The 57,671-nt window shown below is 49.3% G+C and carries 44 protein-coding genes (1 of these 44 running past the window's edge); 37 read left to right on the top strand and 7 right to left on the bottom strand.

Features of this window, described 5'->3' with window-relative positions:
- Together rng and DUW71_RS00215 are read left to right on the top strand one after the other, a co-directional pair.
- Nucleotides 1–537, top strand: partial view of a ribonuclease G gene (gene rng, locus DUW71_RS00220; RefSeq protein WP_119393220.1) — the end only. 927 nt of this gene lie to the left of the window's left edge; only the last 537 of its 1,464 coding nucleotides appear in the window; its start codon lies off the left edge, out of view; the stop codon is at nt 535–537.
- Between the two features lie 18 nt (nt 538–555).
- The gene (locus DUW71_RS00215; protein ID WP_119393219.1) at nt 556–4,287 is read left to right on the top strand and encodes a YhdP family phospholipid transporter; all 3,732 of its coding nucleotides are present in this window, start codon (nt 556–558) and stop codon (nt 4,285–4,287) included.
- Here DUW71_RS00215 and DUW71_RS00210 read toward each other — a convergent pair.
- The 5 genes from DUW71_RS00210 to nadC form a co-directional block, all read right to left on the bottom strand.
- Nucleotides 4,284–4,856, bottom strand: coding sequence for a TVP38/TMEM64 family protein (locus DUW71_RS00210; RefSeq protein ID WP_119393218.1), 573 nt, complete (start codon nt 4,854–4,856; stop codon nt 4,284–4,286). The genes DUW71_RS00215 and DUW71_RS00210 overlap by 4 nt on opposite strands.
- A complete protein-coding gene (locus DUW71_RS00205; RefSeq protein WP_119393217.1) occupies nt 4,853–5,251 on the bottom strand; it encodes a hypothetical protein in 399 nt (132 codons plus the stop codon). The genes DUW71_RS00210 and DUW71_RS00205 overlap by 4 nt, the downstream gene beginning before the upstream one ends.
- A gap of 103 nt (nt 5,252–5,354) precedes the next feature.
- Complete coding sequence (gene pntB, locus DUW71_RS00200; protein ID WP_119393216.1) at nt 5,355–6,758, bottom strand: Re/Si-specific NAD(P)(+) transhydrogenase subunit beta; 1,404 nt, start codon at nt 6,756–6,758, stop codon at nt 5,355–5,357.
- Between the two features lie 12 nt (nt 6,759–6,770).
- Nucleotides 6,771–8,327, bottom strand: a complete 1,557-nt coding sequence (locus DUW71_RS00195) for a Re/Si-specific NAD(P)(+) transhydrogenase subunit alpha (RefSeq protein ID WP_119393215.1) — start codon at nt 8,325–8,327, stop codon at nt 6,771–6,773.
- A gap of 551 nt (nt 8,328–8,878) precedes the next feature.
- Nucleotides 8,879–9,730, bottom strand: coding sequence for a carboxylating nicotinate-nucleotide diphosphorylase (gene nadC / locus DUW71_RS00190; RefSeq protein ID WP_325048575.1), 852 nt, complete (start codon nt 9,728–9,730; stop codon nt 8,879–8,881).
- Nucleotides 9,731–9,799: 69 nt separating this feature from the next.
- On the opposite strand from nadC, the gene DUW71_RS00185 reads away from it, so the two are divergent.
- The 7 genes from DUW71_RS00185 (at nt 9,800) to DUW71_RS00155 (ending at nt 16,376) form a co-directional block, all read left to right on the top strand.
- A complete protein-coding gene (locus DUW71_RS00185) occupies nt 9,800–10,441 on the top strand; it encodes a hypothetical protein (RefSeq protein WP_119393214.1) in 642 nt (213 codons plus the stop codon).
- Nucleotides 10,442–10,475: 34 nt separating this feature from the next.
- Nucleotides 10,476–11,630 carry a hypothetical protein gene (locus DUW71_RS00180; protein ID WP_119393213.1) on the top strand — a complete coding sequence of 385 codons (1,155 nt, stop codon included), beginning with the start codon at nt 10,476–10,478 and terminating at the stop codon, nt 11,628–11,630.
- Between the two features lie 82 nt (nt 11,631–11,712).
- Complete coding sequence (trxB, locus tag DUW71_RS00175) at nt 11,713–12,669, top strand: thioredoxin-disulfide reductase (RefSeq protein WP_119393212.1); 957 nt, start codon at nt 11,713–11,715, stop codon at nt 12,667–12,669.
- A gap of 113 nt (nt 12,670–12,782) precedes the next feature.
- Nucleotides 12,783–13,676 carry a glycine betaine ABC transporter substrate-binding protein OsmF gene (gene osmF / locus DUW71_RS00170; RefSeq protein WP_119393211.1) on the top strand — a complete coding sequence of 298 codons (894 nt, stop codon included), beginning with the start codon at nt 12,783–12,785 and terminating at the stop codon, nt 13,674–13,676.
- A 1-nt stretch (nt 13,677) separates the two neighbouring features.
- Complete coding sequence (locus tag DUW71_RS00165) at nt 13,678–14,742, top strand: ABC transporter permease (RefSeq protein ID WP_119393210.1); 1,065 nt, start codon at nt 13,678–13,680, stop codon at nt 14,740–14,742.
- Nucleotides 14,726–15,655, top strand: coding sequence for an ABC transporter ATP-binding protein (locus tag DUW71_RS00160; protein WP_119393209.1), 930 nt, complete (start codon nt 14,726–14,728; stop codon nt 15,653–15,655). Before DUW71_RS00165 ends, DUW71_RS00160 begins: the two co-directional genes overlap by 17 nt.
- On the top strand, nt 15,639–16,376 hold the full coding sequence (locus DUW71_RS00155) for an ABC transporter permease (protein ID WP_119393208.1): 738 nt from the start codon (nt 15,639–15,641) through the stop codon (nt 16,374–16,376). Before DUW71_RS00160 ends, DUW71_RS00155 begins: the two co-directional genes overlap by 17 nt.
- Before the next feature lie 24 nt (nt 16,377–16,400).
- Here the strand turns inward: DUW71_RS00155 and gltA are convergent, their stop codons facing one another.
- The gene (gene gltA, locus DUW71_RS00150; protein ID WP_119393207.1) at nt 16,401–17,675 is read right to left on the bottom strand and encodes a citrate synthase; all 1,275 of its coding nucleotides are present in this window, start codon (nt 17,673–17,675) and stop codon (nt 16,401–16,403) included.
- Nucleotides 17,676–18,014: 339 nt separating this feature from the next.
- Here gltA and sdhC point away from each other — a divergent pair, with 339 nt between their 5' ends.
- From sdhC to DUW71_RS00010, 28 genes are all read left to right on the top strand, one after another.
- Entirely contained in the window at nt 18,015–18,392 is a 378-nt protein-coding gene (sdhC, locus tag DUW71_RS00145; RefSeq protein WP_119393206.1) for a succinate dehydrogenase, cytochrome b556 subunit, read from the top strand.
- The gene (sdhD, locus tag DUW71_RS00140) at nt 18,386–18,733 is read left to right on the top strand and encodes a succinate dehydrogenase, hydrophobic membrane anchor protein (protein WP_119393205.1); all 348 of its coding nucleotides are present in this window, start codon (nt 18,386–18,388) and stop codon (nt 18,731–18,733) included. The genes sdhC and sdhD overlap by 7 nt, the downstream gene beginning before the upstream one ends.
- Nucleotide 18,734: 1 nt before the next feature.
- Complete coding sequence (sdhA, locus tag DUW71_RS00135; RefSeq protein ID WP_119393204.1) at nt 18,735–20,507, top strand: succinate dehydrogenase flavoprotein subunit; 1,773 nt, start codon at nt 18,735–18,737, stop codon at nt 20,505–20,507.
- A gap of 12 nt (nt 20,508–20,519) precedes the next feature.
- A complete protein-coding gene (locus tag DUW71_RS00130; RefSeq protein WP_119393203.1) occupies nt 20,520–21,233 on the top strand; it encodes a succinate dehydrogenase iron-sulfur subunit in 714 nt (237 codons plus the stop codon).
- 101 nt (nt 21,234–21,334) lie between these two features.
- The gene (locus DUW71_RS00125; protein WP_119393202.1) at nt 21,335–24,172 is read left to right on the top strand and encodes a 2-oxoglutarate dehydrogenase E1 component; all 2,838 of its coding nucleotides are present in this window, start codon (nt 21,335–21,337) and stop codon (nt 24,170–24,172) included.
- Between the two features lie 36 nt (nt 24,173–24,208).
- A complete protein-coding gene (gene odhB / locus DUW71_RS00120; protein WP_119393201.1) occupies nt 24,209–25,408 on the top strand; it encodes a 2-oxoglutarate dehydrogenase complex dihydrolipoyllysine-residue succinyltransferase in 1,200 nt (399 codons plus the stop codon).
- 60 nt (nt 25,409–25,468) lie between these two features.
- Entirely contained in the window at nt 25,469–26,905 is a 1,437-nt protein-coding gene (gene lpdA, locus DUW71_RS00115) for a dihydrolipoyl dehydrogenase (protein ID WP_119393200.1), read from the top strand.
- 99 nt (nt 26,906–27,004) lie between these two features.
- A complete protein-coding gene (gene sucC, locus DUW71_RS00110) occupies nt 27,005–28,171 on the top strand; it encodes an ADP-forming succinate--CoA ligase subunit beta (RefSeq protein ID WP_119393199.1) in 1,167 nt (388 codons plus the stop codon).
- Nucleotides 28,171–29,043 carry a succinate--CoA ligase subunit alpha gene (gene sucD, locus DUW71_RS00105; RefSeq protein WP_119393198.1) on the top strand — a complete coding sequence of 291 codons (873 nt, stop codon included), beginning with the start codon at nt 28,171–28,173 and terminating at the stop codon, nt 29,041–29,043. Before sucC ends, sucD begins: the two co-directional genes overlap by 1 nt.
- Nucleotides 29,044–29,383: 340 nt before the next feature.
- Complete coding sequence (locus DUW71_RS00100) at nt 29,384–29,977, top strand: hypothetical protein (protein ID WP_119393197.1); 594 nt, start codon at nt 29,384–29,386, stop codon at nt 29,975–29,977.
- Nucleotides 29,978–30,205: 228 nt separating this feature from the next.
- Nucleotides 30,206–30,790: a hypothetical protein gene (locus DUW71_RS00095; RefSeq protein WP_119393196.1), complete on the top strand. Its 585-nt coding sequence runs from the start codon at nt 30,206–30,208 to the stop codon at nt 30,788–30,790.
- A gap of 12 nt (nt 30,791–30,802) precedes the next feature.
- Nucleotides 30,803–32,512 carry a hypothetical protein gene (locus tag DUW71_RS00090; protein WP_119393195.1) on the top strand — a complete coding sequence of 570 codons (1,710 nt, stop codon included), beginning with the start codon at nt 30,803–30,805 and terminating at the stop codon, nt 32,510–32,512.
- 118 nt (nt 32,513–32,630) lie between these two features.
- The gene (locus tag DUW71_RS00085) at nt 32,631–35,978 is read left to right on the top strand and encodes a carboxypeptidase-like regulatory domain-containing protein (RefSeq protein WP_119393194.1); all 3,348 of its coding nucleotides are present in this window, start codon (nt 32,631–32,633) and stop codon (nt 35,976–35,978) included.
- Between the two features lie 398 nt (nt 35,979–36,376).
- Nucleotides 36,377–36,823, top strand: a complete 447-nt coding sequence (gene tssJ, locus DUW71_RS00080; protein WP_119393193.1) for a type VI secretion system lipoprotein TssJ — start codon at nt 36,377–36,379, stop codon at nt 36,821–36,823.
- 54 nt (nt 36,824–36,877) lie between these two features.
- Nucleotides 36,878–38,215 (top strand): type VI secretion system baseplate subunit TssK, encoded by a 1,338-nt coding sequence (gene tssK, locus DUW71_RS00075; protein WP_158583805.1) that lies wholly within the window; start codon nt 36,878–36,880, stop codon nt 38,213–38,215.
- A gap of 2 nt (nt 38,216–38,217) precedes the next feature.
- A complete protein-coding gene (locus DUW71_RS00070; RefSeq protein WP_119393191.1) occupies nt 38,218–38,943 on the top strand; it encodes a DotU family type IV/VI secretion system protein in 726 nt (241 codons plus the stop codon).
- A complete protein-coding gene (gene tssM, locus DUW71_RS00065; protein WP_119393190.1) occupies nt 38,940–42,509 on the top strand; it encodes a type VI secretion system membrane subunit TssM in 3,570 nt (1,189 codons plus the stop codon). Before DUW71_RS00070 ends, tssM begins: the two co-directional genes overlap by 4 nt.
- A gap of 2 nt (nt 42,510–42,511) precedes the next feature.
- Nucleotides 42,512–43,468 (top strand): TagF domain-containing protein, encoded by a 957-nt coding sequence (locus tag DUW71_RS00060; protein ID WP_119393189.1) that lies wholly within the window; start codon nt 42,512–42,514, stop codon nt 43,466–43,468.
- Entirely contained in the window at nt 43,465–44,985 is a 1,521-nt protein-coding gene (gene tssA, locus DUW71_RS00055; RefSeq protein WP_119393188.1) for a type VI secretion system protein TssA, read from the top strand. The genes DUW71_RS00060 and tssA overlap by 4 nt, the downstream gene beginning before the upstream one ends.
- Before the next feature lie 21 nt (nt 44,986–45,006).
- On the top strand, nt 45,007–45,552 hold the full coding sequence (gene tssB / locus DUW71_RS00050; RefSeq protein ID WP_119393187.1) for a type VI secretion system contractile sheath small subunit: 546 nt from the start codon (nt 45,007–45,009) through the stop codon (nt 45,550–45,552).
- A complete protein-coding gene (tssC, locus tag DUW71_RS00045; protein ID WP_199671110.1) occupies nt 45,552–47,072 on the top strand; it encodes a type VI secretion system contractile sheath large subunit in 1,521 nt (506 codons plus the stop codon). The genes tssB and tssC overlap by 1 nt, the downstream gene beginning before the upstream one ends.
- Nucleotides 47,073–47,201: 129 nt before the next feature.
- Nucleotides 47,202–47,687, top strand: coding sequence for an Hcp family type VI secretion system effector (locus DUW71_RS00040; protein WP_119393185.1), 486 nt, complete (start codon nt 47,202–47,204; stop codon nt 47,685–47,687).
- A 104-nt stretch (nt 47,688–47,791) separates the two neighbouring features.
- Entirely contained in the window at nt 47,792–48,205 is a 414-nt protein-coding gene (tssE, locus tag DUW71_RS00035; protein ID WP_119393184.1) for a type VI secretion system baseplate subunit TssE, read from the top strand.
- The gene (gene tssF, locus DUW71_RS00030; protein WP_119393183.1) at nt 48,205–49,902 is read left to right on the top strand and encodes a type VI secretion system baseplate subunit TssF; all 1,698 of its coding nucleotides are present in this window, start codon (nt 48,205–48,207) and stop codon (nt 49,900–49,902) included. The genes tssE and tssF overlap by 1 nt, the downstream gene beginning before the upstream one ends.
- Nucleotides 49,903–49,911: 9 nt before the next feature.
- Nucleotides 49,912–50,871 (top strand): type VI secretion system baseplate subunit TssG, encoded by a 960-nt coding sequence (locus DUW71_RS00025; protein WP_119393182.1) that lies wholly within the window; start codon nt 49,912–49,914, stop codon nt 50,869–50,871.
- Nucleotides 50,872–50,891: 20 nt separating this feature from the next.
- Nucleotides 50,892–53,660: a type VI secretion system ATPase TssH gene (tssH, locus tag DUW71_RS00020; protein ID WP_119393181.1), complete on the top strand. Its 2,769-nt coding sequence runs from the start codon at nt 50,892–50,894 to the stop codon at nt 53,658–53,660.
- Nucleotides 53,661–53,915: 255 nt separating this feature from the next.
- Nucleotides 53,916–55,946 (top strand): type VI secretion system Vgr family protein, encoded by a 2,031-nt coding sequence (locus tag DUW71_RS00015; RefSeq protein WP_158583804.1) that lies wholly within the window; start codon nt 53,916–53,918, stop codon nt 55,944–55,946.
- A 192-nt stretch (nt 55,947–56,138) separates the two neighbouring features.
- Nucleotides 56,139–56,564 carry a hypothetical protein gene (locus DUW71_RS00010; RefSeq protein ID WP_119393179.1) on the top strand — a complete coding sequence of 142 codons (426 nt, stop codon included), beginning with the start codon at nt 56,139–56,141 and terminating at the stop codon, nt 56,562–56,564.
- 88 nt (nt 56,565–56,652) lie between these two features.
- Here the strand turns inward: DUW71_RS00010 and DUW71_RS00005 are convergent.
- A partial coding sequence (locus DUW71_RS00005; RefSeq protein ID WP_158583803.1) for a hypothetical protein occupies nt 56,653–57,671 on the bottom strand: 1,019 nt, incomplete at its 5' end.

Below are 57,671 nucleotides of genomic sequence, written 5' to 3'. Positions count from 1 at the left end.
GGTCATCGAAACCTTGAAGAAACCATCTTCAAAACGAACTTAGAAGCCGTTACGGCGCTGGTACGTCAACTTCGCCTGCGCAATTTAGGCGGCATCATTATTATCGATTTTATCGATATGGAAGAAACTGAACATCAGCGGCAAGTGCTCAGAATGCTTGAAAAAACGCTTGAGCGTGATCATGCGAAAACCAAGGTGACCGGTGTGTCTGAGTTAGGTTTGGTTGAGATGACACGCAAGCGAACGCGGGAAAGCCTTGAGCATATTCTAACCGAGCCGTGTAAGGCTTGTGATGGGCGAGGCAGAACTAAAACAGCACAAACTGTCTGTTATGAGATCTTCCGCGAAATTTTACGCGAGGAGCGGGCATATAATAGTGATGGTTACCTAGTGCTCGCTTCGCAGCAGGTTGTTGATCGCCTGCTGGATGAAGAGTCGGCAAATGTTGCCGACCTTGAGCTTTTTATCCAGAAGCCGATACAGTTCAGAGTAGAACCGCTTTATTCACCGGGGCAGTTTGACGTGGTATTGGTTTAATCACCAGACGATCAATATATGTTAGCGGCAAGTTGGCAAGCAACCAAATGGCTTTATCGCATCTCTGTTGTGTTATTGGTGCTCGCTGCCCTGTACCTAACGATTGTGTTGTGGCTAGTGCCACAAGTAGACCGCCTAGCGCCTAGGCTAGAGCAATACTTGGCGGGGCGGCTCAATATGCCGGTCCAAATTGGCAATATTGAGGCTAGGGTTGAAGGGTTTACGCCGGTCATTGAAATTAATGACATGCAGGCAGGCTTGGGGCTGGCAGTAGAACGGGCTGTGCTAAAACCCGATATGCTGTCGTTGCTAACTAGCGGTCAGTTTAAGATGCAAAAAATGCAGTTATCTAAGGTTTGGCTGCAGTTTTCTGAGTTAGACAACCGTTTTCGTATTCCCGGCAGTTACCCTGTTGAGGCAAATACCGCAGGCATTGGGCTCAATAATCGCCGTATTCTTGATTTGTTATACAGTCTTGGCGACGTCGACTTTGACGAACTAACCCTGGTTGTATCGCCCACATTTGCCGGCGAGTTTGTCTTTTCTGTTCCCCGTGTCTCCATTGCTGCTGCTGGTGATGAGCGCTTTGTACAAGCCGACTTAAGTATTGGTGATTCTGAACATACCACTTCGGCAGAGTTTCGCTTGAACCTAGAACGTGGGGTATTGGCGTCATCTGCACAAGGATATCTGGCAATTGACCCAGTAGTGCTCAACGAGCTAGGCGACTTAATACCAAGCGATGAGATTATTCCAGGAAATGTAAGTGTAGCCGGGGAACTCTGGTTCTCACTACGTAATGACCGTTTAGTCAGTTGGCAATCCGCTATTCAACTCCCTGAACTAAGCTGGCGCCATGCCAGTGGCCAGTCATTCAACGCCAACGGCACCCAGGCGACTCTAGATTGGCAGCGCACAGCGACTGGGTGGAACCTTAAGGCTAATACAAAGTCTGATTCGGTTGAGCTGCCAAGTTGGTTGTCAGTAAGCCAAGTGAATCGAGGGCTAGAAATATCGGCCGACTCGATATCTTTCGATACGGCTTCAGACTTACTCAATAGTTTATTACCCGTTGCACTAGTAAGTGATATGGCCCCCACAGGCGCACTGGCTCATCCAGTACTAGAAATTGCTGAGTCGGGCGCATGGTCGCTGGCCGGTTCATTAAGCTCGGTTTCAATTAATTCCGTTAACGGCATTCCCGGTGGCTCTGGTATTAGTGGCGACATTTGGACCAATGGCGACATGGGCGTGCTAGCGCTGAATGCTAACCAAAGCGCCTTGGCAATCAATCGACTGTTTAGTGAGCCTTGGCCTGCTGAGTCGATGCAAGGGCTTATCGGCTTTACTCGTGACGAGCAGATGTTGCGGGTTCAATCGCCAAATGTGCAAATTAAGCAAGCAGATAAATCGATCGCTGGGGCATTTCGAGCCTCTGTCTCGCTCGATAGCGCGCGGGAGTCGCGCTTAGCTTTGGTGGTTAACAGCAGTAGCGCGACGCAACGAGATTTAGCCGCATTTATCCCAACGCTAGATAACCTAAAAGGCGCCCGTGATTGGCTAACCCAGAATGTAGAACAGCTTGAAGCTGGACCTGGCCAGTTTGTGATGGCCGTGCCTTTGAGTGGTGCTGAAACACCAAATCGTGCAAATTTTTGGCTCGATTTTGAGATTGCCCAAGCCCAAGTTAATTATTTAAGTGACTGGCCCCTTGCCAGTGAAGCCAGCGGGCGCGTGCAAGTGACGCCTGAGCAAACCGTCGTGACGATAAATGACACAAAATGGGGGCAGGTTGATGACCTGTACGGGCAGGTCACGGTTGATCATATTAATGGCCAAGTCAGTATTAACGCTAGTGCTGAAAAGCCACTGGTCACCCTGTATAGCGGCTTGTTGGCGTCGCCACTGCGGCAAAACATGGGTGAAGAGCTGGCGAGTTGGCGACTTGCTGGTAATGGTGCACTCAACGTAGATATTCAGGTACCGCTAGAAGCGCCGCAGAACCTGTCGGTGATGGCCAACTTACAGGTAAACAATGGCATGCTAAACATGCCAAACCCAGACTTGGCGATAAACAGTATTAACGGTGACCTGACGTTTGCACTCGATGCAGGGCTTTCCGGTAACCTAAGTGCCGAGCTGTTTGGTGGGCCGGTCAATGCACAGTTGGTGCCGGTGTTCGCCGATGATCAAGTTGTTAAAATAATTGCCGATGGCGAGGCGAGTTTGCCAGAACTGGCAAGCTGGTTGACTGTACCCTTGTTAGATGAAGTAGTGGGTACAACCGAATATAGTGGAGAGTTTGTCGCTAACCAAAGTGGCTTGTCGGTTGCGGTAAACTCGCAATTGCAAAATATTGCATTGGACTGGCCTGCACCGCTCAACAAACAGCCCGAAGATGACTGGCCGCTAACCTTGCAGTTTGTTACCGAGTACGACGGGTCTTCGCATCTAAATGCCAGTGTTAGTGATTACCTACATGCAGATATCAGCTTGCTAAACGACACGCTGCAAGGTGCCGTTGCTTATGGTCAGCCACTCCCTAATCAGCTGCCAGAGTCTGGTATGGCCATATTGGTAACAACTGATGCAGTCGACGCGGAGCAGTGGTGGCAATGGACAACTGAACGCTTCTTGACGCCTGATACGGCCGATTCGCCACCGACCAACCCGATTAGTGAAATTGTGATCAATGCGCAATCGGCCTCATACGAGAGCTTAAGCATCACGTCACCACGCTTGATTTTACGCCATGCCGAATCGCGTTGGACTGCAGACCTAAGATCGCAGGAGATCGTTGGTTTAATTGGCATCAGCGATAACAAAAATGAGCCATTACAAGTAGCACTGAGCTTGCTGAATTTAGATCTTGCCGCATCGGAAGATGAAACGGCGGTTGACCCGCTCGCCGGTTTGGATCCAAGAGAATTGCCAAACATGGCGGTTGAAATTCAGCGCCTAGCGATCGATGGTGAAGATATGGGGTCGTGGCGAGGCGAGCTTAGTACCAATGAAAAAGGGGCGCTGCTGCGTAAGATTTCTGGTGTAATGCGAGGCGTGGAAGTAGGGGGCAGTGCTGACTGGCTGGTGAGCGGCGAAGCGATGCAAACGAATGCGCGCATACGTCTGCGAACGACTAGTCTTGCCGATGTACTGAGTAATTTTGAACAGCCACGTGTGTTAGACAGTGCTAGTGCTCAGATGAACGTTGATTTTACTTGGCAAGGCTCGCCAGTCGCATTGAAGTTTAGCGAAGTAGTAGGGTCGATGGACTTCGACCTGTTAGCCGGCACCATCTATGAGGTCGACAACTTGGAAGGGCTTAAACTGTTTGGCCTACTAAATATGACACGCGTACTAAATCGTTTGGCCCTGGACTTCAGTGACATCGTAGGGCCTGGCCTCGCTTACGATCAAATCGCTGGCGACATAGTATTTGCCAATGGCTATGCCTCGGTGGGCGAGAGTCTTACTTTCGACAGCTCTTCGGTTTATATCGCATTTGATGGTGGGTTAAACCTGCTAACCGAACAGCTCGACGCCGATGCTGAGGTGTCGATTCCAATTACTTCTGCCATTCCCGTTGCCGTATTTCTTGCTGGGGTGTCGCCACAAGTGGCGGGTATTTTGTTTGTTACCGAGCGCATTATTAACGAGCAGCTCATTCGACGGGCATGGATTCGTTACTTGCTTACTGGCAGCCTCAACGACATTCAGTTCCAAGTGTACCCAGCACGAGTGCGCAATTAAAAACCTTGCTGAATAAACTGTATGCCACGTTGGCCAGCAAATATAAGCAGCATAATCAAAAAGCATTCACCAACACAGGTTGCAACAATGACGCGCTTGCGTGGCATACCGGAATAGGCTGCCACGTATACAATGGCTTCGGTGAAGACAAATGGGAAGAATGCCCAGCCAGCAACGGCCGACACACCATAGCGATGCAACCAAGCTTTAGCTCGCCGCCAGCGTTTGTGCGTCAGCTTTGCCTCTGGATGCGATTGCAGGATTTTTGCAACGACCGTGGTGACCAAAAATGCTGACGTTAGGGTGCCAATAAAAGTAGCGGTAAATGCCAGCCAGGCCGGTGCTAAGGCAGCACAAAGAAGTATAAGTGGCATAGTTGGCATAAATAACAAGCCGCGTAGCGACAAAATAACGATATAGGCGATGAGCGCCCAAAGGGCATAGGTCTCCACCCAGTTTCGCAAGGCATCAAACGTTAGCTGTTGAGACAAGCGAGTGCTCAAATAAAACGTACAAGCGGCGATGACTAACCAAGCGCCAAGTAGCCGGTACAGTTTGGTTTTGGTCATTGGCAACCCTCGCGCTCAATAGTAAACCAAAAGCCGTGCCATCTATGCTTGGCAATCAGCAAACTGCGGCATGTCTGCTGTTGCAACAAAACACTCTCAACAAACAAAGAATGATAATACTGCTGCACAGGCGCGCTATTCGCTAGGTCTTGTGGCGAGCTTGGAATCCTGGTGGTCAACTGTTCGGCGATTGCCTGCGGGCTAGTGATCTGAAAAGTAGAAGGCAGGTAGTGCTCACCAAGCGGCTCGGGTGCAAGTGCCATAAAGCGAATTAAGGCGCCCTCGAATGCAGGCTGATAAGCAATCAATACAACCGCTGTTGCGCTGGTGGCAATGATTAAGCCAATAAGCGTTTGTTTGCAAAAACGCCAGATTGTGCGCCCAAGCTTCTTCATCACCACTCATACCCAAAAAAGACAATTCAGTTTGCGATATCTATATGGGTGGCGCAAGCACAAAAAAAGGGAGCCGCAGCTCCCTTTCGTTACATATTGTTGATTAGTCTAAACCAGCCACTAGTTTGCTAACGCTGTCTTTGGCGTCACCAAATAGCATGCGGTTGTTGTCTTTGTAGAACAACGGGTTCTCAACGCCTGAGTAACCTGAGCCCATTGAGCGTTTCATCACAATGGTCTGCTTAGCTTTCCAAATTTCCAATACTGGCATGCCAGCGATTGGGCTGTTTGGCTTATCTAGTGCATCAGGGTTAACAATGTCGTTGGCACCAATCACGATGACAACGTCAGTTTCAGGGAAATCATCGTTGATTTCGTCCATTTCTAACACGATGTCATACGGCACATTCGCTTCCGCTAGCAGTACGTTCATGTGGCCTGGCAGGCGCCCAGCAACTGGGTGGATGGCAAAACGCACTTCTTTGCCTGCTTTGCGAAGCTTTGAAGTTAAATCCGCAACGGCATTCTGTGCGGTGGCAACGGCCATGCCGTAACCTGGCACAATCACAACGCTGTCGGCGTCTTTGAGCATCTCAACCGTTTCATCGATTTCGATTGGCTTCACTTCGCCTTCAATTTCGCTGTCGTCTGCTACTGAGCTGTCGCCACCAAAACCACCTAGGATAACGCTGAAGAACGAGCGGTTCATTGCTTTACACATGATGTAAGACAAAATAGCACCCGACGAGCCGACCAGCGCACCGGTGGTGATTAGAAGGTCGTTACTTAGCATAAAGCCGGTGGCAGCCGCGGCCCAACCAGAGTATGAGTTGAGCATCGACACCACGACTGGCATGTCTGCACCACCAATAGCCGCTACCAGGTGTACACCTAGGAACAAGGCTAGTACTGTCATAACCAACAAAATGATGGTGCTTTGCGTGCTGTAATGGGCAGGTGTGAAGATGATTAAGCCAACCACTGACAGAATGATGATCGCAAGGTTTAGCATATGACGACCTGGGATCATCATTGGCTTACCAGAGATCATGCCGTTTAGCTTGCCAAATGCCACGATCGAGCCCGTAAGCGTAATGGCACCAATAAAGATACCAAGGTACAGCTCAACATTATGAACTGGGTCGTGTTTGATCACGGCACCCATTAACTCGTTGCTTGGTGCGCCTTGCAAGTAGCCGTTAAAGCCAATGATCACGGCTGCTAAGCCGACAAAGCTGTGTAGCATGGCCACTAACTGCGGCATTTGGGTCATTTCAACGCGTGCGGCGAAGAAAATACCGATGACGGCACCTACTGCCATGGCAATGGCGATCAAGCCATAGTTGCCTTCTTGTACGCTTAAAATGGTCGCGATGATCGCGACTGCCATACCCACCATACCGTAGTAGTTACCACGCTTGGCTGTTTCGTGCTTACTCAAACCGCTAAGAGCGAGAATGAACATGATGGCGGAAAACAGATACGCCATAGATATTGCTGGAGTCATTCTTTATCTCCCTTAATCTTTGCGGAACATTGCGAGCATGCGATGCGTGACATAGAAGCCACCTACAACGTTAATCATGGCGACCAAGGTGCCAATAAAGGCCAGTGCCAAAATTAACCCTGAGCCACCAACGCCACCTAACTGCAGCAAGGTACCCAGAATCACAATGCCTGAGATAGCATTGGTTACCGCCATTAACGGTGTGTGTAGTGCATGCGAAACATTCCAAATTACCTGCCAACCAATAAAGATCGACAAAACGAATACCACGAAGTGCTGAACAAACTCAGGTGACGACACCTGACCAAGGCCTAACATGGCCGCAAACGCAATGGCCCAGAAACCGGCAATGGCTTTGCCAGACATTGGTTTTTTCTCTGGTTTGACTGGCGCTTCTGGAGCAGGCGCAGACTTTTTGGCACTGGCATCTTGTTGCGATTTGAGCGGTGGTGGTGGGAAGGTGATTTCACCATCTTTCACAACCGTGGCACCACGCAATACTTCATCGTCCATATTGATAAACGGCTCGCCGTCTTTTTCTGGTGTCAGGTCGGTTAGCAAATGAACGAGGTTTTGTGAATACAACTGCGATGCTTGCGCTGGTGCATGCGTTGCTAGGTTAGTTAAACCAACAATAGTCACGCCATGTTTGGTGACCACTTCACCTGGAACGGTGCATTCACAGTTACCACCTTGCTCAGCGGCAAGGTCAACAATCACTGAGCCTGGCTTTAGAGTTTTAACCACTTCTTCCAGAATCAATTTAGGCGCTGGGCGACCAGGGATTAGAGCCGTGGTAATAATGATATCGACTTCTTCGGCTTGCTGGCGGAATAGTTCCATCTCAGCCTTGATGAACTCATCAGACATCACCTTGGCGTAACCGCCTTCACCTGAGCCGTCTTCTTCAAATTCTAGCTCAAGGAACTCCGCACCCATCGACTCAACTTGCTCTTTTGCCGCTAAGCGGGTGTCGAAGGCACGAACAATGGCGCCTAAGCCTTTGGCTGTACCTATGGCCGCCAAACCAGCAACACCGGCACCAACAATCATAACCTTGGCAGGTGGCACTTTACCGGCAGCGGTAATTTGGCCAGTAAAGAAGCGACCAAAGTGGTTAGCAGCTTCAATCACTGCTCGGTAACCAGAAATGTTCGACATTGACGACAAAGCGTCCATCTTCTGGGCGCGCGATAAGCGTGGAATCGACTCCATGCCTAAGGTATTGATGCCACGCTCTGCGAGCTTTTTCAGCAGTGCTTCGTTTTGTGCTGGCCAGATATAAGAAATTAAAATGGCGCCCGACGGGATTAAGTCGATCTCAGCGTCTGTTGGCGTGGCAACTTTAAGAACGATGCCTGCTTTAGCCAGTAGCTCGGCAGTATCGGCAATGACTTCAGCGCCAGCTGAGGTGTAATCCTCATCAGCAAAATTGGCATGTTGCCCGGCGTTTGACTGCACGGCAACGGTGTAACCCAGTTTGATCAGTTTTTTAACTGAATCTGGTGTGGCAGCAACACGAGTTTCCCCGGCAACTGTTTCCCTTGGTATAACTACCTGAAAGGGCATTGAAAACCTCCTTCGCAAGTAACAAATCTCAATATTTGTTACCAATTATTGAGCTATGTCATTGACAGAGTGAAAGAAAATTACATCCAGACCGAAAATGAGAATCGTTAGCTCAAATAGAGTGCAATTTCATGAATTTAATCCGGATGATTATGAAATAAACTTACACGAAAGTCATCCGATTGGATTGATATAGGCCTTATAATTGCGCAATTGGTATTGTGAAAGCTGTTGTGAAAAAAACGAATAGAAGGTGGGTCTGTGAGTCAGTCGCGATGACAGGCGCGTAGGGAGTAGGTCGTGAGTCGTAGGTCTGTTAGTCACCCGCGATGACAGGCGCGTAGGGAGTAGGTCGTGGGTCGTAGGTCTGTTAGTCATCCGCGCAGCGGGTGCTAGCAGACAGAAAGTGGTACATCCATGTCCGAACCGCAGCCATGCTCCTGCGAGCTGCTCAGTACGGACATCCTTGTCCGCACCGCAGCCATGCTCCTGCGAGCTGCTCAGTACGGACATCCTTGTCCGCAAAAATGGCATTGCCATTATTTACGCACCTACGCACGCGTTAATCGCAATGACAAATCGATGGCTTGTAGATGCTTGGTAATAGCGCCCATAGATACGCGCACTGGCAGGGGTGGTGTTGGGGTGGCTTGCAGACCGGCTAGGTCTAAACCACCAGATAGCTCCAGTTGCCCATCTTTTAATGGCCGCTGGTAGGCGGCAAGTAAGTCGTCGTGACTAAAGTTATCCACCATAATGTAGTCTGCACCCGCCGCTAGTGCTTCGTCGAGTTGCACCAGGGTTTCCACCTCTACTTCCACCGGCAGCTCTGGCTTCAACTGGCGAGCTGCTTGAACCGCTGGGGTGATACCGCCACAAGCTTCAATGTGGTTTTCTTTAATTAAGAACATGTCGTACAAGCCAATGCGATGGTTGTGACCACCGCCAATGGTAACGGCATACTTTTGTGCCAAGCGCAGGCCTGGGATAGTTTTGCGTGTGTCGAGCAACCAATAGTTCGGGTGAATTTGGCTAACGATGTTGTGCGTAGCGGTGGCTGTCCCGGATAGCGTTTGCAAAAAATTAAGCGCTGCGCGCTCACCGGTTAAAATTATATGAGCCGGCCCAGTAAGCGTTAGAAATGCTTGATTGGCTACTAGTTTGTCGCCTTCATTGGCTAGCCACTCTACCTTTACTTGGCTGTCTAGTTGGCGAAAGATTTCCTCTACCCAGGCTTGTCCACAAAGAATTGCAGGCTCGCGAGTAATCACTGTTGCACTGGCGAGGACGTCATCATTAATCAGTTGAGCAGTGACATCGCCATGATGAATATCTTCTGCTAGGGCGTAACTAACAGTCGATTGAATATGCTGTCTAAGCTTTGAATCTTGGCGTATGCTCATGAGTTAAATGCTCCGCGGTCAGTTTTTAAGCGCCGGAGTATAGCGTGAAACTTAGGGAGAAAACGACCCATGCTTGCGATGATCATTGCGCTAGCGCTCTACCGGCTCACCGAGCGTGCCAATGTGCCATTGTGGCATCCGTTTGCCATGATTGTGCAAGCCACTCAAGTGTTTGGCCGGCTGCGCATTGTTGCGCAAGGGTTTATTGTGCTGGCCGTTGGCGCTCTGCAACTACTATTACTGCCATACTGGGCGAGCCAGGTTGTATCGGGTTTAATGCTCGCAGCGGCGTTTGGGGTGGCGGGTGACCTTAAACGATTAGTTGATGGCAGTAGTGCGCAACCCGGTGTGATGGTCGCGTCTGGCACTCTGCCTATGCTGGTGTCAGATCATTTAGTCTGGCGCCATGTGTTGCCCATTTTGATGTATAGCATTTTGGGTTGTATTGGGCTCTATTGGGTTATGTGGATGCAAACAACACGAGCGCCTGGTGCACGCAAGTTGCGCTGGGGTCTCTTGTGGCTCGTCGATTACCCAGTGCAGTGGTGTTTACGTCTTAAAGCCCCCTATTTACTGAAAGGGATCGCCACTAAGCTTGCGGGGTTATCGCGGGAAAACTGGGTGTACACCGTAATGAAAATGCGAACACGGCTGCTGGTGTTTTGTTGCACTTTGTTGCTTGCGCTCGATATTTACCAGTTGATGATCTAGACCTAAAAGCATAGCTATGGTTTAGGGAGTTAATATGGCCAGTGTTGCAGTGTTAGGCGGTATTGCAGGCCACTCGTTGCAAAATGAGCTGGCAAGCATTGATTGGCTTGCGTTTGATGATGCGGTTGATGACTTTGATGTGCTATTGGTTGCCGACTTCCCGGGCAACCCTAATGAGCGTGAAAACACGTGGAAGAAAATTGCAGATTTCCGTGCCACTCACCCGCACACGCCCGTTGTGCTTCACTGCAAAGAGTTGATCAATGATGCCGACCGCCATGAAGCCTTTATGTACGGTGCTGATGAGGTGTTACATGCGGCAATGCCAATCGCTGAGCAGGCCATTCGATTAAAGCGCTTGATCGACGACGAGGTAGCGGCCAAACAGCTTCGCTTACAAGCCCAAACGGCCAATCAGGTTGCCATGCAAGCCATGAGTAATAGCTCTGATTTAGGTGAGACGATCCAATTTTTTCTTGATAGCCAAGACTGCGAAAACCTAGACATCTTGGGCATGCGATTTTTCCAATCAGTAAAAAATTATGGGCTATCGTGCTCTTTGCAAATGCGCTCTGAGTTTATTACTAAGAATATGGAAGCGAATGGCTTGCACCGCCAGCTTGAATCTGAGCTGCTATGGGAGCTAAAAGATGATGGTAGATACGTCGACTTTGGCCGGCGAACGGTAATGAACTATCAAAAAGTATCTGTGCTGGTTCGCAACATGCCGGAGGAAAATGAAGCCGAGTATGGGCGCATAAAAGATATGATGTTTTCTTTACTGCAAGCGCTCAATGCCCGACTCGAAGCGCTAGACTTACAAGAGAAAACCTTTATGCAAACCAAACTGTTGCGCCAGTTGGTTTTTGTTTTCAGTCAGCGAGCTAATCAGCTCAATGAATCCGTCTATCGGCTGGTTTCAGATGGCGCTGGTCAGATGTCGTCTTTAGCCGATTCAATTGAGGTTGGTGTAGGTGCAATCGACATGTCGGAGGCGCAAGAGGCGTGGTTGCTGGGCGAAATACGGCAAAACGAAGCGCAAATGAACCAGCTGTTATCGGTCGCATTAAAGTCTAACGAAGCATTTCATCGCTACGTTGGTTTGATTAACAATGCGTTAGAAAAGGCGACAGACACCAATAAGCTGCAAAGCCTACTGCAGATGCTATTGGATAATGACGTTGAATAACAGACAATAGGCCTTATAAAACATCTAATATAAATTGCCTTCGTACGTTGGGGCGTTGATCGATTTTTTTTAAGGAGTAGCTATGTCTGAAGCACGTCATTGTCGTTTACTAATTTTGGGTTCAGGTCCTGCCGGTTATACCGCGGCAGTTTATGCAGCGCGCGCTAACCTTAACCCAGTGTTGGTAACGGGCATGCAAATGGGTGGTCAGCTTACCACGACTACTGATGTAGATAACTGGCCTGGTGACGTGGAAGGCTTGCAAGGTCCTGATCTAATGGAGCGTATGCGCCAGCACGCAGAGCGTTTTGACACCGAAGTTATCTTCGACCACGTAAACAAAGTAGATTTCAGTAAGCGCCCATTTACACTGGAAGCCGATAACGGTGTTTACACTGCCGATGCGGTGATTATTTCAACCGGTGCATCAGCTAAGTACCTTGGGTTAGAGTCGGAAGAAGCGTTCAAAGGCAAGGGTGTTTCAGCCTGTGCAACCTGTGATGGTTTCTTCTACCGTGGCAAAGAGGTCGTAGTGGTAGGCGGTGGCAACACAGCTGTTGAAGAAGCGCTATACCTCTCTAACATTGCTAGCAAAGTGACCGTTATCCACCGCCGTGATCAGTTCCGCTCGGAGAAAATCCTGTCAGACAAACTTCTTGCCAAAGCAAAAGACGGCAATGTGGTGATTGAATGGGACCACACGCTAGATGAAGTACTTGGCGATGATATGGGTGTGACAGGTGTACGCATTAAGCACGCTAAAACAGGCGAAACTAAAGAAGTGGCGGCCGAAGGGTGCTTTATTGCCATTGGTCACTCGCCAAACACGGGCATTTTTGAAGGCCAGCTAGATATGAAAGATGGCTACATCAAGGTGCAAAGTGGTACTGAAGGCAATGCTACCCAAACGAGTGTAGAGGGTGTCTTTGCCGCTGGTGACGTAATGGATCATATCTATCGCCAGGCTATTACATCAGCCGGTACGGGCTGTATGGCTGCGCTAGATGCCGAGCGTTATTTGGATGCGCTAGAAGACTAATGTTTGCTGCTTGTCAGTAAACTAAGAATGGCCGGGCAAATTTTTTGTCTGGCCTTTTTTTTTCCTGTTGCCCAACTAGGCTTATTAAGAACTCAATATAAATAGGCCTACAAATGAAATCTTTACTCGCGTTACTGCTTGTTGCAGTCGCCTCGCTTGCTTTTGCTAAAGACCCAGTTGTTGTTGGTTCTAAAATAGATACCGAAGGGTCGGTGCTTGGCCAAATCATTTTACAAACCTTGTCAGCAAACGATATTGAAGTGGTCGATCGCATTCAGTTGGGCGCAACAAATATTGTTCGCCAAGCAATTATTACTGGTGAGATTGATATTTACCCTGAGTACACCGGCAACGGCGCCTTCTTTTTTGACCAAGCGGATAGCCCTGTATGGAAAAATGCCGAGGCGGGTTATGAACGGGTTGCTGAGTTAGATCTAGCAGCAAATAATGTCGTTTGGTTGTCGCCAGCTCCCGCGAACAATACTTGGGCAATGAGCGTGCGAGCCGACCTAGCCAGTGCTAATAACTTGCAGACCATGGAAGATTTGGCGCGCTTTATCAATGACGGTGGCGATTTTAAATTTGCTGCAAGTGCTGAGTTTGTCGAGTCTCCGGCAGCGCTACCCGCGTTCCAAACGGAATATGGTTTTGAGCTAACATCCGACCAGCTATTAGTGCTCTCCGGTGGCAATACCGCAGCAACCATGCGCGCGGCGGCACTGGCCACCGACGGGGTAAATGGTGCAATGACCTATGGTACTGATGGCGGTATTGCTGCCCTGGGCTTGGTAGTGCTAGAGGATACTATGGGCGCGCAGCCGGTTTATTTGCCTGCTCCGGTTGTTCGAGCAGAAACGCTTGCAGCCTATCCTGAACTGCCGGATTTACTTGCCTCCGTATTTGCTGGGTTAACTAAAGAAGTTCTGCAAGACCTTAACAGCCAGGTGCAAGTAGAGGGGCGGCCTGCTAGTGAGGTAGCAGCGCAGTATTTAAGCTCGCGCCCGTAATATGCCGGTTGCAATACGGCGCACGGCACTGGTCCTGTTGGCTGCTGCTGTGTTGTTTTTGTCACTACTAAGTTGGCAGCCAAACCGCATTTTGCCTGGTGTGGGGCAGTATGCTTACCAATTACTGCCAGCTTATCTTTTGGCAGCATTGGCAGTTATTTGGTTGCTTAGTTGGCGCTGGCAGACGGCATTTATTGCTTTGTTGTTTGCCTTCCCTTTATTGGTGTACGTGGCATCGCTGCAAGCGCCAGACAATAATCGAATAGGCATTGGTGGTGCGGTTTGGCTCTTGTTTGCGCTGTCTATGATATTCGCACTGCAATTGCCGCGGGCAAAGCTTTTGGTTGCTCTGCTTCTGTTTGCTTGGGTTGGCTTATTGTGGGGGCAGCCGATGCTCTCGCTGCATTTGGAGTTTGTGCAGCAGCAAGGGGCGTTTTGGCAGGAGTTGTTAATGCATTTGCAGTTGGTCGTATTGAGTCTTGCGATCACCATCGTTATTTCGGCCTTGCTGGTCTTGTTTACGCTAAATAGATGGCTAAATGAGCGGCTGGTGTTTGCCATTTTAAGCTTCCTGCAAACCATTCCTAGTATTGCCCTGTTCGGCTTATTAATGGTTCCGTTAAGCCTGCTATCAAAAGCAGCGCCGTGGCTTGGCGTGAGTGGTATTGGTGCTACACCAGCGGTGATTGCGCTGGTGGCTTATAGCCTGCTGCCAATGGTGCGCAATGCTTTGGTGGGGTTGCGAAGTGTCGAGTTGGCAGTTTTGAATGCTGCCCAGGGAATGGGTATGACACCTGGGCAAATTTTCTGGCAAGTACGCATGCCGCTTGCAATGCCGGTGATAATAGAAGGCGTTCGAATTACGACGGTGCAGGCCATTGGGTTAGTTGTTGTGGCAGCACTAGTGGGTGCCGGCGGAATGGGTCGGTTTGTCTTCCAAGGGCTAGGGCAGTCGGCCATGGAACTGGTGCTAATTGGTGCCCTACCAACGGTTGTTATGGCTATTTTAGCGGATGTGTTTTTCTCCTGGTTGGCCAAAAAGGTACGCAATGATAGAGCTCTCTAATGTTAGCAAATACTTTGGTGGGGCATGTGCGCTGGATAATATTTCACTTAAGGTCCCCTCAGGTCAGCTGTGTGTATTGTTAGGCAGCAGTGGCTGTGGCAAGTCGACACTACTTCGTTTAATCAATCGCATGCTAGCGTTTGACCAGGGTGAAGTGCGGGTCAATGATAAAAATATCGCCCAATACGACCCCATACAGCTGCGCCGAAGCATAGGCTACGCCATTCAAGATACTGGTCTATTTCCGCACTGGAATGTGCGTCGAAATATTGCTTTGGTACCAAGTTTATTAGGTTGGTCACCAGAGCGAACCGAGCAGCGGGTATCAACCCTGTTAGATATGTTCGGTATTGCCGAGCATGAAGCAAAAATGCCACATCAGCTATCCGGTGGTCAGGCGCAACGAGTGGGGGTGGCGCGGGCGTTGGCAGGCGACCCTGATGTGTTATTAATGGACGAACCGTTTGCTGCGCTCGACCCGATCACACGCGTAAGTTTGCAAGATGAGCTACTCAGCATTCAGCAGGAAATCGGTAAAACCATCGTATTTGTGACACACGATATCGACGAGGCACTCAAACTTGCCGATCAGCTGGTGATCATGGCCAACGGCTGTATTGCTCAAAGTGGGTCGCCATTGGCGTTGCTAAAACATCCCGATAGTTCGTTCGTTGCCGAGTTTTTGGGTGGTCATGAAAGAGGCTTGCGAATGGCAAAGTTTACCTCGGTGCGCGACCTTTGCAGTCAGGCGAGCCCTAAGCGTGAGCCGTTTATCACCGTACCCCCAGATATGTCGGTGCAAGAGTTGCTATCGCTTATGCTACTTAATGGTTGTGCCAGTGCTCAGGTAGTGGGTGACAGGCCATATGGTTTTATTGCGATTGAGGATCTGCAGCATGTGGCAAAGTGCTAGCCGGTTATTAGTGTATGCGGTCTTGCTTGCTGCGGCGCTAATTTGGCAGCCGCTTTTTGAGCCAGTACTCAGCTGGTTGTCACCTGATGTTCGCCAGGTGCTTTATACGCGAGATAGTTTGGCCTGGCTGCTGTGGCAGCACGTTTTATTAGTTGGGCTAGCAGCTGGGGCTGCATGCATGGTGGCCATTGTGATAGCGATTGTGGTGACGCGTAAGCGCTTGTGGTTGCCGGTGGCATCGCAGGTGGCAAGTATTGGTCAAACATTTCCACCTGTTGCGGTATTGGTGTTGGCTGTGCCAAGTGTTGGGTTTGGCAGCGAGCCGACGTTAATTGCCTTGTTTCTTTATGGTTTGCTGCCGGTAATGGCCAATGCTATCGCTGGATTAGATGGTGTTGAGCCGTCAATTAAAGAATCGGCCAAAGCGATGGGAATGTCGTCGAGGCAGGTATTGCTAAGCGTAGAGTTGCCATTGGCGCTTCCGGTGATTCTAGCTGGCGCTCGAACCACCTTTACGTTTGCGGTGGCGACAGCAGCGATCGGCTCGACCATAGGTGCACGAACACTTGGCGATCCTGTGATTGCAGGATTAATTAACAATAACCTGGCGTTCGTGGTGCAAGGGGCAGTTGTTATAGGATTGCTTGCGTTATTAGTGGATGAGTGGTTTGAGTGGTTGTTGTGTTGGATGCAAAAAAAAGGGCTGCCAAGCAGCCCTTAGTTCTTACGGTACCTTATTGCGCTATTAAAGGCCGTCGTACGGTCGTTTAGTTGGGCCAGTGTAAAGCTGGCGAGGGCGCGAGATGCGAGAGTTTTGGTCTAGCATTTCTTTCCAGTGTGCAATCCAGCCTGGTGTGCGGCCCACAGCAAAAATCACAGTAAACATAGAAACAGGGATACCCATGGCGCGCAGGATGATGCCTGAGTAGAAGTCTACATTCGGGTATAGCTTCTTCTCGATGAAGTATTCATCTTCAAGTGCTACTTTTTCAAGCTTCTGAGCAATCTTCAATAGTGGATCGTCGTGCATGCCTAGTTGTGCAAGGACTTCGTCACAGGTCTTCTTCATTACCTTGGCACGCGGGTCGTAGTTTTTGTACACGCGGTGACCAAAGCCCATTAAACGGAATGGGTCGTTTTTGTCTTTAGCGCGTGAAATAAACTCTTCAATGCGAGATTCGTCACCAATCTCTTCAAGCATTGACAGTACCGCTTCATTGGCACCGCCGTGAGCAGGGCCCCACAGTGCTGCAATGCCGGCCGCGATACAAGCAAATGGATTGGCACCGGTTGAACCAGCTAGACGAACAGTAGAGGTAGACGCATTTTGCTCGTGGTCGGCATGCAAAGTAAAGATGCGATCCATAGCTTTGGCGAATACTGGGTTAACTTCGTATGGCTCACATGGTGTTGAGAACATCATGTGTAAGAAGTTGCCGGCGTAGTCCAGGTCGTTGCGAGGATAAACAATTGGCTGACCAATTGAGTACTTGTAAACCATTGCTGCAAGCGTTGGCATTTTTGAAATTAGACGATGTGCTGCAACTTCGCGATGGCGCTCGTTAGTGACATCTAAGCTGTCATGATAGAACGATGCAAATGCCCCAGATAACCCCACCATAACAGCCATTGGGTGCGCGTCGCGGCGGAAGCCATCTAAGAACGACTTCATTTGCTCATGCACCATGGTGTGGTGCATGATCATGTTGTCAAATTCTTTTTTCTTCTCTGCTGATGGCAGATTGCCGTACAACAGTAGGTAACACACATCTAAGTAACTTGCGTTTTCCGCTAACTCATCAATTGGGTAGCCTCGGTGTAGTAGTACCCCTTCTTTACCATCGATGTAGGTAATCTTAGAGTCGCAGGCTGCGGTAGAAACAAAGCCCGGGTCGTATGTGAACAGCCCTTCTTTTACCAAGCCGCGAACGTCAACAACGTTCGGACCAATTGTGCCTTCCAGTACTGGAAGTTCGATTTCACGCCCGTCAATGATCAACTTTGCTGTTTTGCCAGCCATTGAGGCCTCCTGTTTATTATTAAAATCGCGAAAGTGCCCATCCAATTCGCGCTTCTTATTTGGAAGTCGAGATGTTTAATCGACGTAAGACTATGGATGCTACGCAAGGTTGTCAATTTAAGATGCCAGTCAAATGATAGCATGTCACGTAAAAATCCCTACTAATCGCCATTCCGCTGTCCTATCGCATTGACATAATTTCACAATGGCGTTCTAGCTTCGTTGTATTTAACCAGCTGGCTGCATATAATCCATTTCATTCGAATGTACGGATAACTAAGCATAGCTACCGTACGCGGAGCTACAATAAAAACTAATCAACAAGCAGAGTGGACAACCGTGAATAACAACAGACCCGTGAACTTGGATTTGACAACCATCTGGTTGCCAATCACAGGTGTTGTGTCGTTCGCGCACCGAGTGTCGGGCATCGTACTGTTTATCGGTGCGGCCTTCTTGGTGTGGGCATTAGATGCATCACTGTCATCTGCCGCTGGTTTTGCGCAAGTAAAACAGTTGCTGGCAGAAAACTTTATTGCACAATTCATTGTGTGGGGAACGCTATGTGCGCTTGCCTATCACTTTGTGGCTGGTATCAAACACTTGATTATGGATGCAGGCATAGGCGAAACCAAAGAGGGTGGTAAAGCCGGTGCTTACTTTACATTGATCGTTTCAGCGGTTCTGTTTGTGCTAGCGGGAGTTTGGGTATGGTAAAGAGCGTTACTAACTTAAGCCGCAGCGGTCTGTCTGATTGGTTGTGGCAACGTGTATCGGCAGTCATTATTGCTGCGTACGCGGTATTTATTGTGGGTGTTTTGCTTGCCAATCCAGACATGGATTACGCTAGCTGGCAAGCACTTTTCCAAACAACTTGGGTGCAGATTTTTAGCTTCCTAGCCGTTTTGGCCATTGTAGGGCATGCATGGATTGGGCTGTGGACGGTGGCGACCGATTATATGAAGCCACTCGCGGTTCGATTCATCTTTTTGGCCATTTTAGGCGTAACGCTGTTTACGTATTTGATCGTCGCTGGGCGAGCAATCTGGGGAGCATAACATGTCACAAGTTCGTAAGATGTCTTTCGACGCCGTTATTGTTGGTGGCGGTGGTTCGGGTTTGCGTGCTGCGTTGCAGTTGGCGGAGTCGGGCCTAAAAACAGCAGTTGTTTCTAAAGTATTTCCTACTCGTTCGCACACCGTATCAGCGCAAGGTGGTATTACCTGTGCGATTGCATCGGATGATCCGAACGACGATTGGCGCTGGCACATGTACGACACCGTTAAGGGGTCTGATTATATTGGCGACCAAGACGCAATTGAATATATGTGTTCAGTTGGCCCGCAAGCCGTATTTGAGCTTGAGCACATGGGCTTGCCGTTCTCTCGTACGGAAAATGGCCGTATTTATCAACGTCCTTTTGGCGGTCAGTCGAAAGACTTTGGTAAAGGTGGTCAGGCGGCGCGTACTTGTGCTGCAGCTGACCGTACTGGGCACGCACTTTTGCACACGCTATACCAAGCAAACGTGAAAGCAGGTACCGAGTTTTTGAACGAGTGGTACGCGCTTGATTTAGTTAAAAACTCTGACGGCGCTGTACGTGGTTGCGTGGCAATCTGTATTGAAACTGGCGAAACCGTTTACATTGATGCCAAAGCAACGGTGCTGGCTACCGGCGGTGCTGGTCGTATCTATGCCTCAACAACAAATGCCTTGATCAACACGGGCGACGGCATTGGCATGGCGATGCGTGCTGGTTTCCCAGTACAAGACATGGAAATGTGGCAGTTCCACCCAACTGGTATCTATGGTGCGGGTACGCTGGTAACCGAGGGTTGCCGTGGTGAAGGTGGCTACCTGATCAATAAAGACGGCGAGCGCTTCATGGAGCGTTATGCGCCAAATGCTAAAGACTTGGCTGGCCGTGACGTAGTCGCACGTTCTATGATTCTAGAAATTCTAGAAGGCCGTGGCGGCGGCAAAGATGGCGATCACGTTTTCTTGAAACTAGATCACCTAGGCGAAGAAACATTGAATGCTAAGTTACCGGGTATTCTTGAGTTATCTCGTACATTCGCACACGTGGATCCGGTAAAAGAGCCAATTCCTGTTGTACCAACATGCCACTACATGATGGGCGGTATTCCAACGAATGTTGGCGGCCAGGCCATAACCCAAGACGAATCTGGTAACGATAAGATCGTAGACGGTTTGTACGCATGTGGTGAAGCAGCCTGTGTATCGGTACACGGCGCTAACCGCCTAGGCGGTAACTCACTGCTTGACCTAGTGGTATTTGGTCGTGCAGCGGGTCTGCAAATTGAGCAGTCGCTACGTGAAGGCTACTCGGTGTCGGAAGCAACAAATGAAGATATTCAGCGAGCGTTGGCCCGCGTTGAGCGTTTGAATAACTCTACAAGTGGTGAAAGTGTACCGGCTGTTAAAAAAGACTTGCAGGATGTTATGCAGCTTCACTTTGGTGTTTTCCGTGAAGGTGAGTCGATGAAAGAGGGCTTGACTAAGCTCGCTGAGATTCGCAAACGCGTAGAAAACTTGTACCTAGAAGACAAATCGAACGCGTTTAATACGGCTCGTATCGAAGCGCTTGAGCTAGAAAACTTGCTTGAAGTAGCGGAAGCGACTGCTGTGGCAGCGTACGAGCGCACTGAGAGCCGCGGCGCGCACGCGCGTGAAGATTTCCAAGAGCGTGATGATGAAAACTGGCTATGCCACACCATGTATCATCCAACGGATCGTCGTGTAACCAAGCGCGCGGTGAACTTCTCGCCGAAGACTGTCGACACGTTCGAACCAAAAGTTCGTACTTACTAAGGGGGTAACACCATGACTGCATTAACTGTCAGCATTTATCGCTACAACCCTGAGACGGACAAAAAGCCGTACATGCAAGACATTGAAGTTGATGTGCCAGAGGGTAAAGACCTGATGGTGCTAGACGTGCTGCATTTGGCGAAAGAGAAGGACCCGGCACTAACGTATCGTCGTTCTTGTCGCGAGGGTGTATGTGGCTCGGATGGCATGAATATTTCGGGTAAAAACGGCCTAGCGTGCATTACCCCATTGTCGGAAGCGAAAAAAGGCAATAAATTAGTACTTCGTCCACTGCCGGGCTTGCCGGTCGTGCGAGACTTGGTTGTAGATATGTCACTGTTCTACAAACAATACGAAAAAATTAAGCCTTATTTGCAGAATGATACGCCTGCTCCGGCTATTGAGCGTCTACAATCACCAGAAGATCGAGCTAAGCTTGATGGTCTGTATGAATGTATTCTTTGCGCATGTTGTTCAACAAGCTGCCCATCTTTCTGGTGGAACCCAGATAAGTTCGTTGGCCCAGCTGGTTTGCTGCAAGCCTGGCGCTTCTTGGCAGATAGTCGTGATACGGCAACGGCCGAGCGTTTGGCAGATCTTGATGACCCGTTTAGCGTGTTCCGCTGTCGAGGTATCATGAACTGTGTTAACGTGTGTCCTAAAGGATTGAACCCGACGAGGGCTATCGGGCATATTCGATCCATGCTGCTAACGCAGTCTGCATAACATAAGGGCAAAGCTACTTCGCCGGGTGATCCCCGGCGTTGTGCTATCACTTAGATAATAATAATTGAGGCTATACACTAGCCTGAAGGGTGTTAATCGCTATGCACGAAAGCCTGATGGAGCAACTCTGGCGCACCTCTCACATGGCCGGCGTCAACGCTGGTTATTTAGAGGAGCTATTTGAAGCTTATCTCTCAGACCCCAACTCCATTCCAGAGGAGTGGCGCAAAGAATTCGACAAGTTACCTGGTGTTAGTGAACTGGTAACCACAGATATCTCTCACGCCGCCGTTAAGAAAGAGTTTCTTGAAATTGGCAAAGCAAAGCGCACAGGCGCCACGCTAGGCGGTGCTGGTACTGAACACGAGCGTAAGCAGGTGCGTGTACAGCAGCTGGTAACGGCGTACCGTATGCGCGGTCACCAAAAAGCCAAGCTAGACCCACTAAATATCTGGCAGCGCCAAACGCCGCCCGATCTGTCGCTGGCTTACCATGAGCTTTCTAGCGCTGATCTCGATACGACCTTTTCAACAGCACTATACATTGGCAAAGAAAACGCAACACTGCGCGAGATCATTGATTCGTGTGAATCGACCTATTGCCGTTCGATTGGTGCCGAGATTACCCATATTACCGATACCTCAGAGCGCCGCTGGATAGAGCAGCGTTTAGAGTCGATGCGCGGTAAACCAGAATTTTCACAGCAAAACAAAAAGCATATTCTAGAGCGTTTGGTGGCAGCTGAAGGCCTAGAAAAGTACCTGCACTCGCGCTACTCAGGCGCTAAGCGCTTTGGCTTGGAAGGTGGTGAAGCACTGATTCCAATGCTAGACGAGTTGATTCAGCGCTCTGGTACTTATGGTGTGCAAGAAATTGTTTTAGGCATGGCGCACCGTGGTCGTTTGAACGTGTTGGTTAATACCATGGGCAAGAGCCCGCGTGACCTGTTCGACGAGTTCGAAGGTAAGTCGTTCTACGAACTTGGTTCGGGCGATGTGAAGTACCACCAAGGCTTCTCAACGAACGTTATGACAGCCGGCGGTGAAGTACACGTAGCAATGGCATTTAACCCATCGCACTTGGAAATTGTTTCACCAGTAGTTGAAGGCTCTGTGCGCGCTCGCCAAGATCGCCGTCAAGATGAAACTCGCGATGTGGTAGTACCAGTGGTGATGCACGGTGACGCAGCTTTCGCTGGTCAGGGTGTGGTGATGGAAACCTTCCAGATGTCACAAACCCGTGCTTATGCAACCGGTGGTACGGTGCATATTGTTATCAATAACCAAGTTGGTTTTACTACTTCGAAGCGAGAAGATGCGCGCTCTACTGAGTACTGCACCGATATCGCTAAAATGGTTCAGGCGCCAATCCTGCACGTTAACGGCGATGATCCAGAAGCCGTGGTGTTTGCCACACAGATTGCTATTGACTACCGTATGCGCTTTAAGCGCGATATCGTTATCGATTTAATTTGTTACCGCCGCAATGGCCACAACGAAGCGGATGAGCCAAGCGGCACGCAGCCGCTAATGTACAGCGCGATTAAGAAACAAAAATCAACGGTTACCCTTTATGCTGATCAGCTTAAAGGCGAAGCGGTGATTGATGACTCGACGTTGCGCACCATGGTAGATGAATACCGCGAAGCGCTTGATAACGGCCGCCACGTGGCCAAGGCTTTGGTTACCGAGCCAAACACATCCATGTTCGTGAACTGGGCACCGTACTTAAACCAGCCGCAGCAAGATGAGTTTGAAACGGGCGTTGGGCTTGCCAAGCTGAAAGAGCTAGCAGCCAAGATAGACAATGTGCCAGAAGGTTTTGCGCTACAGCGCCAAGTGAACAAGATTGTTCAAGATCGCCAGAAAATGGCTGCTGGTGCTTTACCAATTAACTGGGGCTATGCTGAAACGTTGGCTTATGCCACTATTTTGGCGGCTGGTAACGACGTTCGCATTACCGGTCAAGACGTTGGCCGTGGTACGTTCTCTCACCGCCACGCCGTGCTGCATAACCAAAAAGATGGCAGTTGCTGGGTGCCGTTGCAAAACATGGCAGATGATCAGCCGCGTTTCACCATTTTCGACTCCTTCCTTTCGGAAGAAGCGGTATTAGCATTTGAATATGGTTATGCCACCACAACGCCATCTTCATTGGTCATTTGGGAAGCGCAGTTTGGTGACTTTGCCAACGGTGCGCAGGTCGTCATTGACCAATTTATTACCTCTGGTGAAGAAAAATGGGGCCGCTTGTGTGGCTTAACCATGTTGTTGCCGCATGGCTATGAAGGCCAAGGTCCAGAGCACAGCTCTGCGCGTCTTGAACGCTTCTTGCAATTGTGTGCCGAACACAATATTCAAGTATGTGTACCAACCACGCCGGCGCAGGTTTACCACATGCTGGTTCGCCAATCGATCCGCAAACTTCGCAAGCCATTGGTAGTAATGTCTCCGAAGAGCTTGTTGCGTCATAAAGATGCTGTGTCGTCTTTAGATGAGATTGCTGTTGGTCAGTTCCAAACGGTACTGCCAGAAGTGAATCAGTCGATCGACCCTAATAAGGTTGAACGCGTTGTACTGTGCTCGGGCAAGGTATATTACGACCTAGCTGAGCGTCGCGCCAAAGACGGCCTTGATAACGTGGCAATTGTTCGTATCGAGCAGTTGTATCCGTTCCCTGAAGGCAAGTTGTTTGAGGCATTGGAGCAGTACAAAAACGTCAAAGACGTGGTTTGGTGTCAAGAAGAGCCTATGAACCAGGGGGCGTGGTACCCAAGTCAACACCATATGCGCCATGTTATTGCTCAACTGAATCCGCAGCTGCACCTTCGCTATGCGGGTCGTAAACCTGCTGCATCGCCAGCTGCCGGTTACATGAAACTGCACCTTGAGCAGTTAGAGCAATTCTTAGTAGACGCACTTTATCAGCAAGAACAATAATTCGGCGTTGGTGCCAGAGATAAGGAACAAATTATTATGACCATCGAGATTAAAGCTCCTCAGTTCCCAGAATCCGTTGCTGACGGTACCGTGGCAACCTGGCATAAGCAGCCAGGCGAGCCGGTTAGCCGTGATGAACTAATCGTAGATATCGAAACCGACAAAGTGGTTTTAGAAGTTGTTGCACCAGCCGACGGTACGATTAAAGAAATTATCAAGAACGAAGACGACACCGTGTTGTCGGAAGAAGTGATGGCGATTTTTGAGGCTGGCGAAGTGTCTGCTGCTAGTGCACCAGCTGAAGAGGCGCCAGCAAGCGAAGCGCCAGCGGCTAGCAAAGCCGACTCTGATGCAACCGTTAGCCCAGCTGCTCGCCGAATTCTTGACGAAAAAGGCTTAACCGCTGCAGAGGTAGTGGGTACTGGCAAAAATGGCATGATCACCAAAGAAGATGCCATGAAAGCTGAAAAACCGGCTTCTAAGCCGGCACCTGCAAGCACTGCGAGCGCGCCAGCGGTTGAAGCGGTAGGTGATCGTGTTGAGAAGCGTGTGCCAATGACACGCTTGCGTAAAATGGTTGCCGGCCGCTTAGTAGAAGCGCAACAAACGGCTGCCATGCTAACCACTTTCAACGAAGTGGATATGAAACCAGTCATGGACCTTCGCAAGCAGTATAAAGACCTGTTTGAGAAGAAACATGACGGTTCAAAACTTGGCTTTATGTCGTTCTTCGTTAAAGCCGCTACCGAAGCCCTGAAGCGCTTCCCAGTAGTAAATGCCTCGATTGATGGCGACGATATCGTGTATCATGGCTACCAAGATATCGGTATTGCTGTATCGAGTGAGCGCGGTTTGGTGGTACCTGTGTTGCGTAACGCGGAAAATATGGGTATGGCAGAAATTGAATCAACCATCCGTGACTTTGGTCAGCGTGCACAAAAAGGTGCACTAGGCCTAGATGAAATGCAGGGTGGCACCTTTACCATTACTAACGGTGGTGTTTTTGGCTCATTGATTTCAACGCCAATTTTGAACCCGCCACAGTCGGCTATTTTGGGTATGCACGCAATTAAAGAGCGCCCAGTAGCGGTAAATGGCCAAGTAGAAATTCGCCCAATGATGTATTTGGCGCTTTCTTATGACCACCGCCTGCTAGATGGTAAAGAAGCAGTGCAGTTCTTGGTAGCCATCAAAGAAATGCTAGAAGACCCTGCACGAATCCTTCTAGAAGTGTAATTTTTTCGCCGCTTACAATAGAGTAGGCGGCGCAATCCAACCAATAACGGGAATAGGTAAATGGCAGATCAGTTTGATGTCGTGGTAATCGGCTCAGGTCCAGCCGGTTATGTCGCAGCAATTAAAGCTGCACAACTGGGCATGAAGACAGCCTGTGTTGAGAAGTGGAAAGATGACGCGGGCAAACAGCGCCTAGGTGGTACATGTTTGAACGTTGGCTGTATCCCTTCAAAGGCATTGCTTGAGTCTTCAGAGAAATACGCCGAAGCGCATCATTCATTTAAAGATCACGGTATTAGCGCATCTGATGTGAAAATTGACGTGTCGGCAATGATGGCACGTAAAGACAAGATCGTTGATAACCTCACCTCAGGCATCACTGGTCTTTTTAAAGGCAATGGTGTGACGTCTTACTTTGGTAAAGGCCGTATCTCGGGCACGAACAAAGTTGAAGCAGTCGCTGAAGATGGTTCTGTGACCGAGCTAGAAGCAAAGCACATCATTATCGCTACAGGTTCAGTGCCAATCGAAATTCCACCAACGCCGCTGCACGAAGACATCATTGTTGACTCTTCAGGTGCACTAGCATTCGACTCAGTGCCTGGCCGTGTAGGTGTTATTGGCGCCGGTGTTATCGGCCTTGAGCTAGGTTCAGTTTGGGCACGTTTAGGCTCAGAAGTAGTTGTGCTTGAAGCACAAGATAAGTTCTTGGCCTCAGCAGACCAGCGCCTAGCGAAAGAAGCGCAAAAAACCTTCACAAAGCAAGGTCTAGACATTCGCTTAGGTGCTCGCGTTACTGGCTCTGACATCAAAGGCAAGCAAGTTGACGTGCACTTTGAAGAAGGTGGTGAGAAGAAAACAGAAACGTTCGACAAGTTGATCGTTGCTGTTGGTCGCCGTCCGTTCACGCAAGACTTGTTCGCTAAAGACGTTGGCATTGAAATGGACGAGCGTGGTTTCATCTTCGTTGATGACCAGTGCCGTACTACTGTGCCAAATATTTGGGCGGTTGGTGACGTAGTCCGTGGTCCAATGCTTGCGCATAAGGGCTCGGAAGAGGGCATCATGGTTGCTGAGTTGATTGCCGGCAAAAAAGCGCAAATGAACTACGACACTGTGCCAAACGTTATCTACACTCACCCTGAGCTGGCTTGGGTTGGTAAAACAGAAGAGGAACTGAAAGCTGAAGGCGCCAAGTATAAAGTTGGTCAGTTCCCGTTCGCAGCAGTAGGCCGTGCAATGGCGGCAAACGACACTACGGGCTTAGTGAAGATTATTGCTGACGAAGAAACCGACCGTATTTTGGGTATGCACGTATTTGGTTTGCATGCGTCTGAAATGGTTGCTCAAGGTGTTATTGCAATGGAGTTCGGCTCAACAGCTGAAGATCTAGCACTAACCTGTTTTGCGCACCCAACGCTTTCAGAGGCCGTGCACGAAGCAGCCCTTGCGGTAGAAAATCACGCGATTCACATTGTAAATCGCAAGAAAAAATAAGAATAAGGGGGCAGCGCCCCCTTTTCTAATCGAGCGCAACCTTGATTGGCAGTTTTGCCAATCGAACTTATAACAATAACGGAAAGTGGACAGGAAATCATGAACCTGCACGAATACCAAGGTAAGCAATTATTCCGGGAATATGGTATCCCGGTATCAGATGGTTTCGCTGTGGAAACTGCCGACGAGGCAGTGGAAGCACAAAAGAAACTGGGCGGCGGCAAAGTAGTTGTAAAAGCACAGGTTCACGCTGGTGGCCGCGGTAAAGCCGGTGGCGTAAAGCTAGTGGAAGCAGAAGCCGACATTCGCCAGTTCGTAGACTCTATGATGGGTACACGTCTGGTCACCTTCCAAACTGATGCCGATGGCCAGCCAGTTAGCAAGATTCTAGTAGAAACTTGCTCAGACATCGAAACAGAGTTGTATCTAGGTGCAGTGGTCGACCGCTCAACACGTCGTGTTGTATTTATGGCGTCTACTGAAGGCGGCGTAGAAATTGAAAAAGTTGCCGAAGAAACACCTGAGAAAATCCTTAAGGCAGTTGTTGATCCGCTAGTAGGTGCACAGCCATACCAAGGCCGTGACCTGGCGTTCAAGCTAGGCCTTAAAGGTGACCAAATTAAGCAATTCACCAAGATCTTCTTAGGCTTGGCGAAATTGTTCGTCGAAAAAGACCTTGCGTTGTTAGAGATCAACCCGTTGATTATTACAACCGAAGGCAACCTGCACGCGCTTGATGCCAAAATTAACATCGATGGCAACGCGCTATACCGCCACCCAGACCTACGTGCAATGGCTGACCCAACACAGGAAGACGAGCGTGAAGCGCACGCGGCTTCTTGGGAGCTTAACTACGTTGCACTAGATGGCAACATTGGTTGCATGGTGAACGGCGCTGGTTTGGCAATGGGCACAATGGACATTGTTAAGCTTAACGGTGGTGAGCCAGCTAACTTCCTAGACGTTGGTGGCGGTGCAACCAAAGAGCGTGTAACAGAAGCGTTCAAGATCATTCTTTCTGACGATAATGTAAAAGCTGTTCTAGTAAACATCTTCGGCGGTATTGTGCGTTGCGACCTAATCGCAGACGGCATTATCGGTGCAGTAGAAGAAGTTGGCGTGAAAGTACCTGTAGTGGTTCGCCTAGAGGGTAACAACGCCGAGTTGGGCGCTAAGCGCCTAGCAGACAGTGGTTTGAACATTATCGCAGCAACCTCGCTAACGGATGCTGCCCAACAAGTTGTTGCAGCAGCGGAGGGCAAATAATGAGCGTTTTAATTAATAAAGACACCAAAGTTATTTGCCAAGGTTTTACCGGTGCACAGGGTACATTCCACTCTGAGCAAGCCATTGCTTATGGCACTAAAATGGTTGGTGGTGTGACGCCAGGCAAAGGTGGCCAAGAGCACCTAGGTTTACCTGTATTCAACACCGTTGCTGAAGCGGTAGCAGAAACAGGTGCAGAAGCGTCGGTAATTTACGTACCAGCGCCATTCTGTAAAGACTCTATCTTGGAAGCAGCTAACGGCGGCATCAAGCTAATCGTATGTATTACTGAAGGCATTCCAACAATGGACATGCTGGAAGCAAAAGTAAAATGCGACGAGCTAGGTGTGCGTTTGATTGGCCCTAACTGCCCAGGCGTCATCACGCCAGGTGAATGTAAGATCGGCATTATGCCAGGCCACATTCACAAGCCAGGTAAAGTAGGTATTGTTTCTCGCTCTGGTACGCTAACGTACGAAGCAGTAAAACAAACCACCGACTTTGGCTTTGGTCAGTCTACTTGTGTTGGTATTGGCGGCGACCCAATTCCAGGCTCAAACTTCATCGACATTCTAGAAATGTTTGAGAAAGACGAGCAAACAGAAGCAATCGTTATGATTGGTGAAATTGGTGGTACAGCAGAAGAAGAAGCGGCTGCTTACATCAAAGAAAACGTCACCAAACCAGTTGTGTCTTACATTGCCGGTGTAACAGCACCTCCAGGCAAGCGTATGGGCCACGCTGGTGCGATCATTTCTGGTGGTAAAGGCACAGCCGACGAAAAATTTGCTGCTCTAGAAGCAGCCGGCGTAAAAACCGTTCGCTCGCTAGCCGACATTGGTAACGCACTGAAAGAAAAGACTGGCTGGTAATCTGTCACTCCCGCGCAGGCGGGAGTCTAGTTACTGCATATACGTCACTCCCGCGTAGGCGGGAGTCCAGCTAAAGCATTTGCAAACAGCAAATTAGACACCCGATAAAAACACTCGGGTGTGACGAGTGAGTTTGTTTCCCAAACCTTCGGTTTGAAAAACCTACGAAACAAGGTCCCCGTAGGTTGTACGGCGGGTTTGCGCTGGGCCACACTGGCCGGGCAACAAGTACTATTGACGTAACCCATTGTGAATAAAGGTTTTTAAGCGTAACACCAATAAGCAATGGCCCTAAAGCCGCCTAAGCTGATAAGTAAGTAGCTACATGGGAGTGGTTGCTATGAGCTTTTCAGTGAAATATTGTTTACTGTTAACCCTGCTAGTGATGCCGGCCAGCGCGCTTGCTGATTGGCGTTTAAGTCTTGGCGGCAGCTATCGCCCAACTCATTTCGAAAATATCGCTGTTGTGAACTCTGGCTGGGCGCTCCCAATGCTTGACCGCAGGTTGTCAATCGTGGCCCACATTGATCAGCGCTTGTCACTTACCGAATGGGAAGACAGCGCAATGCAGTGGACATCACAAAGTTTTGCTGGTTTAGGGTTGGAAGCCGCAGCCAAACTTGGTGTGTATGCAAGCGCCACAATGGGCGCCGACCTCGCGCTCTTAACCGTTATAGAGCCTACGCAAGAAGCCTATGCCGACATAGCTGCCTTGCCAGCGATGAAGTACCAAGTGGGCTACCGGCAACAATTCGGCAAATGGTTTGGTCAGCTTTCGGTACATGGCCAAACCCGATTTCAGGCTACGCAACTCGACGTTGCTCCCTACCTTAGTCGTCAAACCACTGGCAATATAGAATGGTACGAAAAAACTCTACCGGCCACGACGGAAATGATACAGTTCGTCGCATTTTCTATAGGCTATCAATTCTAAGCCGTACAATTCGTAACACAAAAACCATCCATAGCGGTAGGTTTGTGAATGTCTTCACGGAAGTTCGAACGTCATAAAAACATAATAATCGACGTAAAAGACAAGCCTAACAATTTTCTAATGTTAAAAGCTTGAAACTTCAATCGCTTTGCTTTTCAATGGCAAGGAAAGGATGAAGACGACACCCCAACTAGCTGGGTAAAGTCATACAAGGGAGCAACTAAGCGCATGTTCGCACGCTACATATTTTCGTGGTCTCTACCCCTATTTATCGCAGCTTCCGCCACAGCAATTGAGTGGGAAGAAGCCTATTACCAAGTTAATGCGGGTGCAGCCGTTGCTGTGCCATTTCACGACGCCGATATGCCACTTGGCTATGGTGCACGCTTACAAGCCGACTACGTACTGCCATTACTTGTTGAACAACATTGGCAAGCTGTGTTCTCCGGTGGGTTTCAATGGACAGTATTTCGCCCTGAAAAAGCCGAAAATCAAGTCGGTGCAACCTCTTACCTAGGTGATGTTACCGCCATTCTTCGCCGCGACATGGTATTCGATAACGGCCGCAAATTTTGGTACGGCCTAGGACTTGGTGTGCAAGGCGCAATGGAAGCAGGTATTTACCGTTGGATTGATCAAAGCGGTGAGTTTGCCGTGCAAACCCTCGAAAACCAAACCTTGTTTGCTACCACAGTCAATCTAAACACCAGTCTTGAAATTACCGATTCAATGCAAATTAATTTCGACGCGGTGAAATCTGTTTACCCAAAAGGGTATGACTACATTGCCACAACGTTTGGCTTACGGTTTTAAGGAGGCGGCACGATGAATACTAAGATTGCTATCGCGTTATTAACAGCTACAGCGTTAAGTGCCTGCGTTATCGAGCCACCAACCGGTGATGTAGAACTTAACGACGTTACGGCATCAGGTGCGCCGCAGCCAACTCCTACTAATACCGTAGCGCCTACTGCAACGCCTACGAGCGGTGTTGAGCCTACTCCTCCGGTAGTCTCTACTCCAACGCCAGTTGTTGGAGCGCCAGATTACACAGGCGAAGTCACTGCTTCTTATTGGGTTTTGTCTGGCGACTCGACCGCTAAAGTTGTCATGGCAGAATCCTTTACCGGTGAAGTGGTTGAAGTCTTTTCCGGTGACGCTACAAGTTATGCGATAGATAGTGCAAGTGGGCGATTCGCATTTATTGATAATAGGGATAGCTCCCTATGGATTGTTGATGCAGCTCGATCTGCGGTTAAGGTTGCTGACCTTGCCAACTATAAGTCAGGCTCAACGCTTCCTCTATTGTGGTTGAGTGGAGCTAAACAGGTAGGCTATCAAAACAACAGTGGCGGGTTATCAGTTATTGACTTAGAGACTTTGTCGCAAGTTGATACATTTGACTTAAAAGAAGTCGTCGAGTGGAAGACAAATGACACAGGTGATTTAGTCGCACTCGAAACTGTCGATGGTGAAGTGCATCAGGTTAGTAGTCTAGATAGCAAGCGACTATTCGCGCCTACAGCTGGCTCGCTTACTGACTGGAGCTGGTGTGGTAGCCAGACCCTTGTAGGGTTGAGTTCAGAGAGTGTTGGTGAGTCGGCAGTGGAGACACGGCTTGTTCGCCTTGATGGAGGGCGCAGCGATAGCCAGTACATTACATTTCCTGCTCAGTCGTCAACGAATGCCACTAGAAATGTACTGAGTTACGATTGCTCACCAGATGGTGAAACCATTGCCTATGTTACTAACTATCGTCACCTAGGTGTTGACTCAGCAGTTGCCAAACAATTAAAGGTTAACCTAGTTTCGGGCTCATTTAACTCGGAAGAAGAAATTCCATTTAATCTGGTGAATGGTGCCACCCAAAACCCTGAAACGCTTTACCAAGTTCGTCATTTGGCAGATGGAAAGCTGGTTGGGGTGTTCGGTGAAACTCAAACCTCTTCTGTTTTGCCTTTCATGGCTAGCTATAGTTATCAGTCGAATATTCAGCAGTTTTCGGTCAGTTCAGAGCAAATTGGCACAACTCAGTTTGAGTCTACTCAACAAGTTGCAATTGAAGCCTTGGAGGCTGGCTACGCTTTTGCGACGGTTGAGAACGGCAAGTTAGGCTCTGGCTTTTTTGATAATGAGAGCGCTTCGGGTCAGGCTACGGTGAACGCGTCAGTTTCAGATGTGGATCAAACTTTTGAGCAGCTAGGTGCCTCGCTTTCAGCCGGCGGTGTTATCGAGAACTATGCCACTGTATTGCCGTGGCAGTCTGACACGGGTTTGCGTGCAACGGTGGCATTTGCTGATCAATCTCAGCCAATAGACCTAATCAATGAAATACGAATAAATACTAGTGCATCTACTGTTGAATTATTGTCGACACCGAAGTGGCTGTCGAAAGATCTGCTGGCCATAACTTGGCAGTCTGAGCTCGGTGCATTTGCAGGCGCTTTTCGGTTATCTACGAAAAAGATTGAATTAGTCGGTGGTAAAGAATTTTCAAGTGTTGATAGTACTCGTATTTCAGCACTCGTTTATTAATCGAAACATGTAGTTTCACACGCAGCAGGGAGAGCGGGCGTTTCCGCGCAAAACAAGGATGTAGCTGTTCCTTGTTTCTCCCAGCGAAAAGTAAAAAACCAAGGGAAAAGGGACAAATATGTATCTCCTTAAAAAGAAAACGCTAGCAATATCAATTGCTGCATCTTCTGCAATCTTTCTAGCTGCTTGCGGTACTGATACCCCAAGTACTGAAGGTAACTCTGAAACGCCAACTGAAGTAGTGGTTTCACCAGTTATCGAAGTTGAGCAGAAAGTAGACTTTACTGATGTGACTGCACCTCGCGGTATGGTTACGGGAACTGTTGTTGATTCTAATGGTAATCCTCTTGCTGGTGTTCGCGTTGGTATTGCTGGGCAAGTAGTTGAAACAAATGAGCTCGGCACTTACGTGTTTGAAGAGGTGCGCGCAACTGGTGTAGATACAATCGACGCGGCACGCACGCAGTATCTTCAGGTTACCATTCTTGGTGGTGCGATTGGTGACAGCAACTACATGGGCGCAAAAGTTAACGTGCTTCCGCGCGCTCAAATCTTTGAAGGTGAATCTGTCGATGGTGCTGGCTTAGATGCGCAAACCAACGTAACATTTGTTGATGGTTTTGTGGCGGAAGCTGGTGTAGCAGTGCTTCCTGAGCTCAAGTCTAGCATTTCTGGTCGCTTAATCGACTCTTCTAACGGCCAGCCACTTCCTAACGTGAAAGTAGCACTGGACGTGGATTCTGTTTCTGGTGCGGTATCTGTTTCAAATGGTGTTAGTGGTGTGCAAACGCTGTACTCATCTGCTGCACTTCCAACAGCGACAGCTGACGCTGATGGTTACTTCCGCTTTGACAACCTCCCGGCTGATACCAGCTTCACATTGGCATTGGAAAACGAGGTTGAGCGTTCGTTCGATGTAAAAGATTTAGATCCTACGAGTGTTAACACGGATAATGAAGATATCGTTACCGATCTAAAGCAGGTTATGGTTGACGTTACTGAGTTCGTCGACGATGTTGCTCCGTATATCGTTCGAGTAACGAATGTCATCGCTGATGGTGAATCTGGTCAAATAGTTCGCAACAGCAATCAGGTAGAACTAGTATTTAGCGAACCAGTTGACGTGAGAGATCTTACAACTGTTCGAGCTTCTGCCTTCAAAGATGGGACCGCTTCGCGAGTACCGGTAATTGCTTCTCAAGGTTCGGATAAAACTCGTTTATTGCTATCTTTTGAGTCTGAGTCTGCATCTAATACACTCGAGGAAGTAAAGGGACGTGAGATTCAAATCTATATCCCACGCGGTGTAATCGTAGATACTTCTAGCCTTAAAAACGGCCTTGTAGGTAGTAACCTAAATAGCTCTGCACTGAAGTTTACAACATCACAGTCAGGCGAGCAGGATAAGAATACTGCTGCTCACGTGAGAATTACTCTCAATAACTATGATGATCTCAAGCTAGATAATATCGCTGTTGTGCCAGCGCAGATGGGCGATGATGGTTCAGACCCTATGCAGGCGCTGGATGTTATTCAAAAGCAGAGCAATAGCTTCGCGGATGCTGATGACGTAAAAGTGGGTATTCAGCAGTTAAATGTGGCAGAAGCAAAAGGCCGGTTAGATGCGCTACTGAAAGCCTACACAGACAAACTAGGTTTCGATGCTGCACTCGTAGAAACTACAGTCGCTCGCGTATCGGTTGATACGAGCCCAGCTGGCGCCGCATATTTCACCGCTCGCGTAATAGACAGCGTATCAGGCGAAACCAAGAAAACTGCTGAAGTAAGTTTCGTTAATTCGCCGCTGTCTGTTACTGAAAATAGTGCAGAAGGTGTTAATACTTTTTACGTTCGTACTGGCGCATCAGAAGTTCAAGAAGCCCTAGTGTCAAAAATTGAACCAGGCGACATTCTGGAAATTACATCATATGATTCATTTGGTACGCCGGGTGAACCAGTAACTTTACCTTTGGTTGATAACGTGCCGCCAACTACGTCGCTTCAGTTTGCCTATGGCACTGATCCGGCAGAGAACACAACTAAAGTTGAGTTCTACGGTCAGGGTGGTGAGCTGTCTAGCTACACAGGTTCGCAGTCACAAATTGGTATGCCGATCTTGCCGCTAACACCACGACTACTGGTTGAAGTGGATGGCACAAACAATGGTCCGAATGATGATGCGGCGCAGCTAAGGCAACTTCGTAAGCTATATAACTTGAACACTGTTTCGGCCGATGAAAGACTGGAAGTGATTGGTAAACCAATTATCGATCCTGCTTCGGGTGTATATGACAGAAATGCTTATCGAGCATTTGCTGATAATGCTGACCTGTCGGCGACTGTTGGTGTTGCCTTTACAGAGAGCGTTGATTTGGTAAACACTGATTTGGTCACTTACAGCAACTCAGCAGCAACTGTTACACCTAGTGATTGGAAAGTTGCAAATGATATCGTTGCAACTGATATCGGTGGAGAAGTATCAGAGGTAGATTTGCTACAGTTCTCAGTGCCAGATATTTATCAGTTTGCTCTAGAGCAGTCTGGAGATTATATATTTGACTTCACTGGTGCTGTTTCAGACTTGGCTGGCAATGTTACTGATACGGATACCAACGCAAAAATTCAGATTCAAGACCAGATGCCACCGCTAGTTAAGACGGCTCGCTACTTCATTTTGGAGAGTGGAACCGACTTCCCAACGGATGCTCTTGAAGTAGTGTTCGATAAACCTGTTGCTAAAGTAGAAAACGGTAAAGCAGTAATTTCTGAAACAGAGCTAACCTTTGCGCTCGGTGCTACAACTATCACGGTTGACGGTTCTGAGGACTATATTGTTCCAGAAAATGAACTGAATAAGCTGATACTGCTACCATCATCTTGGGGTGGGGACTTAACTCGTCAATCAGTATTCACACTGCCTGCATACCAACAAAATGGCGCATGGCCGTTCCAGTCTTCAGTGTTTGCAAATGCGCACGCTGAGTTTGCGTTTGAAAATATTCCAGCTGCTGTGTCTGGTAAGTCATGGGCGGATTACTCTGAGATAATGGACGCGCCGAAGTTCGCTTTGGTTAATGAAATTTCAGTTTTCGCTACTCAGTCACCATTTACGCTAACTAAAGGTTCAGCTAAAGAGCTGATTGTCAAGGTGAGCGTGACTCATCCTCTTAACGACGAGAGGATTCTTGGTGCGGGAAGAGTTATTACTGGTGCGGAATCCACCACCGTTACTGGTCTGTTTTCTGTAGCGAGCGGAGTTACCGCTGAGAATGTAACTAGTGTTACGGTCACTCGCGAAGGTCTAGGTGATTACACCTTTAAAATTACTCTTCAGAATGACGTTCAAGACGGTGTTGAGTATACAGTTCAAACGATCAATAACGGTAGTAATGTACTGCAAAGTGGTTTTGATAAAACTGAGACCATTCCTACATTGGGTGAAAATGGTTTAAAAGCAACATTCTAATAATTTTTTACATGTTGAAGAGAGCCTTCGGGCTCTCTTTTTTATCAAATACAAAAGCGTCCTAAGGGGCGCTTCTTTATTTGATAATTACTTTGTTTAAGGGAGTATATTAATGAAGAAGCATTTTTTGATATTAGGGATATGCGCTGTGATTGTGGGGTGTGAGCGAGGTAGTATTGAGCGTTCGCCAAAGCCTGGACAAAGTGATTGCAAGTAGCCTTGGCGAAAAGATCTCGATGGTAACATCGAGATCTTTTACCCCTGTCACAAAATCATCATCTAGGTACCCAAAGGGGTAGTATTACAAATCCCTTTCCATACAATCATCTTGATCGACTTGTAACCAAGCTCAGTTTATGGAATCTTACACGTCGGCATGACTAAAGGGAGCATTCAGCATGCGTATTTTCTCTACCATTTTCTTGTTGTTCACAGTGTTATTAACAGGCTGTGCAACACCTACTTTAAACTTCGAAATGGCTTCGGCAGAGAAGCTTAACACCGACCGCTGGGGCGATTCGTACTCAGTGACCATGCGTGTGTATCAGCTGTCCGATACGGCCCGTTTTGAAGAAGCCTCATACGAAGCCCTGTGGAAAAGTGACGAAGCAACTTTGGGGGCAACGCTTGTTTCTACTCGCGAGTTTATTGTTGAGCCAAACCGTGAAGAAGTGTTCGCGCTTGAGCGTTCAGCCGGTGCAAAATTTGTGGCCGTTGCCGCATTCTTCCGCTCGCACGAGAGTAATAATTGGCGAGCAGTGAAAAAGATTAATTACGATCTGCCAGCCGACACCAATTTAACCTTGTCGCTCACCGACAAGACCGTCGAGCTCGGTTACCAATAAGTGAAGTAATCAGGCGGCGCGATGCCGCTAAACTTTTTACTCTATAGGACAGTTATGATTAAAGGACTACGCAAAGTCGTTTGGTCGGAAGGGGTTTTCCTTGGCCAGCAGCATCTTCAGCAATTCGATAACTACACCGAGCAAGCCCGTTGGCTACAGGCCAAAACGTATCAGCCTTACCCTTGGGGTATTGTTGATTGGGAGCTGAGCGCCATGGCGTTGAGTGCCGGTAAGGTGTCGCTTAGCCGCTTGCAGGCGGTGTTTCCTGATGGACGTTTAGTCGACTTTCGTGCCGACCTAGATGGCGAGGTCGTGCTCGACCTCTCAGATGATGATCGCGAAGCCCTGGAACTGCTGGTTATGCTGCCAGATTTCAGCGGCGCTAGCCCAATTACTGGTTATGAAAATACCCAGCGCACGCCATCGCAAACTACCGAGTATGTTGACCTACCAGACCAGCACGACCCTGCGCGTAAGCGTGAGGTGTTGTTAGCCAAGTCGAACATTCAATTGATTACCGAGCGCCAAGCAAGTGTAGGGCAAACAGCCTTACGTCTAGGCCGTTTAGTAAAAGAGGTGGATGGCGCCTACCGTGTGGCCGAAAATGTCTGGCCACCAATGCTGCAGATGATCGCAGCCAAACCTTGCTTGTCTTTGTTGCAATCGCTAACCGAAATGCTGTCTGCACGCGTGCGTGACTACAGCGAGCGGCGCAAACAACTTGGTGATGTCGCCAGCTTCTCACCAAGTGAATCGGCCGAGTTTTATTTAGAAGCCCGCATTGCTGAGTTTTTAGCGCAGGCGCGTATTTTGAAAAACACGCCACAGCAATCGCCTTACGAGCTTTATCAGCTATTAGCCGTGCTACACCAGTTGCTGGCTATTCACCAGTCGCCAGCAGATATCGACACCGTGCCGGCTTATCAGCACGAAGCTCCGCACGAATCTTTACTAACGCTTATGGGCGATGTGCGACGCATGCTCAATGCCGAGGTGCACAAACCAGAGCGCAAAACGGGCATCGAAAAGATTGGCCCTGGGCGCTTCCAGAGCAGTACGCTGTCTAGCGATGTGTTATCGCGCTACAGCTTCTTCTTGGCGGTAAATCATAAGGCTGAAAACCCTGAGTGGGTTAATCGTTTTGAGCGCATCGTTAAGCTGGGTGACCCAGAAAGTGTTGAACGCATGGTGGCGATGTCGCTGCCAGGTGTGCCGGTTCGCCACACGCAACGCGTGCCGCAGAAAATTCGCATTAAGTCGGGCTATGAGTACTTCTTAATCGACAAAAACTCGCCAGCTTGGCAAAACGTGAAAGACGCTGAGCAATTCGCCTTGTTCTGCATGGGTGAGTTTGCCGATGTGGAAATTGAACTGGTTGTGATCGAGGAATAATAGTGAGCAACGCAACAATGCCTGCCGCGGCTGATCGCTACATTACGGAAGCCATTGCTCCGGTAGTAACGCTGGCGATGAAAGTACGCGACCCAAACTTTGCTGCACAATGCAGTGACGATCTGCAAAAGCAATTCCGTGATGCCTTTAGGCTCATGGAGCGTGCGTTTTTTGAGCAGCAGCTCGACGCCGGCGATGTAGAAGAGATCAAGTTCGCCTTGTCGGCATTTAGCGATGAAATCGTTATGAGTTCACAGTGGCCGGGTCGCTTCGACTGGATGGCGCAGCCACTCCAGCTTGAGTTTTTTGGTGAAAGTAACGGTGGTGAACGCTTTTTCGAACGCTTGCTAACGCTTCGTGAGAAAGGCGATCAAGCATCCCTAGTCGCACTCGAAGCATATTACCTGTGCTTATTGCTGGGCTTTCAAGGTAAGTTCGCCTTCGATGGTCAAGACCGACTGATGTCTATTAAGGCGTCAATGAAGTCTGAGCTTAGCAAACGCAAAGGGGCGGTTAATCGCCAGTTGTCCGACAAAGCCGTGCCAGAAAACAGCATTTCGTATCGCATTGCTGGCCAGCAACCATATTGGGTAATTGTTGCGGTGTTTGCCTTTGTACTCATTGGCATGACCGTGTTTTACAGCTCTAGCACACAAACACTGATTGCCAATAGTGCCAGTGAAATTGAACAACTCCACCAGCAGCTCAATAGTGAATCAACAAGATGATGGGAAAAATCGTAAGCTTGCTACTTAGCCGTGGGGCAGGGATCTTCGTTGGGATCGCCTCGATCCTATTGGTCATTTGGTTTGCTGGCCACTACGTCGGCCTCGATACCGTAACGCTAAAAGTGATGGCTATGGGCGCGGTGATTGCCGTGTACCTATTGTACCTAGCCATCAAAGCCATTGTGCAATCACGCCGTGGTAAAAAGTTAGAAAAAGATCTGGTCGCCTCATCGAGCATTGGCTCTGAATTGCAGCAAAAGCTCGATGAGACATTGCAAAAAATTCGCCAGTCGGACCTAGGCCAAAAATACCGTGGTAAGTCGGCGCTCTATGTGCTGCCTTGGTATATGGTGATTGGGCCATCGGCAGCCGGTAAAAGTACCTTGTTCTCACGCTCGGGGCTGAACTTTCCACTACAAGACGACCAGCGCTATCACGTTGAAGGCATTGGTGGCACACAAAACTGTGATTGGTGGTTCTCTGATGAAGCCATTCTAATCGACACCGCTGGCCGTTACACCGTTGAAGAAGACACGCAAGAATGGACTGAGTTCCTACGCTTGCTTAAACAGTACCGTTCAAAGGCGCCAGTCAATGGCGTGGTGTTAGCGCTGCCTGTAGAAGAGTTGCTGCTGTCGGATGACGCGGCCGTTGAAAACCATGTAAAGAACTTGCGCAACCGTATCGATGAAGTGGTACGTGAGCTTGGCGTGCTTTTCCCAATCTACGTGGTGCTGACTAAATGCGACCAAATTGAGGGTTTCACTGAGTTTTTTGCCGATCTTAGCGAAACCGAGCGCAGCCAGCCTTGGGGTGCGTTTTTGCTCGATGAAACCGAAGATAAGAAAACCAATGTGTTTGATGTGCTAACCAAGCGCATTCAGGCCCTTACCGATCGTTTGTTCGAGCAGCGCTGGCAAAAAGCAGAGCTGGCCGACAACGAGCAAGCACGCGCGCGCATTCACCAGTTTCCATATCAATTCCAAGCCGCATCAGATCGCTTGTCTTTCTTCTTTGAGAAGCTGCTTAAGGTAAACCCGTACCATGAAACACCATGGTTTGCTGGGGTGTACTTTACCTCTAGTACCACTGGGCAGAGTACGATTGCGCAAGTATCAGATCCTACAGGCACCCATTTTGAGCAACACCCGCGTGGTGAAAAGCCGGTTGATGCGCCATCAGGCATGTTCGTTGGTAGGTTATTCGCCGACGTGATTTTGCCATTGAAAAAAGCCGTGCGCGGTAACCGCCGCCGCCAGCGTGTGCATCGCTGGGCCAAACTGGGCTTGTTTACCTCTCTGGCGGGTGTATCTGCCTTTGCTGGTGTTACCCTCACTACGGTGTATAACTCAAATGAAGCTGTGGTAAGCGAGTACTCAACCGAGGCCGAGAACCTAGTTGAGCGCTTTAATGACACAACGTCGACGCCGCTGCAGCGCTTAGATGCCCTGACTAGCTTATTCACCCACTTTCAAAATTTACAGCGGGTAGAAACACTATCGCCGCTACAAATGCTTGGCCAAAGTGAGCTGACCGACACCCATGCCGAGCCAATGAAAAAACTGGTACAAGATGCCATCACCAGCTACGTAGAGGGGCAGATTGCGCCAGCATTGCAAAACCGTTTGGCAGCCTACAACACAGAGTGGGCCGCACTAGGAGAAGTAGACCGCTCAACCGTGCGCGCAAGCTACTATGAAACGCTGCAAACATACCTGATGCTCACTAGCCATAACGAGTTTTATGAGCGCGATATGGTGGCACAGTCGTTAGCGCGTATTTGGCTTGACTCGTTTGCCGGTAACGACATTCAGCACGTTTACGATGAGCGTCTACCTGAACTTGGCAACATGATTGCGCTTTACCTGGATGAGATTCATGAGCCACGTGCGCAGCGCCAGTCCGAAGGTGTGTGGTTGGCAAGTACTGACTTAGTGCCAGTGGCTCAAGATAACTTGCGTGCCAAGGCCGATGAGCAGTCGTTATACGCGCAGCTAATTGCCACAGCAGACGACCGCTACGAAGCCATTCAAGTTAACAAAATTCTTAAGCCTAAATATCGCTCGGCACTGATTGCTAACAATACTGTTACGGGTGCATACACACGTGATGCCTGGGATGGTTATATACGTGGGCGCATCAATAGCCTAGCGAAAATGGCCGCCAGTGGCGACTGGGTAACCGGTGCGGCGGTGGCCGACCCGGGTGAAATAGACCCACGCAAAGAAAGTGAACTCAAGCGTGCACTACGAGAGCAATACTTCTTCGACTACGTAGAGCAGTGGCGCGGCTTTATCGCTGGCCTAGATACGCCAAATTATCGTGACCTAAGTGAAGCGGTAAATTCTATTAAGGCGTTGTCGGATGGTGAAGAAGGGCCGCTAAAAACCGTATTTGATGAAGCGGCGCGAAACATGCTCATCCGTGAGGTGGCACCAGAGTCAAATGGCCTCACCGACCTAGCGAACAAAGCGCAAGGCAATGAAGAAGGCGAATCAGCGGTGCCAGAAGTGCCAGTGATTGCTTCGTTCAGAAGCCAAGCCTCTGAGCTATTTGAGCTGCTAGCACCCGCTAACGACGCCTCGGGCAGTGCCTTGCTGGCCGACTACACCGCCGAGCTAATCGCACTAGCTGGTGAGTTAGAAATTCTTGCGGTATCAGCCGACGCCGATAAAGAAGCAAAAGACTATGCCTCGGCGATTTTATCGGGCCGTGGCAGCTCTAAACAGCTTTATGCTGGTTGGATTGCCATTAATAACCGCTTAGATGAAGCCTCAACCCCTGTGCGCGACATGATGCGAGAACTAATGACCGACCCGCTGCGCCGGACTTGGTCGGGCATAGTTGCCAATGCTGCGCGCTCACTGCAGCAAGATTACGAGAATAAAATTTATAGTGCCTACAACCGCACCTTGCGTGGCAAGTTCCCGTTCTCGGCTGGCGCAACATCCGCTACCTTTGATGACATCGACACCTTTATCGGCGACGGTGGTGCTTTGTGGGCCTTTGTTGAGCAAGACTTATCGCCATATGTGGAACAGCGTGGTGGTAGCTGGCGAGCACGCTCATGGTTGGGGCGTAGTGTGTCGATCAGCCCGGCATTTTTCTCAGCCGTTGCCAAAGCCGAAGATGTCAAAAATGCCGTGTACAGCAGTGATGGCATGCAGGGGATGAAGTTAGATATATACCCTGAACCAGCACGGGGTGTAAGTGAGTCTTTACTTCGAATAGGTAATCAAGAATACCGCTACCGCAATGAGCAACAAGAATGGCGCACCTTTGAGTGGTCGCCAGAAATGGGCAGTGCGGAAATTATGGCGCGTGGTACATCTGGCAGGGCGCCGGAGTCTATTGAAGAATCGGGTAGCTGGTCGTTCTCACGCCTGCTACGCCATGCCGATGTAGATTACGTGAGTGGTAGAACATTTAGAGCGACATGGACGTTAGGGGATGCGGGTAACCGCTATAAAATATCATTCCTCTTACGTGCTGAACGGGACGGCAGCATATTAAACCCAGGAAAGCTTTCGGGATTTGAGCTGCCTCGACAACTAGTTGAGAGCTAATCATGGGTTTGTTTAGTCGCAGGAAGCGCGAAGACGAGGTAGTAGAAAAGGTGTTAAACCCTGTGGTGCTAGGTGCCACAGGTAAGCTACCTTCGCACGCGGACTTTATTCGCGTTGGCGAGCCAATACGCGAAGCACAAACGCTAGAAAGCATGGTGCGCGAATGGTTTGTACAGCACCAGCGTGTGAGCGGAGAGCCAACGACCATTGGCGTGCTGATGACCGGTGGAGAAGACCGCTCGGGTTTGGTCGCCATTGTTTACCCCAGTGCCGATTCCGCTGGGCGCGATTATCCTTGGGTTGTTTATGGGCGCTGGGCACTACCAGAAACCTATGGGCACCCCGCTGCCTTGTTTGCCGCTGCCAATCAAGCAGTATCGCAGTTGGCCGAGCAAACCTTGATGCAGCTGACCAATCAGCAATCGGTAGATTTGTGGAAACCTGAGTTGCTCAACGACGCCAAGTTGACCGTCATGCAAACTCAGCGCTATCGGCGCGAGGCCATGAATGTATTGCATGGGCAAACACTGCGCGGCTGGATTGAGCAGCTTACCGGTGATGCTAGCCACTATGGTGGCCAGTTTCTGGCCATGTATCACGCCTTATTGCAACAAGCTCGCCGCCCAAGTGCCGCCTACTTAGGCATGGTGCTGCCCTTGGGAGACCGTGAGCAAGCCGACCAGTCGCTGTGCTTCTGGTTATTGCTTTTACAAAACTATTTCTCACAACGTCGCGCTCGACCTGATTTGGTTTGGCATTTCCAGCAAAAAATTGGTAGGTTATACGTACTGACAAAGCCACTCACGGTTTCACACCTAGTGGCCATTAGTGCACCGACCGACTCTGACTGGCTCACCCCAGAAGAGCTGGAATGGAATGAAGCGGATATTCAGCCCTTGCTGAACGAACTCGACTCACCGCTGATCGATGCGCTTATTGCTTGGGAAAGGATGCTATGACTAGTTGGACGCTACAAACACTTCCAGATTCCGTTTTTGAACCCATCGATGGCGGTGCAGGTGAAGACCCGCGCTATTCCGACCGGTTTGACCGCCTGAAACAAGAAGTTCAGAAAACCGAAGACGTCGATTTTGATTTAATCGTGACCACCGCTCGCGAAATTCTGGCTGAAGAAGCCAAAGATATTCGTGTTGCTACCTACCTAGCGCTCGGGTTAGCCAAGTTAGAAGGCTATAGCGGCTTAATTGAAAGCATGTACGTGATTGTTGAGCTGTTTGAGCGTTTTGGCGATGATTTACAGCCAGCGAAGCCAAAGTTTCGCAAGTCGGCCATAGAGTGGCTGCGGTCACCTAAAATTCTTACCTTTGCTGAGCGGGCTGGCAATGCACCCAGTGGCGAACAAGCAGCGCAGGCCCAGCATACTTGGGAGCAGTTCGCCAAAGTTGCCCAGCACTTTGTAGACCCAGACACACCATTTAAATGGCCAGATTTTGAAAAGTGGCTAGCGAAGGTAGTGGAAAGCAATCAGCCAGAGCCAGAACAAGTGGTTGAAAAGCCAGCCGCCGCGCCACCAGCAGCACCTAAGCCAGCCCCGGCACCAAGCGCACCAGCAAGTGCTGCGCCTGTGAGCTCGAGCATAGGTTCAAAAGCAGAGCTGACGGCATCTGTGAAGAACTTATTGGCGCATTTTCGCAGTGAAAACCGTTTTGCCACCATGATTAGTGTTGCCCGTGGTTACCTATGGGCCGACCTAAAACTGCCACCGAACGAGAACGGCAAAACCAGGGTGCCAGCGCCACGTGAAGCCAGTTTGAACAAGATTAAACTGCACATGGATAACGAGCAGTGGCAAGACGCCCTATTGGCCTGCGAAGACATGTTTTTTGAGCCGGGTGGCATTTTTTTGATCGATATTCAGTTTCACGCCTGTGAAGCGGCGAAAAAGTCTGGCCAAAAAGACGCAGCATTTGCCGTTGAGAGCGCAGTTAAAACGCTCGTCGCACGGTTACCAAAAATAACTCAAATGTCGTTTGATAATGGCGACCCGTTCGTAGATGCCACAACCCGAGCGTGGTTAGATCAACTGACCGAAGAGGCAGGTGATTCTGGCGCGGCGGTGGATGTCAGCAAAGAATGGCTGAACCAGGCGCGAGAACTAAAAGCCAGCGACAGTTTGAGTGTTGCACTGCGTTGGTTAAACGAGCAGCCAACGGCGCATGAAGGCGAGCGTCTAAAACGTCAGCTCTGCCAAGCGCAATTGTGCATTGAAAGTGATCGCAGCCAATTGGCCGAGCCGATGCTCGACCGCCTGGCCGATGAAGTCGCCAGACTTAATCTGGCAGTGGTAGACCCTGACTTTGCCATGCAAGTGTGGCGTTACGGGTACCGCGTTCTGCAAGACCGTTTGTCTGATACAGACGATGGCGAGCAAAAAGTCGTTATCAATAAACGTCTCGAGGCGCTCCGTGCGCAACTATGTGCCACAGATATCGCAAAAGCGGTTGAGTGGTTATAACAACTACTAAGGAGTTCGGTCATGGGTGACAGCTTCCAGAATGAAATCCCACGCGCCCGCGTGAACATTGCACTGGACCTAGAAACAGGCGGTGCTAAGAAGAAAAAAGAATTACCAATGAAAATGTTGGTAATGGGCGACTTCAGTAACGGCAAAACCGAAGGCGAAATCGCTGAGCGTGAACGCATTAACATTAATGCAAATAACCTTGAAAAAGTGATGGCAGATTTAGCGCCAGAAGCGCAATACTCTGTGCCAAACCGTATCCGTGAAGACGGTGGCGACATCAAGGTAAATTTGCAGTTTAAAGACTTTAAATCGATGCACCCAGAGCAAGTGGCGCATCAGATTCCAGAGTTGGCTGCCCTACTTGGCATGCGCAACCTGTTGAAGGATTTGAAGTCGAACCTATTGGATAACGGCTCTTTCCGCAAAGAAGTTGAACGCATTCTGCGCAGTGACCAAGATTTGGGTGCGCTAAAAGAAGAGCTGAAAAACCTAGTAGAGATTGAAGCCGGCGGTGCGAACGAGCCTGAGGCTAAAGAAGCGAAAGAGGGAGATGCATAATGACGCAAGAAGCTGCATCACAAGCCGCGGCCACCACGGAAGCCACAGAAGGCAGTGTTTATGAGCGCCTGTGTGGCATCGTAGACATGGCGCCAGTGGGCGACAAGGTTACCATCGACCACTTTAAAGACTCTGGCAACATGGCTGATATGGCCTCAAACCAGCGTATCACTGCAGCATTGCAGGTGTTCTTCGATATCGCCCTGGAGTCGGGTCAGCAAATTGAGCGCATCGACAAAACGCTGTTAGATGAGTACATCAGCCGCTTAGATCAAACGATCTCGGCGCAATTAGACGAAGTACTACATCACGAAAAATTCCAGAAGATTGAATCTGCTTGGCGTGGGTTGAAGTTCTTAGTCGATCGAACCGATTTCAAATCGAACATTCGCATTGAGATGATCGACGCAACCAAAGAAGACGTGCGCGAAGACTTCGAAGAAGCGCCCGATATCACACAATCTGGTTTGTATGATCACGTTTATACGCGTGAATACGATACACCAGGTGGTGAGCCAATTTCGGCGATTGTTTCTAACTACGACTTCGACAGTTCAGCACCCGATGTTGCCTTGATGTCTTCGTTCTCGAAAGTATCGGCTGCCGCACATTGCCCATTTATCGGTGCTATTGGGCCGAAGTTCTTCGGCAAAGATACCGTAGAAGATATTCCAAAGATTCAAGATTTGGAAAGCTACATGGAACGTGCCGAGTACATTCGCTGGAAAGGTTTCCGTGAAACAGAAGACTCACGCTACGTAGGCTTAGTATTCCCACGCTTTATGCTGCGTCTTCCATATGGTGAGTCGAACCCAGTGCGTTCGTTCAACTACGAAGAAGCTGTAACCGGTGAAGACCACGAGAAGTACCTATGGGGTAACTCGTCATTCGCTTTTGCCGCCAACATGGCGCGCAGCTTCAAGAAACACGGTTGGACCGTTAACATCCGTGGCCCTGAAGCAGGTGGTAAGCTAGAAGAGCTACCGATCCACTTCTACGAATCGGGCAAGGGTCAGGAAACTAAGATTCCTACCGAAGTACTGATTTCAGAGACCAAAGAACTGGAATTTGCCGACCATGGTTTCATTCCGTTGAGTTACTACAAGAACAGTGATTACGCCTGTTTCTTCTCGGCTAACTCAACACAGAAGCCAACCGAGTATGACCAGCCAGCGGCCACCGCCAATGCCCGTATCAACTCGCGTTTACCATACATCTTCTTGGTATCACGCATTACACATTATTTGAAAGTGTTGCAGCGTGAAAACATCGGCTCGCTGAAGTCGCGCAAAGACTTAGAAGACGAGTTGAATACTTGGTTGCAAACGCTAGTAACCAAAATGAACAACCCAGACCCTGAACTGGCTGCCTCGCACCCATTGCGCGATGCCGCGGTTGAAGTGGTTGAAAACGAAGCAAACCCTGGTTTCTACAGCGTGCGCATGTACGTACAGCCGCACTTCCAAGTGGAAGGCGTAGATGTGCGCTTGTCGCTCGTTTCGCAGATGCCAGAATCTTAATATCTTGCTAAGCAGCTGTTTTGCTTAGTAAACATTTTCTCAAGGTGTAATCAGCCAGTTCGCTGGCTGATTTGAGAAACACTGAAGTGCACACCAATAAATCAGAAACTCAAAATGGAGAAATGAGTTATGGCAATCCCTGCCTATATGACACTTACGGATGATCAAGGTAATGAAGTAACTGGTTCGGTAACAGTAGCCGGTCGTGAAGGTACTATTGAAGTACTAGCATTTGACCACCAGCTGCGTATTCCAACCGACAACGACACTGGTGAACTAACGGGTACTCGTAAGCACGAGCCATTCGTTATCACCAAGGCGTTTGATTCTTCAAGCCCATACCTATACAAAGCGTGCAGCAACGGTCAGACGCTAACTAAGCTAGACCTAAGCTGGTACAAAATTGACGACACTGGTACTGAAGTTGAGTACTTCCGTCATACGCTAGAAGGTGTGAAGATCACTTCTGTGAGCCCTACTATGGCCAACGTGAAAGACATCGACAAAGAGCGCTACCCGCACTTGGAAGTTGTTGCTCTGCGTTACAAGAAGATCACTTGGACATACCTAGACGGCAACATCGAGTTCTCTGACTCGTGGGTTGAAGGCCGCTAATTTTAGCGTCTATCAACTAGATAGAGCCGCCTAGCGCGGCTCTTTATGGAACCTTACTGTAACAAAGTAAGGATGTTGCAAGCAGTTGGTGAAATTTGGCAGTTATGCATACCATTTTTGATACCCTAACAGGCTCCTATGCCGACGGTGATGATGTGTCGGAATACAGCAGTAACGAAGCGGTGCTGAAAAGCGTTCGTAGTCATTTGTTGCGCCTGTTAAACGCTCGCCAAGACGTACTTCAACACTTGCCAGACTATGGCATTCCAGATGTAAATAAGTTTTACCAAGCACTGCCTTATTCCGAGCGTGATATGGCTTACATTGTTAAGCAAACCATCGAAAAATATGAACCTCGGCTAAAGCATGTGCGCGTACTGCCTAAACCTCGTGATCTGCAGCGCTGTGTTGTGCGCTTAGAAATTAGTGGCGAGATTATTGGGGCTGGCAGAATTAGATTTCAAACCTTGTTTCGCTCAAGTGGCGAAGCAACGCTGACGCAGTTGAACGGTGGCTAATGCGCGAGTATTTTGAAGCGGAAATGCGGGCTTTGCAGGAGGCAGCACAGGAGTTCGCTGAAGCCTATCCTGACCAAGCAAAAATGCTGAACCTAAATACGGTTCGCGACCGCGACCCTTATGTAGAGCGTTTGCTAGAGGGCATGGCGTTTTTATCGGCCCAAATGCGCCAGCGTATGGACGAGCGCGTACCAGAAATTTCCCAGGCGCTACTCGACCAAGTATGTCCGTCGCTGTATCGACCATATCCCAGCACAACCATAGTTGAGTTTTTTCCATCCGATTTTCACAGCGACGTAGTAACCGTAGCCGCTGGTGAAAAAGTAGGGGCGTTCAACGTAGGCCCCGAACGTGCTGAAATTCAATATGCCACTCGCCAACTGGTAAAAGTGCAACCGCTGCGCATAGACGACTTCACTGCCGAAGAGCGCAATGGTGTGAGTGTACTGCGCCTAACCCTTGGCAAGCACAATGGTGCTAGCTGGGCCGATATGCAGCTGAGCACCTTACCTATTTATCTAAATGGCGATTGGCCATTGGTACTGGCACTGCGCCATGCGCTGTTAAGTGCTGAAAGCTGCCAAGAAGCCGGCATTAACGGCCAAGCGCTGGAAGTGGTTGATCACTACGCCGAAGGTAGAGACGGCTTGCTACCAAATTATGGTCGCTCACAAACGGCCCTTAGTTTGATTCACGACTACTTCTGCGCGCGCGGCCGTTTTATGTTTGTTGCCCTAAAAGGGCTTGATTGCCAACGTATTGCGCCAGATACCAATCAAATTAGCATCGAAATAGTTACCCCGGTTAAATTGCCAGCTGATCACCGCGTAAGTAAGCGCTCAGTTGCTTTGCACTGTACGCCAGCTGTCAACCTGATAAAAGACTCAGCCGTGCCGCTGGTAGTAGATGGCAGTAAAGATGAGTACACCATTAAAGTAGACGGCAGCAAATCGTCGTACAGCTCGGTGTATCGAGTAGAGGGCGTTACCGGTCGAGATTTGCATACCGGTGAGGTTCGTGAATACTCACCATTGTTTGCTAAGCGTGTGCGCAAAGCTAACGACCCAACCTATGAAGAACGCCATCGTGCCGTAGCACCAAGTAAGCGCCGTGCGCTGGTAGCGCTAGACCGTGGTGGACGCATGGGGCAGGAGTCGATTAGCACCGATATTTTAATTACTAACGACCAATACCCACGCCAGTACCTAGATGTACACGGCATTGCCAAAGCAGGCCCAGATGTGCCACGCGATATTAAAGTGCGCAACATAACACGGCCAAGCCAAAGCTTAACGACGCCACAGCACCATGATATTCGCTGGCAATTGGTGTCGTTGCTCAACCTAAGCCTTAACCAGTTAAGTGATGTCAACAACCTCAAGCATCTACTCAGTTTGTTCGACTGGACACAGTCACACGACAACAGTAATCGCATTGATGCGCTGCTGGATATTCAGGCAGAGCCGGTCAGTCAGTTTCGCCGTGGCGTGCTATCGCACGGTGTGAACGTCACTATTAAGCTTGAAGAGACAGGTTTTTCTTCTATGGCTGATGCGCACCTATTTGCCTCCGTGATGCACAAGTTCTTCTGTGGGTTCGTTAGCGTCACCGAGTTTGTTAAAACCACCGCTGTGGTGATGCCAAGTTATGAAACCTGGCATTGGCAAAGCCAAGACGGCACCAAGCCGGTACTCTAAGGGGGCAACATGAGCAAGAGCCAAGTTGCCCGCGGGCATTTAACTCAACTAACTTACAACGCCACACACTTCCATTTTCATAGCATGATGGAAGCGCTCATTGAGTTAATTGCCGACGGCGACCTAAGTGTTGCCAAGCAACGCTTGCGCTTATTGCCACATGATGGCCTAGCTTTCCCAGCTTCGGACGTGCGCAGCCTAACGGCTCAGCAAACTGAAGCACTCGATCAATTAATAGAAGTGTGGACACTCAAGCTCAACTTTATGGGCTTTTATGGCGTTGATGCGCCCCTGCCACATTACTTCTTAGAAACCGTGACCGAGCAGCGTGAGCCTGGTCAGCGTGTGCAAAAGTTCCTCGATATTTTTAACAATCATAGTTACTGGTTGTTACATGAAACCTGGCGCCAGCGTGAGTTAGTTGGCAGCCAAGGAGAAGCGCTTTACCAAGAAATGCTATCGGCCATTGCCGGTGGTAATCCTTCGGTAACCGACTTTGCCGGCCAGTACTTACATGCTAACCGCTCCGTTGATTCACTGGCGGGTATGGTGAGTAATTTGCTCGGTGGGTTGAACGTCACAGTTGATAACAATCAAGTCAGTTATGTTGCGATTGATAGTGACTGTGGCTTAGGTACTGGGCTAGCGTTAGGCGACAATGCCTTGTTGGGCGACCAGTTTTTAATTCGTGGCCGGCACGTAAAAATTACTCTAGATGACGTGCCGCAGCACATTGCCGAAGCCCTTGCACCCGGCGCTGAGTTGGGTGAAATGCTGGCGCAGTTTGTTAGCAGCTATCTGCCATTTGGCGTAAGTTTCGATGTAGAAATAGACATGCAAATGGACCCAAGCAGTCAGTTTACGCTTGGGCAACATGGCAATACATTGGGCTTTAATACAATTTTAGGGGACATCGGCGCAGACCGGTACGAGACCATTACAATAAACAACCGCAGGTATGGGGCCTAGAAGAAGGTCAAGGAAACGATATGGATAACCAGACGCTTAGAGCTTTAGTCGACCGCTTAAACCATCAATGTGCCATGGCACTTGAAGGCGCCGCTGGCTTTGCAACCAGCCGCACCCACCGCTCGGTTGGGCGCGAGCACTTCATTTTAAAATTGATGGAAGATGGTGAGCGTGGCTACTTTGAGGCCATCTTGGACTATTTCCACGTTGACCAAGATCAGCTATGGCACAACCTGCTAGACGAGATTAGCCGCTACCCAGCTGCTAACGACGGCCGCCCAAAAATCTCGATTGAATTATTCCAGCTGCTCGAACAAGCCTACGTGCAAGGTGAGTTGGCCTTTGGCCATAAAGAAATTACCTCGGCTGGCATTATGATTGCGCTACTTAACGAGTACATGCAAGACCCAAGCAGTAACGCATACCGCCCGCTAGATCGAATTGATCTTACAGCGCTGAAAGCCAATTTCGACAAAATTGCTGCCGATGCAGCTGAAGGTAAAAGCTATGGCAAAGCCCTGAATGCACCAGTAGGTGGTTCTGCGGCAAGCCAAGATGGTGGCGAAGGTGAATCGGCGCTTGAGCGTTTCACCACCAATTTAACCGAAAAAGCTCGCGGTGGTGACATGGACCCAATTACTGGTCGTCACGAAGAAATCCGCATGGCAATTGACATTCTTTGCCGTCGCCGCAAAAACAACCCAATTTTGGTTGGTGAAGCCGGTGTGGGTAAAACCGCTGTGGTAGAAGGTTTCGCCCAGAAAGTAGCGGCTGGTGAAGTGCCTGAAATGCTCAAAGACATCAACGTTTGTGTGCTCGACATGGGCTTGCTACAAGCTGGTGCTGGTGTTAAAGGTGAGTTTGAACGTCGCCTAAAAGCGGTGATCGAAGAAGTTCAGGCGCAAGCGGGCAAAGTGATGCTATTCATCGACGAAGCACACACGCTCATTGGTGCTGGTGGTGAAGCTGGCATGAGCGATGCGGCGAACTTGCTAAAACCAGCGCTGGCGCGTGGTGAGTTGCGCACCATTGCCGCGACCACATTTAGCGAATACAAACAATACTTCGAGCGTGACCCAGCGCTTGTGCGCCGCTTTCAGCCTGTCACGGTAGAAGAGCCATCACTAGACCAAGCTATGTTGATGCTAGCTGGCCTAAAAGGCCGCTATGAAAAGCACCATGGCGTGCAAATTACCGACGACGCGATTGAGTCAGCGGTTTACCTATCAGACCGCTATATCAATGGTCGTTACTTGCCTGACAAAGCCATTGACCTGCTAGATACTGCCGCAGCGCGAGTAGCAATGGGGCAGTCGTTGATTCCACAGGAAATTGAACATCACAAAGAGCGCACGGCGTACCTTGAAAAGCGTTTGCAGCTACTAGGCGAAGAAAAAGCCCGTGGTCTAGACATTGAAGCCGCGTTAGTGGAAAAACTAAAAGCGGAACTAGACGAAACCAAAGCGACGATTGAGCGCCTACATAACCAATGGCAGGCCGAAGCAGCGAAAGTTGCCGAAATTCAAGCCGGTGATGCTTCGGCGTCTCGTACCTTGCGTGGCGAATTGGCTGACCTGCAAACAGCTCGCCCATACGTGCAGCCAGAAGTTAACCAGCTAGCAATTGCTGATGTAGTGGGCGACTGGACGGGTATTCCAGTCGGCTCAATGGTGAAAGATGAAATTCAAAACTTGCTCACACTTGAGCACACCATTGGTGAGCAAGTGGTTGGCCAAGACGGCGCACATGCGTTATTGGGCCAAGCTTTGCGTTCTGCCAAGGCAGGTTTAAAAGCATCGGAAGGCCCAACAGGGGTATTCTTCTTTGCTGGCCCAAGTGGTGTGGGTAAAACTGAAACGGCGCGCGTATTGGCCAAGCACCTATTTGGCAGTGAGCGCTCGCTCATCACCATTAACATGAGTGAATACCAAGAGTCGCACACCACGTCGCAGCTAAAAGGCTCGCCTCCAGGTTATGTGGGTTATGGTCAAGGCGGTATTCTGACCGAAGCCGTGCGCCAAAAGCCATACTCGGTTGTGCTACTAGACGAAGTTGAAAAAGCCCACCCAGATGTGATGAACCTGTTCTACCAGGTGTTCGACAAGGGCTTTATGCGCGACGGAGAAGGCCGCGAGATTGACTTTAAAAACTGCATCATCGTGATGACCTCGAACCTAGGTACACACGAAATCGACGAGCTATGCACGCCGCCAGAAGAGCAGCAAGAGGATGAAATCATCGACTTGAATGCGCTACAGGGTAAAGACAGCGGTGAAGAAGCAGCTCCGGACAGCACTGAAACAGTTGCTGAAGACGGTTCTGATGAAGAGGCTGAAGAAGAATGGCAAAAACCAACGGTGAAAGCCTTGGTAGAACCCGTTAAAGAAGCCATTCTTCGCCACTTTGCGCCTGCTTTGGTAGCACGTATGCAGATCGTGCCATTTATGGCGCTAGACGGCGAAGCACTAGAACAAATTGTGGCGCTTAAACTAGATAGCGTGGCAGTCAAACTGCACGACACGCATGGCATTGAAATGCGTTGCCAGCCAGAAGTCATGCAAAAGCTAGTCGCCCAATGCCAAATGAACGACGCTGGCGCGCGCTTTGTTAACACAGTGATAGAGCAATCATTAATGCCAAACATCGCCCAGAGCATTTTAGGCTTCATGGTAGAAGAAGACATGCCAGATATCCTAAGCCTGCAACTGGACGACAATGGCGAAATTGAATGCCTATTCGCTGACAAAGCACCAGCCATGGCAGAACCAGAAGTAGTTGCCACGGTATAAACCGCGGCGAGTTCGCTGGGATCGAGGTAGATTCCGCGTCGGAGGAGGGGCAATCGTTTTTTCGACACGCCCGCAAGTACGTCCTTGTAGGGCTCGACAACAGCCATCCCTGGCTGTTGACGGTCTCAAAACGACCACCCCTCCTCCTCGCTAATATGCTGCCCCTTCCCCGGAACTGGCACATTGATGCCGCTTAATTGAACGTGCCTTGCTCTAAAAGCAGGGCGCTATCACGGAGGATTTAAGATGACGCTAATGACTGAACAACATTTTATTGGGCTGGAGCTCGCGGGAGCGCTGGCGAAGGTTGACGACTATCAGCTGTCGGGTTGGACGATGCACGACGATTATCGTGTGCGTGCCACCATTAGCGTCGACTTTCCTTTAACGGCTGACGAAGTACTGGGTCAGTATGCCGTATTTGATTTGCCGCTAGCAGATATGCAGCTAGGTGGCATTGTGATTGGTATGCGCCTCGCCAGTGCGCGCTTGCTTGATGAGCAGGTACACCGCTATCAAATTACTATGGTTTCGCCACTGTGGCAGCTTGATCAGCAAAAACACCATAAGGTGTGGGTTGAGCAAGATGCGGTGACGATTGCGCAAGAATTTTTAGGTGAAGTGTTTACCAATGTAAAAGTGAACTGCGAAACACCACCTGTGCGCCTAATGACTGTGCAGTTTGAAGAGTCGGATGGTCAGTTTGTTCGCCGAATCCTCGCGCGCGAAGGCATTAGCTTGTTGAGCTACTGTGAAGATGGTGCCGCCGTGGTTGAGCTGATCAACGATATGGCAACGCTTGCCGAAGCTGCGCCACAGCAGGTATTTGATTATAAGCCTGGTTCTGGCATGAACCACCACAACGACAGTGGCGTGCTCGACCGTGACCACCTGGTGGTGCGCGACGTGCAAAGCGTGAATGAGCTAGCACATGGTGATGTGTCGGTAGACGACTACGACTATGCCCAGCCAACCCAAAGCCTGTTTGCCCAGCGAGTCAATACCGATACGTTATCGACCTCGCAAAGCAGCGAATATGGCCACCAGATTCTGGATCAAGAAGACGCCAAACGGTTTGCCAAACAGCTAGCGCATGAGAACGCCTGGAAGCAAACGCACTACGTGCTAACGACTAACTCACCACCGGTTCGCCCTGGTGCCATTATCAGCGTGCAAGCTGATAGCAGCCAGCTTGGTTTTGAAGCCGTAGCGGAAATGGGCGAAGTCTATGTTCTGCGCTGCGACAGCGAAACGGTCGACAGCAAAGCCTCGGGCAATGGCAGCACCTGCGATCACACTACCAAACTGTTGTGCGTACCAGTCGGCACGCCATTCCACGCGCCGTATCAGCGCCGCCAGCCAGTGTATGGCGTGATTAGCGCCACCATTAGCAACGAAGTGGATGAAACCGGCCAATACCGCGTGCGTTTCCCATTTGACCAGTCTGGTTCGGGTGACGACCGTGCAAGCCGCGCTACCCGTTTAATGCAGCCGTTTAACGGTGCCGATCATGGTATGCACTTCCCGCTGGCGCAAGGCACCGAAGTAGCCGTGAGCTTTGAGCAAGGTGACATAGATCGGCCAATTATTTTGGGTGCGCTTAACAATGAACAAGCACCAAGCGTGACTAGCAACGCCAACCCACGCCACAACCTAATTCGCACCCGTGGTAATAGCGAGTTTTTATTCGACGACACACCAGATGCCGAGTTGATTCGCCTAAATACCGACCAAGAAAAGAACAAACTGGTGATGGACGCTGCCGCCGATAACCACAGCATTACCCTAGCGACGGTAGGTGACATGGTAGTCGAGGCAGGTAAGTCGATGACCATAGATGTTGGCGATTCGATGAACGTAAGCGTGTCGGCCACCTATGCTGCAGAAGTGCGCGGTGACTATTTACACCAAACCACCGAAGGTAATCTGAGCTTTACCTCAGAAGCCGATATGACCCTGACCGCAACCGGGCTCACAACATGGCAAACCCGCGAGGGCGACTTTACCCAAACAGTCAACGGCAGCTACCTGGCAGAAATTGCTAACGGGCAGAACGTGCAGGTAAATGAAGGTGACTATCAATTGTTGGTCGAGCAGGGTGGTATCACAATGCAAGCAAACAGCAACATCACACTAATGGGTGCCGGCTCAGGCAACATCACCCTGCAGCAAGGTGATGGCATTGTTCAGATTGATAGCAGTGGTAATGTCACCATCAATGCACCAAACGTAGAAATCACCGCTGACAAGATCAGCCTAAAAGCCGGCTCGATAGGTAATAACTAAACTGTCACTCCCGCGAAGGCGGGAGTCTAGCTTCAGAATGATCGGGGCTAAAAACGTTGCCCAGCTGCGCCGTACAACCTACGAATAATACCCGTAGGTTTTACGAACCGCAGGTTCGGGAAACAAAGAATCGTCACTCCCGCGTAGGCGGGAGTCTAGCCTCGGCACATTCGAGGATAAAAGGGCAAACACATGCAAAAACAAAATGTCGTACAACTCTCGGCTAATCAAACTGCATTAGCCCAATCACTCGCAACCGTTGTTGAAACCAAAAACGGCTGCGCGGTCTCTGTAGATATCAACGGTAAAACTCACCAGGTAACCGGCCACGGCCGCAGCGTGGCGCATCTCCATGAGCAAGACCAAGTATTGGTGATGCACAATGGAGAGCAGTGCATCGTTACCGACATCGTAGATAGTCAGCACAAACCTGCTCAGAGCTTCACAGTCGAGAATGGTATCGCCAAACTTGATGGCGTAAACGCCATTAGCCTGCAAACGCAAAAAGGCGAAATCACCATCGACCTAAACGGTCGTATTTTTCTGCAAGGTAAAGAACTCTATAGCCGCGCTGAGCTGGATAATGTAGTGACTGGTCGGGTAGTGAAGATTAACTAGGATATGCTCGATATATTGCTATGTGCTTATATTAATTTTGAGCACATAGCATTTTTATAAAAATTTCGAGACAATTATGGTGCTTTCTCTAATGACCCTGCTCAGAAAATACTATTAGTCTTGCACGCATCTCAAATTTTTCCCAGTCATAGTGTTCTAGTATCCCATTAGAATAGTCATCGCAGTCTTTCAGTTTTTCAATGACTTTTGTTAGAAAAATCTCACTCAATAGCCCATTTTTCAGTGCTTTGCTTAGTTCCTTAAATATATCAAATAGACTTTTTATAGACTCAGAACTGAGCTTATCCATCCTTTCTGGGCTATGGATTTTAAACAACCTACCCGAAAGAGATAGTAACTCAGATTTTTTGTCTGTTGATTCTTCTTTTACTATTGTTTTGTGTAAATCGGTGTGCATGTTTTTGTAAAATGGGTTGAGCTGTGCGCTTAGTCCTGTATCTATATCATTAAAAAACTGTTTCTCTATTTTTTCGAATTCTATTTTTGATAAAATTGGTGCCGTACCATCTAAGAGTGAAGCCAAGTGCTGAGAAATGACTTCTTTGTGCGCCATAAACGCTAGTCGGTGGTCTCTCGATTCCTCAAGCTCCTTTGTAAGATTGTAGTTCTTTATAAACTCTTCTCTAGCTACCTTTATAGTATCTGGGTTCATTGCTTTTTTGTAAACGGGGTCAAAAGTATTGCAAAACACTTTTTTATATAGGCTGTCGGGCTTCTCGTAGTTTTCCAGCCTATTTTTCGAGGTGCAGTCTTTTACATATCGCCAAAGCGTAGTTTTCGTCTCTTGGTGCCACTCTATGCTTTCCTTGATACGCTCAGGCATAGCAAAGTCATTGTCTAAATCCATAAATACATCGATTGCGCCGGCAGCCATTGCTTTCTGATCGCTAATTGCTGTAGACAGCTTTACCCAGCCTGTAAAGGCGATATTTTCAGGTACTCGCGCGCGAATGACCAGCCAACCGCCTGTACCACGGGGGTCAATACCAGCTGTATAGGTTACTTGCTTGTAGGGTACTGTTACCGGTTTGCGAAACCAACCGCGGTAAAACGTAGCCGTTTGGGCTCGCCGATGGAACATAATGC

Origin of the sequence: Salinibius halmophilus (genome assembly GCF_003577475.1) — a bacterium.
Taxonomy (GTDB): Bacteria; Pseudomonadota; Gammaproteobacteria; order Pseudomonadales; family Natronospirillaceae; genus Salinibius; species Salinibius halmophilus.
This window is presented reverse-complemented; position numbering and strand designations above follow the sequence as displayed.

Excerpts from the sequence above, each read along its gene's own strand:
- DUW71_RS00180 (WP_119393213.1), top strand. The coding sequence starts at position 10,476 with ATGGCCAGTGTTGCAGTGTTAGGCGGTATTGCAGGCCACTCGTTGCAA.
- tssE (WP_119393184.1), top strand. The coding sequence starts at position 47,792 with ATGCATACCATTTTTGATACCCTAACAGGCTCCTATGCCGACGGTGAT.
- sucC (WP_119393199.1), top strand. The coding sequence starts at position 27,005 with ATGAACCTGCACGAATACCAAGGTAAGCAATTATTCCGGGAATATGGT.
- DUW71_RS00195 (WP_119393215.1), bottom strand. The coding sequence starts at position 8,327 with ATGCCCTTTCAGGTAGTTATACCAAGGGAAACAGTTGCCGGGGAAACT.
- pntB (WP_119393216.1), bottom strand. The coding sequence starts at position 6,758 with ATGACTCCAGCAATATCTATGGCGTATCTGTTTTCCGCCATCATGTTC.
- gltA (WP_119393207.1), bottom strand. The coding sequence starts at position 17,675 with ATGGCTGGCAAAACAGCAAAGTTGATCATTGACGGGCGTGAAATCGAA.
- DUW71_RS00060 (WP_119393189.1), top strand. The coding sequence starts at position 42,512 with ATGGGTTTGTTTAGTCGCAGGAAGCGCGAAGACGAGGTAGTAGAAAAG.
- tssH (WP_119393181.1), top strand. The coding sequence starts at position 50,892 with ATGGATAACCAGACGCTTAGAGCTTTAGTCGACCGCTTAAACCATCAA.
- DUW71_RS00040 (WP_119393185.1), top strand. The coding sequence starts at position 47,202 with ATGGCAATCCCTGCCTATATGACACTTACGGATGATCAAGGTAATGAA.
- DUW71_RS00155 (WP_119393208.1), top strand. The coding sequence starts at position 15,639 with ATGTGGCAAAGTGCTAGCCGGTTATTAGTGTATGCGGTCTTGCTTGCT.
- odhB (WP_119393201.1), top strand. The coding sequence starts at position 24,209 with ATGACCATCGAGATTAAAGCTCCTCAGTTCCCAGAATCCGTTGCTGAC.
- DUW71_RS00100 (WP_119393197.1), top strand. The coding sequence starts at position 29,384 with ATGAGCTTTTCAGTGAAATATTGTTTACTGTTAACCCTGCTAGTGATG.
- sucD (WP_119393198.1), top strand. The coding sequence starts at position 28,171 with ATGAGCGTTTTAATTAATAAAGACACCAAAGTTATTTGCCAAGGTTTT.
- lpdA (WP_119393200.1), top strand. The coding sequence starts at position 25,469 with ATGGCAGATCAGTTTGATGTCGTGGTAATCGGCTCAGGTCCAGCCGGT.
- DUW71_RS00125 (WP_119393202.1), top strand. The coding sequence starts at position 21,335 with ATGCACGAAAGCCTGATGGAGCAACTCTGGCGCACCTCTCACATGGCC.
- DUW71_RS00185 (WP_119393214.1), top strand. The coding sequence starts at position 9,800 with ATGCTTGCGATGATCATTGCGCTAGCGCTCTACCGGCTCACCGAGCGT.
- DUW71_RS00160 (WP_119393209.1), top strand. The coding sequence starts at position 14,726 with ATGATAGAGCTCTCTAATGTTAGCAAATACTTTGGTGGGGCATGTGCG.
- DUW71_RS00090 (WP_119393195.1), top strand. The coding sequence starts at position 30,803 with ATGAATACTAAGATTGCTATCGCGTTATTAACAGCTACAGCGTTAAGT.
- tssM (WP_119393190.1), top strand. The coding sequence starts at position 38,940 with ATGATGGGAAAAATCGTAAGCTTGCTACTTAGCCGTGGGGCAGGGATC.
- DUW71_RS00015 (WP_158583804.1), top strand. The coding sequence starts at position 53,916 with ATGACTGAACAACATTTTATTGGGCTGGAGCTCGCGGGAGCGCTGGCG.
- DUW71_RS00095 (WP_119393196.1), top strand. The coding sequence starts at position 30,206 with ATGTTCGCACGCTACATATTTTCGTGGTCTCTACCCCTATTTATCGCA.
- DUW71_RS00085 (WP_119393194.1), top strand. The coding sequence starts at position 32,631 with ATGTATCTCCTTAAAAAGAAAACGCTAGCAATATCAATTGCTGCATCT.
- DUW71_RS00010 (WP_119393179.1), top strand. The coding sequence starts at position 56,139 with ATGCAAAAACAAAATGTCGTACAACTCTCGGCTAATCAAACTGCATTA.
- sdhD (WP_119393205.1), top strand. The coding sequence starts at position 18,386 with ATGGTAAAGAGCGTTACTAACTTAAGCCGCAGCGGTCTGTCTGATTGG.
- DUW71_RS00210 (WP_119393218.1), bottom strand. The coding sequence starts at position 4,856 with ATGACCAAAACCAAACTGTACCGGCTACTTGGCGCTTGGTTAGTCATC.
- DUW71_RS00025 (WP_119393182.1), top strand. The coding sequence starts at position 49,912 with ATGAGCAAGAGCCAAGTTGCCCGCGGGCATTTAACTCAACTAACTTAC.
- tssB (WP_119393187.1), top strand. The coding sequence starts at position 45,007 with ATGGGTGACAGCTTCCAGAATGAAATCCCACGCGCCCGCGTGAACATT.
- sdhA (WP_119393204.1), top strand. The coding sequence starts at position 18,735 with ATGTCACAAGTTCGTAAGATGTCTTTCGACGCCGTTATTGTTGGTGGC.
- tssC (WP_199671110.1), top strand. The coding sequence starts at position 45,552 with ATGACGCAAGAAGCTGCATCACAAGCCGCGGCCACCACGGAAGCCACA.
- DUW71_RS00205 (WP_119393217.1), bottom strand. The coding sequence starts at position 5,251 with ATGAAGAAGCTTGGGCGCACAATCTGGCGTTTTTGCAAACAAACGCTT.
- nadC (WP_325048575.1), bottom strand. The coding sequence starts at position 9,730 with ATGAGCATACGCCAAGATTCAAAGCTTAGACAGCATATTCAATCGACT.
- tssF (WP_119393183.1), top strand. The coding sequence starts at position 48,205 with ATGCGCGAGTATTTTGAAGCGGAAATGCGGGCTTTGCAGGAGGCAGCA.
- osmF (WP_119393211.1), top strand. The coding sequence starts at position 12,783 with ATGAAATCTTTACTCGCGTTACTGCTTGTTGCAGTCGCCTCGCTTGCT.
- tssK (WP_158583805.1), top strand. The coding sequence starts at position 36,878 with ATGATTAAAGGACTACGCAAAGTCGTTTGGTCGGAAGGGGTTTTCCTT.
- tssJ (WP_119393193.1), top strand. The coding sequence starts at position 36,377 with ATGCGTATTTTCTCTACCATTTTCTTGTTGTTCACAGTGTTATTAACA.
- DUW71_RS00130 (WP_119393203.1), top strand. The coding sequence starts at position 20,520 with ATGACTGCATTAACTGTCAGCATTTATCGCTACAACCCTGAGACGGAC.
- DUW71_RS00165 (WP_119393210.1), top strand. The coding sequence starts at position 13,678 with ATGCCGGTTGCAATACGGCGCACGGCACTGGTCCTGTTGGCTGCTGCT.
- trxB (WP_119393212.1), top strand. The coding sequence starts at position 11,713 with ATGTCTGAAGCACGTCATTGTCGTTTACTAATTTTGGGTTCAGGTCCT.
- tssA (WP_119393188.1), top strand. The coding sequence starts at position 43,465 with ATGACTAGTTGGACGCTACAAACACTTCCAGATTCCGTTTTTGAACCC.
- DUW71_RS00215 (WP_119393219.1), top strand. The coding sequence starts at position 556 with ATGTTAGCGGCAAGTTGGCAAGCAACCAAATGGCTTTATCGCATCTCT.